A 41,977-nucleotide genomic window follows, 5' to 3' on the forward strand; every position below is an offset into this window, starting at 1 on the left:
CGCTCGTGACCCAGCAGCCGCTGGGCGGCAAGGCGCAGTTCGGTGGCCAGCGCTTCGGCGAAATGGAAGTGTGGGCGCTTGAGGCTTACGGCGCGGCCTATACCTTGCAGGAAATGCTGACGGTGAAATCCGATGACGTTTCCGGCCGGACCAAGGTGTATGAGGCGATTGTGCGCGAGCAGGACAATTTTGAGGCTGGTATTCCTGAGAGCTTCAACGTGTTGCTGAAAGAACTGAAATCCTTGGGTCTGAATGTCGATCTGGAGCAGACGGTCACTTAGGTGGCTGTCTGACCCGGGCGAAACAGATTCTGGCAGTTTAAGGATGATGAGTGATGAATGATTTGATGAAGATTCTCGGCCAGACCGGCCAGGCGGCGACTTTTGACCAGATCAAGATCCAGATCGCCTCGCCTGAGCAGATCCGCAGCTGGTCTTACGGCGAGATCAAGAAGCCGGAGACGATCAACTACCGGACGTTCAAGCCGGAGCGGGACGGGTTGTTCTGCGCGCGGATTTTTGGGCCGATCAAGGATTACGAGTGCCTGTGCGGCAAGTACAAGCGGATGAAATTCCGCGGCATCATCTGCGAGAAATGCGGCGTTGAGGTCACGCTGGCGAAGGTGCGCCGCGAGCGCATGGGCCATATCGAGCTGGCCTCGCCGGTCGCGCATATCTGGTTCCTCAAGTCGCTGCCGAGCCGCATCGCGACGATGCTGGATATGACGCTTAAAGATGTCGAGAAGGTGCTGTATTTCGAGTCGTATATCGTGCTCGAGCCGGGCACGACCGACCTCAAGCTGCATCAGCTGATCTCGGAAGACGAGCTGTATAACAAGCAGGACGAGTTCGGCGAGGATGGTTTCCGCGCCAGCATCGGCGCCGAGGCGATCAAGCATATCCTGCTGGGCATTGATCTCGCCGAGGACAAGGCGCGCATGCGCGCCGAGCTGAAGGAGACCAATTCCGAGACCAAGCGCAAGAAGCTGGTCAAGCGGTTGAAGCTGGTTGAGAACTTCCTCGACTCGGGCACGCATCCGGAATGGATGGTGCTTGATGTGGTGCCGGTGATCCCGCCTGAGCTGCGCCCCTTGGTGCCGCTGGATGGCGGGCGCTTCGCCACCTCCGATTTGAACGATTTGTACCGCCGCGTGATCAACCGCAACAACCGCCTGAAGCGGCTGATGGAGCTGCGCGCGCCGGATATCATCGTGCGCAATGAGAAGCGCATGTTGCAGGAGTCGGTGGACGCGCTGTTCGACAACGGCCGCCGCGGCCGTGCGATCACGGGCACCAACAAGCGCCCGCTGAAGTCGCTCTCGGATATGTTGAAGGGCAAGCAGGGCCGCTTCCGGCAGAATCTGCTCGGCAAGCGCGTCGATTATTCCGGCCGGTCGGTTATCGTCGTGGGCCCGGAGCTGAAGCTGCACCAGTGCGGCCTGCCCAAGAAGATGGCGCTGGAGCTGTTCAAGCCGTTCATCTACGCCAAGCTGGAGAAATACGGCCTGGCGACGACCATCAAGGCCGCCAAGCGGATGGTGGAAAAGGAGCGTCCCGAGGTTTGGGATATCCTTGAAGAGGTGATCCGTGAGCATCCGGTGATGCTCAACCGCGCGCCGACGCTGCATCGTCTGGGCATCCAGGCGTTCGAGCCGGTGTTGATCGAGGGCAAGGCGATTCAGCTGCACCCGCTGGTTTGCACCGCCTTCAACGCGGATTTCGACGGCGACCAGATGGCGGTGCATGTGCCGCTCTCGATCGAGGCGCAGCTGGAAGCGCGCGTGCTGATGATGTCGACCAACAACATCCTCTCGCCCGCGAACGGCAAGCCGATTATCGTGCCGAGCCAGGATATTGTGCTCGGGCTGTATTATCTCTCGCTGGAGACGACTGAATTCGGCGTGACCAAGGATGAGGACGCGCGCGCGTTCGGCTCGGTTGCCGAGATCGAATTCGCGATGTCGGCCGGGGCGCTGAAGCTGCATGACAAGATCCGCGCGCGGGTTGAGCTGATTGACCATGCGGGTGTGAAGACGAAGAAGATCGTCGTCACCACGCCGGGCCGGATGTTGATTGGCCAGTTGCTGCCGCTGAACCCGGATGTGCCGTTTGGCGTGGTCAACAAGATGCTGACCAAGAAAAACGTGTCTGACGTGATTGACCTCGTGTACCGCCATTGCGGGCAGAAAGAGGCGGTGATCTTCTGTGACCGCATGATGGGGCTCGGCTTCAAGCACGCGGCGCGGGCCGGTATTTCGTTCGGCAAGGACGATATGCGGATACCCGATTCGAAGGCCGGGCTGGTTGCGGCCACCCAGGCGGAGGTGCGCGAGTTCGAGCAGCAGTATCAGGATGGTCTGATCACGGCGGGCGAGCGCTATAATAAGGTGGTTGACGCCTGGTCGCGTTGTAAGGACCTGGTGGCCACGGCGATGATGAAGGAGATTTCACGCCAGGAGATCGGCAAGCCCACCAACTCGGTGTGGATGATGAGCCACTCCGGCGCGCGTGGGTCGCCGGCGCAGATGTCGCAGCTGGCGGGTATGCGCGGGTTGATGGCCAAGCCTTCGGGCGAGATCATCGAGCAGCCGATTATCGCCAACTTTAAAGAGGGCCTCTCGGTTCTCGATTACTTCAACTCGACCCACGGCGCCCGTAAGGGACTCGCCGATACCGCGTTGAAGACCGCGAACTCCGGGTATCTGACCCGCCGTCTGGTCGATGTGGCGCAGGATTGCATCATCATCGAGGAAGATTGCGGCACCGAGCGGGGCCTGACCGTAAGCGCGGTGATGGATGGCGGCGAGGTTGTCTCCAGCCTGGCCGAGCGCGTGCTGGGCCGGACCACGGCGGCGGCGGTGTTCGACCCGGCAACCGGGGCTGAGATTGTCGCGGCGAATGTGCTCATTGAAGAGCCGGAAGCCGAAAAGATCGAGAAATCGGGTGTGGAGTCGGTGAAGATCCGCTCCGTGCTGACCTGCGATACCAAGATCGGTGTTTGCGGCCATTGCTATGGGCGTGATCTGGCGCGCGGGACGCCGGTGAATGCCGGTGAGGCCGTGGGCGTTATCGCGGCGCAGTCAATCGGTGAGCCGGGCACGCAGCTGACCATGCGTACCTTCCATATCGGCGGTGCGGCGCAGCGGGGGGCCGAGCAGTCCAACGTGGAAGCCAGCCATGACGGCACCATCGCGATCAGGAACCGCAACGTGGTGACGAACAGCCAGGGCGTGCCGGTGGTGATGAGCCGTAATTGCGAAATCATCATTACCGACAACGCCAACCGCGAGCGCGCGCGCTTCCGGGTGCCATATGGCGCGCGGTTGCTGGGTGACGAAGGTGCGACGGTTGCACGTGGCCAGAAGCTGGCCGAGTGGGACCCGTACACCTTGCCGATCATCACCGAGCGCGCGGGTATCGTGGAATACGCGGATTTGATCGAGGGCATCACCCTGGTCGAGCGGACCGATGAGGTGACCGGCCTGACCTCGAAGGTTGTGGTCGATTACAAGCAGTCAGCCCGTGGGGCGGATTTGCGGCCGCGGCTGCTGCTGAAGGATGCCAAGGGCGAGATCGTGCGCCTGACCAACGGCGCGGAGGCGCGCTACTTCCTGGCGCCGGACTCCATCCTCTCGGTGGAACCCGGGGCGAGCGTGGCGGATGGCGACGTGCTGGCGCGTATTCCGCGCGAAGGCTCGAAGACGCGCGACATCACCGGCGGTCTGCCGCGGGTGGCGGAGCTGTTTGAGGCGCGGCGGCCGAAGGATCATGCGATTATCGCGGAGATCGACGGGCGCGTGGAGTTCGGCAAGGATTACAAGGCCAAGCGCCGCGTGATCGTGAAGAACGACGAGACCGGGGAAGACACCGAGTATCTGGTGCCCAAGGGCAAGCATGTGTCCGTGCAGGAGGGTGACTATGTCCGCCGGGGCGACCCGCTGGTGGATGGGCCGCGCGTGCCGCATGATATTCTGCGGGTGCTTGGAGTGGAGGCGCTGTCTGACTACCTGGTGAACGAAATCCAGGACGTCTACCGTCTGCAGGGCGTGAAGATCAACGATAAGCATATCGAGGTGATCGTGCGTCAGATGTTGCAGAAGGTGGAAATCACCGAGGCCGGCGATACCACCTTCCTGGTGGGCGAGCTGGTGGACCGGGTGGAGTTCGACATCGAGAACGGCAAGCTGGCGGAGGATGAACGGCGCGCCGCCGGGCTTCCGGTGCTCCAGGGCATTACCAAGGCGAGCCTGCAGACGCAGAGCTTCATCTCGGCGGCCTCCTTCCAGGAGACGACTCGGGTGCTCACCGAGGCGGCCACCGCCGGCAAGACGGACTCGCTGATGGGCCTGAAGGAAAACGTGATCGTTGGGCGCCTGATCCCGGCGGGAACGGGCAGCGTGATGAACCGGCTGCGGGCCGTGGCGGCTGGCCGCGACCGCCAGGCGCTGGGCGGGCAACGCCCGGCGCTGAACAAGCCGGAGTATGCCGCGGAGTAGGCTTAAAACGGCTTGTTTTGTCTCTTTACTGGAACGGCGCCCTGGTTTTGGGCGCCGTTTTCCGTTGCGGCGGGCATGGATCGGATGGGAGCCATGCCCAAAACTATTACCTGGGTTTTTCTACCATTGAGTCGGGTGCTGAAGCTTGACTTGGGGGTGGGGGGCTCTTAAGGAAGGCGCTCTCGCGGCTCTGGGACTTCTTCAGGCGCGGGTTGTTGATGAAAAATCTGGCGCGTGCGGCGCCGTCCTGGGAAACCAGAACTAAGGCCGCGTGCTGGAGACGTTTCCGCAAGCAGGACATTCCGGCTTGCGGCCGTTTTTTATGGATGACCTGTACTGGAATGAACCGGGGCACGCGGAACACACGAAGCAGGATGAGATATGCCGACCATTAATCAGTTGATCGCCAAGGGCCGTGAGCCCGCGCCGAAGCGGAACAAGGTGCCGGCCCTTGAGGGTTGCCCCCAGAAGCGCGGCGTTTGCACGCGCGTCTATACAACGACCCCGAAGAAGCCGAACTCGGCGCTTCGTAAGGTTGCCAAGGTGCGCCTGACCAATGGTTTCGAGGTGGTGAGCTACATCCCCGGCGAAGGCCATAACCTGCAGGAGCACTCTGTGGTGCTGATCCGCGGCGGCCGCGTAAAAGACTTGCCGGGCGTGCGCTACCACATCCTGCGCGGTGTGCTGGATACGCAAGGTTTGCCGAAGCGCCGTAAGCGCCGTTCGCTGTATGGCGCGAAGCGGCCGAAGTAAGAGAGAGCAGAGATATGAGCAGACGCCGCCGCGCCGTAAAACGCGAAGTTCTCCCGGACGCCAAGTTCGGAGATATTGTGATCAGCCGTTTCATGAACGTGTTGATGTACGATGGTAAGAAATCAGCCGCCGAAGGCATTGTCTACGGTGCGCTCGATGTGTTGAAGAAGCGCGGCGGGGCGAATGCCGACCCGGTGCGCCTGTTCCACGAGGCGCTGGACAATGTGAAGCCGGCGATTGAAGTGCGTTCACGCCGCGTTGGCGGTGCGACCTATCAGGTGCCGGTTGAGGTGCGCTCTGAGCGCCGCCAGGCTCTGGCGATCCGCTGGATCATCGACTCGGCGCGCAAGCGCGGCGAGCACACGATGGAAGAGCGGCTCTCCAACGAATTGCAGGATGCGGTGAACAATCGCGGTTCTGCTGTGAAGAAGCGTGAGGACACCCACCGTATGGCCGAAGCCAATAAGGCTTTCAGCCATTACCGCTGGTAATTACGACTACCAACTCTTTAAGTTTTTAGCCCGCACGGAGCAGACAAATGGCCAAATCGAAATTTGAGCGGAATAAGCCGCATCTGAACATTGGCACGATCGGCCACGTCGATCATGGCAAGACCTCCCTGACAGCCGCCATCACCAAGGTGCTGGCAAAGTCCGGCGGCGCGACCTTCACCGCTTACGACATGATCGACAAGGCGCCGGAAGAACGCGCCCGCGGCATCACGATCTCGACCGCTCACGTTGAGTACGAGACCGCCAACCGCCATTACGCGCACGTCGACTGCCCCGGCCACGCTGACTATGTGAAGAACATGATCACCGGCGCCGCGCAGATGGACGGCGCGATCCTCGTTGTTTCCGCGGCTGACGGCCCGATGCCGCAGACCCGTGAGCACATCCTGCTCGCTCGCCAGGTCGGCGTGCCGGCGCTGGTGGTGTTCCTGAACAAGATGGACCTTGCTGACCCTGATCTGGTCGAGCTGGTTGAGATGGAAGTGCGCGAGCTGCTCAGCAAGTATGGCTTCGATGGCGACAATATCCCCATCATCAAGGGTTCCGCTGTGGCGGCGCTCGAAGACAAGACCCCGGAGATTGGCGAACAGGCGATCCTGGAGCTGATGAAGGCGGTTGACGAATACATTCCGCAGCCCGAGCGCGCCAAGGACAAGCCGTTCCTGATGCCGGTTGAAGACGTGTTCTCGATCTCTGGCCGTGGCACCGTTGCCACCGGCCGCGTTGAGCGCGGCGTGATCAAGGTTGGTGAGGAAGTTGAAATCGTTGGCCTGCGTCCGACGACCAAGACGATCGTTACCGGCGTTGAAATGTTCCGCAAGCTGCTCGACCAGGGTGAGGCCGGCGATAACATCGGCGCGCTGCTGCGCGGCACCAAGCGTGAAGACATTGAGCGCGGCCAGGTTCTGGCGGCTCCGGGCTCCATTACGCCGCACACCAAGTTCCAGGGTCAGGCCTATATTCTGACGAAGGAAGAAGGTGGCCGTCATACCCCGTTCTTCACCAACTACCGTCCGCAGTTCTACTTCCGCACCACCGACGTGACCGGTGTTGTGACCCTGCAGGAAGGCACCGAGATGGTGATGCCTGGTGATAACGTGACGATCGAAGTCGAGCTGATCGCTCCGATCGCCATGGATGATGGTCTGCGTTTCGCCATCCGCGAAGGCGGCCGGACCGTTGGTTCGGGCGTTGTCGCCAAGGTAACGAAGTAAGTTTCGGCCCCCTGTATCTGTGAAAAGAGCTTGAGTTAAGATGGACAACCAAAACATCCGTATCCGCCTGAAGGCGTATGATCACCGCGTGCTGGATAACAGCACGAAGGACATCGTCAACACGGCGAAGCGTACAGGCGCGCAGGTGCGGGGGCCAATTCCGTTGCCGACACATATCGAACGTTTCACCGTGAACCGTTCGCCGCATGTGGACAAGAAGAGCCGCGAGCAGTTCGAGATTCGGACTCATCGCCGCTTGCTGGATATCGTTGACCCGACCCCGCAGACCGTTGACGCGCTGATGAAGCTCGATCTCGCTGCGGGCGTCGAAGTCGAAATTAAGATCTAAGCTTAGGTGGTATTATGCGTACCGGTGTAATTGCAAAAAAACTGGGGATGACCCGGTTGTTCAAAGATGACGGCACGCATGTGCCGGTCACGGTTCTTCACCTCGACGAGGTGCGGGTTGTGGCGGCGCGGACTGTTGAAAACGACGGCTACTCCGCTGTGCAGCTCGGCTATGGCAAGGCCAAGCCGAAGAATGTGAGCAAGCCGCAGAAGGGCCATTTCGCGAAGGCGCAGGTGGAACCTTCGATGAAGCTCGTTGAATTCCGCGTTGCGGACGATGCGCTGCTGCAGCCCGGCGCGCAGCTTTCGCCGTCGCACTTCTCGATTGGCCAGTTTGTCGACGTTGCCGGCATCACCAAGGGCAAGGGCTTTGCCGGTGGTATGAAGCGCTGGAACTTCGCGGGCCTTGAAGCGTCGCACGGCGTGTCCGTCAGCCATCGTAGCCTTGGCTCGACCGGTAACCGTCAGGACCCGGGCAAGACCTTCAAGAACAAGAAGATGCCTGGGCATCTCGGCCAGGAGCGCGTGACCACGCTGAACCTGCAGGTCGCTGGTCTCGATGAAGAGCGTAACCTGGTGCTCATCCGCGGCGCCGTTCCAGGCTCCAAGGGCAGCTATGTTCTGCTGCGCGATGCGATCAAGAAGGCACGGCCGGCTGATGCCGCCTACCCTGCAGCATTGAAGGGCTGAGCCGATGAAATATGATATTTACGACATGGACGCGAAAACCGCTGGCAGCGCTGAGTTGCCGGACGAGATTTTCGGCATTGCGCCGCGTGCGGACATTATCGCGCGCGTGATTCACTGGCAGTTGGCCAAGCGCCGCTCAGGCAATCACAAGACCAAGGGCATGGGAGAGGTTTCGGGCACGACCCGCAAGCCGTTCAAGCAGAAGGGCACGGGTAATGCGCGTCAGGGCAGCTTGCGCGCGCCGCAGTTCCGTACTGGTGGCGTGGTGCATGGTCCGGTTGTGCGTGACCATGGTTATAATCTGAACAAAAAGGTCCGCCGTTTGGGTCTGCTTTCGGCGCTTTCGCTGAAGGCCGCCGAGGGCAAGCTGGTTGTTCTGGACGCCGTGGGCGCGCTGGAGAAGACCAAGGATGTGGCCGCGAAGGTGAAAAACTTCGGCTGGAAGTCGGCGTTGATCGTCGATGCCGCCGTGGACCAGAATTTCCTGCGCGCCAGCCGCAATGTTCAGGGTTTGGATATTTTGCCGGTGATTGGCGCCAATGTGTACGACATCGTGCAGCATGACGTGCTGGTGATCACCAAGGCCGGCATTGATGGCTTGAAGGAGCGCCTGGCATGAGCACCGTGAAGATTACGCCGGAGCGGATGTACGAAGTCGTGCGCGCGCCGCATATCACCGAGAAGGCAACGCTGCTTTCCGAGAAGAACCAGTTTGTTTTCAAGGTTGCGTCCGATGCGACGAAGCCTGAAATCAAGGCGGCGATCGAGACCCTGTTCAAAGTAAAAGTAACTGGTGTGAATACGCTGATCACCAAGGGCAAGACCAAGCGGTTTAAGGGCCGTCCTGGTATTCGCTCCGACGTGAAGAAAGCGTTCGTGACTCTCGCCGAAGGCGAGAGCATCGATTTCACAACCGGTCTGGCATAAGGCGCGGACTATGGCACTGAAGCATTTTAATCCCGTCACGGCGAGCCTTCGCGGCACCGTCCTGATTGACCGCAGCGAGCTGTGGAAGGGCAAGCCTGTAAAGGGCCTGACCGAGGGCAAGCATTCGACCGGCGGGCGTAACAACCACGGTCGTATCACCAGCCGGTTCCGCGGCGGTGGACATAAGCAGGCTTATCGTATTGTCGACTTCAAGCGTCGCAAATACGATGTGGCCGCGACGGTCGAGCGTCTGGAATATGACCCGAACCGCACGGCTTTCATCGCGCTGATCAAATATGCCGATGGGGAGCTGTCCTACATCCTGGCGCCGCAGCGTTTGAAGGCTGGTGATCCGGTGATTTCCGGTTCACGGGTTGATATCAAGCCCGGCAACGCGATGCCGCTGGCCGCGATCCCGGTTGGGACGATCATCCATAACATCGAGCTCAAAGTGGGCGCCGGTGGCAAGATGGCACGCTCCGCCGGCACGTTTGCTCAGCTGGTTGGCAAGGACCAGGGTTATGCCCAGGTTAAGCTGATGTCCGGCGAGTTGCGGGTTGTGCGCGCTGAATGCATGGCGACGATTGGCGCGGTTTCGAACGCTGATCACCAGAACGAGCAGCTTGGTAAAGCTGGCCGCCGCGTGTGGATGGGCCGCCGTCCGCATAACCGCGGTGTCGTGATGAACCCGGTCGATCACCCGCATGGTGGTGGTGAGGGGCGTACCTCTGGTGGCCGGCATCCGGTTACACCTTGGGGCAAACCGACCAAGGGTGCGAAGACGCGTAGCAATAAACGTACGGATGATCTTATCATCCGCCGCGCTAAGAGCGGGAAGGGCTGATAGATGTCACGTTCTGTTTGGAAAGGCCCGTTTGTTGACGGGTATCTGTTGGGTAAGGCGGAGGCATCGCGCGCTTCCGGCCGCAACGAGATCATCAAGATCTGGTCGCGCCGCTCCACCATCCTGCCGCAATTCGTGGGCCTGACCTTTGGCGTCTACAACGGCAAGAAGTTTCTGCCGGTGCAGGTGAATGAAAACATGGTTGGCCATAAGTTCGGTGAATTCTCGCCGACACGGACCTTTACGGGTCATTCGGCCGACAAGAAAGCGAAGCGGGGCTGAGATGAGCAAACCGAAAGCCTTACGCGGCCTTGAGGACATTCAGGCACAGGCGATTACGCGCAACATGCGCGTGAGCCCGCGCAAACTGAACCTCGTCGCTGAATCCATCCGCAACCTGCCGGCTGGCCGCGCTCTCGCGGACCTGACCTTCAGCAAGCGCCGGATCGCCAAGCAAGTGAAGAAGACGCTTGAGAGCGCGATCGCGAATGCCGAGAACAACCATCAGCTCGATGTTGACAAGCTGGTTGTGAAATTGGCCGAAGTGGGCCGCGGCATTGTCATGAAGCGTTTCCACGCGCGTGGCCGTGGCCGCTCCGCGACGGTTGAGAAGTGGTTTAGCCATCTGAAGATCGTGGTGGAGGAGCGTGAACCGTCTGAGAAGGCGATGCGCGATACCCGCCCGGGTCACACGAAGTCTGAAACCGCTAAAGCAGCCGGGGAGGCCGCATAACATGGGTCACAAGATCAATCCGATCGGTCTGCGCCTTGGCATTACCCGCACCTGGGACAGCCGCTGGTACGCCGGCAAGGACTATGCCCGCCTGCTGCATGACGATCTGAAGCTGCGCAGCCATTTGCGCGCCAAGCTCAGCCAGGCTGGTGTTTCGAAGGTTGTGATCGAGCGTCCGGCGAAGAAGCCGCGCGTGACGATTTATGCCGCGCGCCCTGGTGTGGTGATCGGCAAGAAGGGCCAGGACATCGACTCGCTGCGCAAGGAATTGTCGGTGATGGCGAAGGCTGAGGTTTCCCTGAACATCATGGAAATCCGCAAGCCGGAAATCGATGCGACGCTGGTGGCCGAGAACATTGCGCAGCAGCTGGAACGCCGCGTGGCCTTCCGCCGTGCGATGAAGCGCGCTGTGCAGTCCGCCATGCGCCTGGGCGCGCAGGGGATCAAGATCACCTGTGGCGGCCGTTTGGGCGGCGCCGAGATTGCCCGCGTTGAGTGGTATCGTGAAGGCCGCGTGCCTTTGCACACGCTGCGCGCCGATCTTGACTACGGTGTGGCCACGGCGAAGACGACTTATGGCGCCTGCGGCGTGAAAGTCTGGATTTTCAAGGGTGAAGTTCTGGTGCAGGACCCGCTGGCGCAAGACAAGCGCGCGGCCGAACAAGCACCGCAGCGCTAAGGATTTTTTGCTATGATGTCTCCTAAGCGTACGAAGTTCCGTAAAGCTCACAAGGGCCGTATTCACGGCCTGGCCAAGGGCAACACGCAGCTTAACTTTGGCGCCTTCGGTCTGAAGGCTCTGGAGCCAGAACGTATCACCGCGCGCCAGATCGAATCGGCCCGCCGTGCCATCACCCGCGCCATGAAGCGTGCGGGCCGCGTGTGGATCCGGATTTTCCCGGATCTGCCGGTCTCCACCAAGCCTGCTGAAGTGCGTATGGGTTCCGGCAAGGGTAGCCCGGAATTTTGGGTTGCGCGCGTGCACCCCGGCCGCATTGTGTTTGAGATTGACGGCGTTGCCGAGCCGCTGGCCCGCGAGGCGCTGGCCCTGGGTGCTGCGAAGCTGCCGATCAGGACGAAATTTGTTACCCGGATTGGAGATGCGTGAGATGACGGTTGCAAGCGACATCCGTGCGAAGACGCCGGACGAACTGACGAGCCTGTTGCTCGATCTGCGCAAGGAGCAGTTCAATCTGCGTTTCCAGCGCGCGACCGGCCAGCAGGAAAACACCAGCCGCGTGCGTGCGGTGCGGCGCGATATCGCGCGGGTGAAGACAATTCTGGCTGAGCGCGCGCGTTCGGCAGTTGCTGGTTAAGAGGATAACATGCCGAAACGTGTTCTGACCGGGCGGGTTGTGAGCGACAAGATGGACAAGACGATTACCGTTCTTGTCGAGCGTCGCATCATGCATCCGCTGTACAAGAAGTTCATTCGCCGCTCCAAAAAATATGCGGCGCATGATGAAGCCAATGTCTGCGTTGAGGGCGATCTGGTCCGCATTGAGGAATGCGCCCCGATCAGCAAGCGCAAGACCTGGATCGTGACTGAGCGCAATGGTTCGGCACTCGCCGAGTCGCAAGCCAGCGTCTGAGGGATTTGAAAAATGATTATCGTAGAGTCGAACCTCGATGTGGCTGACAACTCCGGTGCGCGGCGCGTGCAGTGCATCAAGGTGCTCGGCGGCTCCAAGCGCAAGGCGGCGTCTGTCGGCGATGTGATCGTGGTTTCCATCAAGGATGCCATTCCGCGCGGCAAGGTGAAGAAGGGCGATGTGCACCAGGCTGTGGTTGTGCGCACCGCGTTCCCCGTGCGCCGTGCCGATGGCAGCGCCATCCGTTTTGACCGCAATGCGGCGGTTCTGCTGAACAAGCAGGGCGAGCCGATTGGTACGCGTATTTTTGGGCCGGTGGTGCGTGAGCTTCGCGCGAAGAAGTTCATGAAGATCATCAGCCTGGCGCCGGAGGTGCTGTAACATGGCTGCTCGTATTAAAAAGGGCGACAAGGTCCTGGTGATTTCAGGCGCTTCCAAGGGGAACCGCGGCGAAGTGCTGCGGGTGCTTCCCAAGGAAGACCGCGCCGTGGTGCAGGGTGTGGCGGTGGCGAAGATCCACACCAAGCCGAAAGGCATGGGCCAGCCCGGCGGTATCGTGGAACGCGAGGCTGCTGTGCATTTGTCCAATCTGGCATTGATCGACCCGAGCACGGATAAGCCCACGAAGGTTGGCTTCCGCGTTCTGGATGGTGGCCGCAAAGTTCGTGTTGCTCGTAAGAGCGGCACGGCGATTGATGGCTGAGGAGGCCGCAATGAGTGATGTGAAAAGCCTGCCGCGCCTGCAGACGTACTACCGTGAGGTTGTGCGGGAGCAGATGCGTCAAGAATTTGGCTACAAGAACCCGTTTGAAGTGCCGACTCTGGAAAAGATCGTCATTAACATGGGTGTGGGTGAGGCTGCCGCCGACCAGAAGAAACTGGACGCTGCCGTGGCCGAGCTCACCCTCATTGCCGGCCAGAAGCCGGTTAAGACGATCGCGAAAAAGGCCATTGCCGGGTTCAAGATCCGCGCCGGCCTGCCGATCGGCTGTAAGGTGACGCTGCGCAAGTCCAAGATGTACGAGTTTCTCGACCGTCTGGTGACGATCGCGCTGCCGCGTGTTCGCGACTTCCGCGGCATTCCGGGGAATAAGGGCTTTGATGGCCGCGGCAATTTTGCCATGGGTCTCAAGGAACAGATTATTTTCCCTGAGATTGTGTACGACAAGGTTGATGCTATCCGTGGCATGGACATCATTTTCGTGACCACCGCGAAAACCGATGCCGAGGCGAAAGCCTTGCTCAAGGGGTTCAATCTACCGTTCGCCAAGTGAACGTCTGATTTTTTAGAGTTTGGAAAACGGCTGGGCTTATCCAGCAGGTTCCGGAGGGGTTGCAAAAATATGGCTAAGACATCGCAGGTCAACCGAAATGGAAAGCGCGAGCGCATGGCCGCCCGTGACAAGGGCAAGCGCGCTGCGCTGAAAGATGTGATCATGGATCGCACGCTTCCGGTTGAAGATCGTTTTGAGGCGAGCATCAAGCTGGCCGAGCTGCCGCGCAATGGCGCGAAGGTTCGCGTTCGCCTGCGCTGCGAGCTGACTGGCCGTTCGCGCGGCAACTACCGTAAATTCAAACTTTGCCGAATCGCTTTCCGCGATCTGGCCAGCCAGGGGCAGATCCCTGGTGTTACCAAAGCCAGCTGGTAAGGAAAGGGCGCTAGAATGTCGATGTCCGATCCGTTGGGTGATATGCTCACCCGTATTCGTAACGCGCAGCACGCGCGCCTCACCATGTGCGTGGCGCCTGCTTCCAACATGCGCGCCAGTGTTCTGGATGTGCTGAAGCGTGAAGGCTTCATTCGCGGGTTCACCCGCGAGGAAGTGCGCCCTGGCATTGCCCAGCTGCGCATCGAGCTGAAGTACAGCGAGGGGCAGCCGGTGATCAAAGAGATCAGCCGCGTGTCGCGCCCTGGCCGCCGCGTGTATTCCAAGATCAAGGAACTGCCGCGCGTGTACTCGGGTCTCGGTGTTTCCATCCTCTCCACGCCGCGTGGCGTGATGAGCGATGTGGAAGCCCGCGCCGCCAATGTTGGCGGCGAAGTTCTCTGCCGCGTCTTTTAAGGGGAGAGCAAGATATGTCACGTGTTGGCAAATATCCCGTCGAACTTCCCGCTGGCGTCACCGTGGCGCTGGCCGGCAATATTCTCACGGCCAAGGGCAAGCTGGGCGAACTTTCGCTCGCGCTGACCGACAAGGTCGAGACCACGGTTGAAGGCAACAAGGTTTCGGTGATGCCGAAGACCAAGGATGCCGCCTCCCGCATGATGTGGGGCACGACCCGCGCCAATATCGCCAATTTGGTGAAGGGCGTTTCGGTCGGCTACGCGAAGACGCTTGAGATTACCGGCACTGGTTACCGCGCCGCCGTTCAGGGCACGAACCTGGTGGTTAATCTTGGGTTCTCCCACGATGTGGTCTATGCCATCCCGTCGGGGATCAAAGTCACCTGCGAAAAGCCGACTTTGATCAAGATCGAGGGTATGGACAAGCGTCAGGTTGGCCAGGTTTGCGCCGAGCTGCGCTCGCATCGTCCGCCGGAACCCTATAAGGGCAAGGGTGTGAAGTTTGAGGGCGAAGCGATCCGCCGGAAAGAGGGTAAGAAGAAGTAATGTCGACAAATCTTTCATTACAGACGCGCCGCCGCGCCCGTCTTCGCTATCAGCTCCGGCAGAAATCTTCTGGCCGCCCGCGTTTGTCGGTTTTCCGCTCGGGCAAGCACATCTACGCGCAGATCATCGACGATGCGGCTGGTAAGACAGTCGCCGCCGCTTCGACCCTGGATAAGGATCTGAAGGCAGCGTTGAAGACCGGTGCGGACAAGGATGCCGCGACCGCTGTTGGCAAGCTGATTGCCGAGCGTTCCAAGGCGGCCGGTGTGGTCGCTGTTGTGTTCGATCGCGGTTCTTATCTCTATCATGGCCGGGTGAAAGCCCTGGCAGAGGCGGCCCGCGAGGGCGGCCTCGACTTCTAGGAGCATTTGGCAATGGCACGTGAAGCACGTGAAGGCGGAAGCGGCGGCGGCAGAGGCCGTGAGCGTGAACGCGAGCGCGACCGGGAGACCGGTGATGAGCTGGTCGATAAGCTGGTAACCATCAACCGCGTTGCGAAAGTGGTTAAGGGCGGCCGTCGTTTCGCTTTTGCCGCACTCGTGGTGGTTGGTGACCAGAAAGGCCGCGTTGGCTATGGCGCCGGCAAGGCCCGTGAGGTTCCCGAAGCGATCCGCAAGGCGACCGAGCGCGCCAAGAAGACGATGATCCGCGTTCCGATGAAGGAAGGCCGCACGCTGCACCATGACATCCGCGGCACCTTTGGTGCTGGCGACGTGGTGATCCGCGCGGCGCCCGCCGGTACGGGCATCATTGCTGGTGGCCCGCTGCGCGCTGTGTTCGAGACATTGGGCATTGGCGACGTGGTGGCGAAGTCACTGGGTAGCCGCAACCCGCATAACATGGTGAAGGCGACATTCGCCGCTCTTGCCAATGTTACCAGCCCCCGCCTCGTCGCGACGCGCCGCGGCAAGAAGGTGGCTGATCTGTACGGCACGGCCGCTAAGGAAGTTCCGGTGGAGGCGAGCGATGTCTGAGAAGAAAATCCGCATTACGCAGGTTGCGTCGGGCAACGGCCAGAAGCCGGGGCAGCAGGCGACACTGATCGGGCTTGGTCTGAACAAGATCAGCAAGGTCCGCGAACTGAACGATACGCCGGAAATTCGCGGCATGGTGCGCAAGGTTGCGCATCTGCTGAAGGTGGAGGAGCTGGCTTAAGCCAGGTTGATCATGAAACTTAATGAAATTCGCGACAATCCCGGCGCGCGCCTGAAGTCCAAGCGGCTTGGCCGCGGCATCGGCTCCGGCAAGGGCAAGACCTCCGGCAAGGGTGTTAAGGGCCAGAAGGCGCGTGAAGGCGTCTCTCTGAACGGTTTTGAAGGCGGTCAGCTGCCGATTTACCGCCGGTTGCCCAAGCGCGGCTTTAACAACGTAAACCGCAAGGAATACGCGCCGCTAAACCTGGGTGCGCTGGATGCTGCTTTTGAAGCCGGCAAGCTCGATGCCGCGCAGCCGATCACCGAGGCCGCTCTGCGTGATGCCGGTCTGGTCCGTCTGGGCAAGGTTGATGGCGTTCGCCTGCTGGCGAAGGGCACGATCACCCGCGCGATCAACATTGAAGTCTCCGGGGCTTCGGCGGCGGCGGTTGCGGCGGTTGAGCAGGCTGGCGGCAGCGTGAAGACGCTGGTGGCGAAGGCGCAAGCTGACGCGGCCTAAGCCTCTTGCCTCCGCCGGATATATTCCGGCACAATAGCGCTAAGTAACGGCGCTTGGCCGTGGCATGAAGCCTTGGGTCAAGCGCCGTTTTTGTATTTATTAAGGATTCCGCATGGCATCGGCCGCAGAACAGATGGCAGCAAACCTGAACCTTGGCGCATTCGGCAAGGCGACGGACCTGCATAAACGCATCTGGTTTACCTTGGGCGCCCTCATTGTGTTCCGTCTTGGCACATATATTCCGGTTCCGGGCGTCGATGCGGCTGTGATGGCGCATCTGATGACGCAGAATGGCAGCGGCATCCTGGGCATGTTCAACATGTTCACCGGCGGCGCGCTGGGCCGCATGACCATTTTTGCCCTCAACATTCTGCCCTATATCAGCGCCAGCATCATCATCCAGCTGATGACCTCGACGATTCCGGCGCTGGAGGCCCTGAAGAAAGAGGGCGACTCGGGGCGGATGAAGATCACGCAGTATACCCGCTATCTCACGGTGCTGATCGCCGGTGTGCAGGCTTACGGCATCTCGATGAGCCTGGAGCGGGTGAAAACCGCGCTTGGGCCGGCGGTGATCGACCCCGGCTTCTTCTTTGTATTCACCTCGGTGGTGACGCTGGTTGGCGGCACGATGTTTGTGATGTGGCTGGGTGAGCAGATCACCTCGCGCGGGATCGGCAACGGCTCGAGTCTGATCATTTTCGCGGGCATTATCGCCAATATGCCGATCGCGATTGCCAATATCCTCGAACTCGGGTCAACCGGCGCGCTCTCGACGCTGTTCATCATCACCTTTTTCGTGGCGGGCGTCGCGCTGTTCGCGTTCATTGTGTTCATGGAGCGGGCGCAGCGCCGGATTTTGGTGCAGTATCCCAAGCGCCAGGTCGGGCAGAAGGTTTATGGGGGCGAGTCCACCCATATTCCGCTGAAAGTGAATGTTTCGGGCGTGATGCCGCCGATTTTCGCCAGCTCGCTGCTGGTGATCCCGGCCACGTTCGTTGGCTTCTCCAAGGGCGGGCCGGAGTGGCTGCAGGCGGCGGCGCATCTGCTCTCGCGCGGGCAGCCGCTTTATATGTTGCTGTTCGCGACCCTGATCGCGGTGTTTGCCTTCGTCTGGGCGGCCATCTCGTTCAACCCTGAGGATACCGCCGAGAACCTGAAAAAGAATGGCGGCTTCATTCCGGGTATCCGGCCGGGCGCGAATACGGCGAAGTATTTTGACACGGTGCTGACCCGGCTGACCGCGATCGGGGCTGTTTACCTCACGGTGGTTTGTCTGCTGCCGGATTTCGTCCTGAGCAATTACAGCCTGCCTTTTTACTTCGGCGGCACCTCGCTGCTGATTATTGTCTCTGTGACAATGGATACGGTGTCACAGGTGCAGTCGCACATGCTGGCGCACCAGTATGAAGGGTTGATTCGCAAGAACCGCGGCAAGAGCCGGAAATAAGGGAGTAGACCGTGGAACTGATTCTGCTTGGCCCGCCCGGAGCGGGCAAAGGAACCCAATCAAAGTTTTTGGAGAGCCGCTATGGCGTTGCGCAGATCTCCACGGGAGACATGCTGCGGGCCGAGGTGAAGGCTGGTTCGCCGATCGGGCTGGAAGCCAAAAGCATCATGGATGCCGGTGGTCTGGTCTCTGACGAGTTGATCATCCGTATGATCGGGGAGCGGATTTCCCGCCCGGATTGTGCGAAGGGCTTCATTCTCGACGGCTTCCCGCGCACCGTGCCGCAGGCCGAGGCGTTGGACAGGCTGCTGCATGAGACCGCGGTGGATCTGGACGCCGTGATCGAGCTGAAGGTGGATGAGGCCGTGCTGGTTGAGCGGATCAGCGGGCGGTTCACCTGCGCGAAATGCGGGGCTGGCTACCACGACACGTTCAAGCAGCCAAAGCAGGCTGGTGTATGCGATGTTTGCGGCGGTACGGAATTCATCCGCCGCCCGGATGATAAGGCTGAGACGGTGCATGCGCGGCTGGAGGCTTACAACGCCCAGACGGCGCCGATTCTGCCCTATTATAAGGCCAAAGGCCGGCTCTATTCGGTTGATGGCATGGCTGAGATGGACGAGGTCCAGGCTCAGATCGAGGCTGTGTTGCGCCAGATTGGCGTCGCGGCTAGCTAAATTGTCGGTGCTGCCCGGGTTGATCACGAAAAATTGATAGTTCTTCGTTGACTCTGTTCGGGCGGGCGCTATAACCCGCTTTCGCGGCGCCTCCGTTTGGGGCGCCGCAACTTGTTATGACCTCAGGAGAGACCACGTGGCGCGTATTGCCGGCGTTAACATTCCCACGAATAAGCGTGTTTTGATCAGCCTTCGTTATATTTATGGCATTGGCCCGGTTAAGGCTCGTGACATTTGCACGGCGTTGGCCATCCCGGAGGAGCGCCGGGTTAACCAGCTCTCCGAAGATGAGATTCTGCGTCTGCGCGAGCTGATCGACAAGGATTACCGCGTCGAGGGCGATCTGCGCCGCGAGAACGCGATGAACATCAAGCGTTTGATGGATCTCGGCTGCTACCGTGGCCTGCGCCACCGTAAGGGCCTGCCGGTCCGCGGTCAGCGCACGCACACCAATGCCCGTACCCGCAAGGGCAAGGCCGTGGCGATCGCCGGCAAGAAAAAAGTCACGAAGTAAACTTTCGCCCATCACGTCAGCAGTTACAGGAATACCGATATGGCGAAGCCCGCCTCACGCCCCCGCAAGAAAGAACGCAAGAACATCATCTCCGGTGTTGCGCACGTTCTCGCCAGCTTCAACAACACCATGGTCAACATCACCGACGCGCAGGGCAACACCATTGCCTGGTCGACGGCGGGTAGCCAGGGTTTCAAAGGCAGCCGCAAATCCACCCCCTACGCCGCCCAGGTGGCTGCTGAGGATGCTGGCCGCAAGGCGCGCGAACACGGCATGGAAATGCTGGAGATCGAAGTGAGCGGCCCTGGTTCGGGACGTGAGAGCGCGCTGCGCGCCCTGCAGACCGTTGGCTTCCAGATTTCCGCCATCCGTGATCTCACGCCGATTCCGCATAATGGTTGCCGCCCGCGCAAGCGCCGCCGCGTCTGAGCCGGGATTGAATTTTGGTTAAGGCCCAGGGCGGATTTCCGCCGCCGGGCCGGAGGGTTGAATGTTGAAAGAATCGAATTTGTCGCTGCAACGCAATTGGCAAATGCTCATCAAGCCGGAGCATCTCGATATCGAGTTTGGTTCCGACGCCGGCCGTGTGGCCACCATTATCGCCGAGCCGCTGGAACGCGGCTTTGGCATGACGCTGGGCAATTCGCTGCGCCGCATCCTGCTGTCGTCGCTGCAGGGCGCCGCGGTTACGGCTGTGCGGATTGATGGCGTGTTGCATGAATTCTCCACGCTGGTTGGCGTGCGCGAGGACGTGACCGACATCGTGCTGAACATTAAGCAGCTTGCCGTGCGGATGCATGGCGAGGGGCCCAAGCGCATGGTGCTGACCGCGACCGGCCCCGGCGAAGTTAAGGCCGGGCAGATTCAGGCCGGGCACGATATCGAGATCATGAACCCGGACCTGGTGCTTTGCACGCTCGATGAGGGCGCGAGCCTGGGCATGGAATTCACTGTCGGCTCCGGCCGCGGTTATGAGGCCGCGTCGGCCAATCGTCCGGAAGATGCGCCGATCGGGCTGATCCCGGTTGATGCGATTTATTCGCCGGTTCGCCGCGTGTCCTACCGGGTTGAACAGACCCGCGTTGGCCAGGTGACCGACTATGACAAGCTGATCCTGCAGGTGGAAACCAACGGCGCCATCACCCCGGAAGACTCCGTGGCGCTGGCGGCGCGCATTCTGCAAGACCAGCTCGGCATGTTCGTGAACTTCGAGGAGCCGCAGCGCCTGCGCGCCGAGGAGCCGCGGATCGAGTTGCCGTTCAATGCGAATCTGCTCCGCAAGGTCGATGAGCTTGAACTCTCCGTGCGCAGTGCGAACTGCCTGAAGAACGATAACATCGTCTACATCGGTGATCTGGTGCAGAAGAGCGAGCAGGAGATGCTGCGGACGCCGAATTTCGGCCGCAAGTCTCTGAACGAAATCAAGGAAGTGTTGACCGTCATGGGGTTGTCCCTTGGCATGACCGTGACCGACTGGCCGCCCGAGAATATCGAGGAACTGGCCAAGCGTTCCGACCAACCCTTCTAAAAGCCTAAACAGGAAAATTTACCATGCGTCACGGTCTCAGCGGTCGAAAACTCGGCGTCACCTCATCCCATCGGCTTGCCATGTTCAGGAACATGGCCGTCGCGCTCATCAAGCATGAGCAGATCACCACCACCTTGCCGAAAGCGAAGGAACTGCGCCCGGTGGCTGAAAAGCTCATCACGCTGGGAAAGCGCGGCGATCTGCACGCCAAGCGCCAGGCATTTAACCAGCTGCGCGACGAGACCATCGTCGCCAAGCTGTTTGACGCGCTGGCAACCCGCTACAAGACCCGCGCCGGTGGCTACACCCGCGTGCTCAAGGCCGGTATGCGCCATGGCGACGCCGCCGATATGGCCGTGATCGAGTTCATCGACCGCGACGTTTCCGCCAAGGGTCAGGATAGTGGTCCGCGCCCGGAAGTGGCCGAAGAAGACGCTGAGTAATTCTCAGTCCATAGGATACGAAAAGGGCAGACCGAGGTCTGCCCTTTTTTGTGCCGGTATTTGGCGCGCTTAGAGCTTGATCGCTTTAAGTGCGATCATGCTCGAACCTGTTTTTCGAGGGCGATTCACGTTTTCGGCTCGCTCATCCGAGCGAACCTCAAACGATCGCACTCTAAAGCGGCTTGTGGGCCTTATCGAGCAGGCGGGTGAACAGCCCAGGTTTTTTCACCGGCTTGGGCGCGGTCTTCTGCGCCTCCTCGGCGGCGGTGCGGGCCTTGTGTTTCAGCCATTCGTCGAGTGATTTTCCGGCTTTTCTGGCGCGTTCGGTTTCGTAGGCAAGCTGGCCTTTGCTGAGAGTCTTGGATGTATCGGTGGTCATACTGGTCTCCGGTTTGGGCGGAAGGTTGCAGAGTGGGCGGGAAAGTTCAAGCTGCGTTGCGCTTGCGGAGTAAAAAATGCTCCAAAAATCCCAGCGCTGCGTAGATGACGATGCCGCTGACGCCGAGCAGGACGAGGGCTGCGAACATACGGGGAATTTCCAGCCGGTAGCTGGCTTCGATGATGCGGTAGGCAAGGCCGGAGGCAAAGCCGCCGGAGCCGGCGACGAACTCGGCGACCACCGCGCCGACGAGGGCGAGAGTGCCTGAGATGCGCAGGCCGGTGAGGAAATTCGGCAGGGCCGAGGGCAGGCGCAGCAGGAAGAGGGTTTGCCAGCGGGTGGCGCCGTTGAGGCGGAAGAGGTCCAGCAGCTCCGGCGGCGTGGCGGCCAGCCCGGCGGCGGTGTTGGAGAGAATGGGGAAGAAGGCGACGATGGTGGCGCAGACCACCAGCGCCACGAACGGCTGGTTGACCCAGATGATGATCAGGGGCGCGATGGCGACCACGGGGGTGACCTGCAATATCACCGCCCAGGGCTGGATGGCGGCGCGGAACAGCGCGCTGGCGGCCATGGCGACAGCCAGGAACACGCCGAGCAGAGTGGCGGCGAGCAGGGCGGTGATGGTGACTGTGAGGGTGGAGAGCAGCGCCGGGTTGAGGATGGCGTAGTCGCTCAGATAGGCGTTGAAAATGGCGATGGGGCCGGGCACCACGTATGCCGGTACGGCCAGCGCCCACACGCTGCCCTGCCACAGCCCGAGCGCCAGCACGCCGAATGCGAAGGGGGCGAGGCGTTCCAGCAACCTGTTCATGCGGGCATCACCTGGCGGAAGGTTTCGGTTATCTGATGCACCAGGGCGATGTATTCGGCGCATTCACGGCGGTTCGGGCCTTCGGGCACGCTGGCGCGGATGTCAGCGGCGATGCGGCCCGGGCGGGGCGACATCACCAGGATGCGGCTGGCCAGAAACGACGCCTCATAGATGGAATGTGTGACGAAGATGATGGTCTTGCCGGTCTCGCGCCAGAGCAGGTGCAGGTCTTCCTGCAGGCGGTGGCGGGTGAATTCGTCCAGCGCGGCGAAGGGTTCGTCCATGAGCAGCAGCATGGGGTTGGAGACCAGCGCGCGGGCGATGGAGACGCGCATTTTCATGCCGCCGGAAAGCGCCTTTGGCCGCGCGCCGGCAAATTCGGCCAGCCCGACTCGGGCCAGCGTGGTGCCGATGAGGGCGGCGGCCTGCGCCCGGCTTTGGCCGCGCAGGCGCAGCGGCAGATATACGTTCTCCGCCGCGGTGGCCCAGGGGAGGAGGGTTGCGTCCTGAAAGACATAGCCGATGTCGCCGGGGCCGGGCTTATGACCGGCATCCCAGGCGATCTGCCCGGTGCTGGGCGCCTCCAGCCCCGCCAGCAGGCGCAGCAGCGTGGACTTGCCGCAGCCCGAGGGGCCAAGCAGTGCCACGAATTCCCCGGTTTCGATATCCGCGTTGATGTCTTCAAGCGCGCGGGTGCCGCTGGGGAACTGCTTGGAGACCGCGCGCAGCGAGACCATTATTTCTTCAGGCCGAAACCATGGTCGACAAATTGCAGGGTGTATCCGGCCTTGTAGTTCATCGATTTATCATACAGCCCGGCGGCGGCCATCTGGTTGAAGAAGGAGGCCCAGCGCGCATCGGTCATGGCGTAGATGCCAAGCGTTTTGGTGTCGCCCGAGTCGACGATGCCGCGCGCCTTGAGCTGGTCATAGCCGTATTGCATCAGGCCGGGGGTCATGTCCGGGTTGGCGGCCAGAATGGCTTTGAAGGCGGGGGCCGGGTTGCCGTAGAGGTAGGAATACCAGCCTTCTGCGGAGGCCTCGATGAAGCGCTGAACCAGGTCCGGGTCGGTTTGCACGAGTTTGCTGCTGGTGGCGATCAGGCTTGCGTAACCGTCAAACCCGGAGTCGGAGAGCATCATCACCACGGGCCATGTGCCGGTTTGCTGATGCACCAGATACGGCTCGGAGGTGACATAAGCCTCCTGCACAGCGGTTGGGTTGGTGAAGAAGGGGGCCAGGCTGAAGCCGTAGGGGCGCAGCTGGGAGTCGGAATAGCCGTATTTGGCGCGCAGATAGATCCACCAGCTTGCCCGCGTGTCGGAGCTGACGGCGATCGGCTTGCCCTTCAGCGCGGCGAAATTATCCTCGCCGGCGCCGGGATGCGCCATCAGGATGTCAGGGTCTTTCTGGAACCCGGCAGCTACGGCGACGAAGGGGATGTTTTCCTGCGCGAAGTTGAGCGCCAGGAAGGCGTTGGAGGTGATGTCAAACGTCAGCCGCCCGGCGACCAGGAGCTGGGCGTTGTTCACGCTCGGCCCGCCCTCCTGGATGCTTACATCCAGCCCGTATTTTTTGTAGATGCCGGTGGCCAGCGCCTGATAATAGCCGCCGTATTCAGGTTCGGCGACCCAATCGAGGCCAAAGGTCACTTTGTTGGCGGCGGCGTGCGCGGCGGGGGCGAAGGCCAGGCAGGCGGCGAGAACAGCGGCAATCTGGACCGGGCGGGACATGAGACGTCTCCTTGGGGCTTGAGCAAAGGGCGGGGGCCGAGCAGAGTGGAGGGGGTAGCGTCGTATCGTCGCGGAAATGCTATTGGAATCAGGGATTAGCATGAGTGAGCCACGGATCAAGGCGGGAATCTGGGTGTCAGCCGCGTTGCGGATCGGCAGTGCGGACAACAAGCCGGGCATGGTCATCCGCAAGGGCGATGCCGACGCTGGCGGTGTGCTGGTGATCCTGCGCGGGCGCAGCGGCAATATGGTGCTCACCCAGTTCCGCGAACCCGGCGGCGAGCTGGCCTGGATGCGCGGCACGGGGCCAACGCCGGTAAACGAGGAAACCACCGACGCCTATGTGAAAAAACAGGTTTCCTACGATCCGGATTTATGGGTGCTTGAGTTTGACGCGGCGGATTATCTGCCGCCGTTCGAGGGCAGGCTGGTTTAGACTTTTATAGACTGTTCGCCTTGCGCATGGCCTCGGCCAGGGCGGGGTTTTCGCGCGCCACACCCGCCAGCGCGCCGATCTGGTCCTGTTTCAGGCGGTTTTGGCTGAGCTTGTTTTTGCCCTCCAGCAGGGTGATGTGCAGGGTGATGCCGATGATGCCCTTCAACTGGCTGGCGATGAAATCGGCCGGGGCGTCGGCGACGGCCCAGGGGGCGGGGCGGCCGGTCTCGTAGCGGTTGGTCAGGCGGGTGACGATATCGAGCAGCGCGGCGGGGTCTTCGGTGATTTCCAGCCGCCCGGTGGCGTGTACGGTCTGGTAGTTCCAGGTCGGCACCACTTTGCCGGTCTCGGCCTTGCTCGGGTAGAAAGACGGGCTGATGTAGCCGTCGGCGGCGGTGAAGATGGCCAGCGACTCTGCGGCTGGGTCAAAATCGCGCCAATGCGGATTGGCGCGGGCGACATGGCCGGTCAGGCGGTCGGGCGCCTCGAACAGCAGGGGCAGATGGGTGGCGAGCAGGCCGGTTTTGCCCGGCGAGATGAGCACCGGCAGCGAGGCGGCGCGCATGATCGCCTGGAGTTCCCCTAGGTCGTTTTCCACGAAGGCCGGCGGATTATACATGGTGTCACCCTTTTGCGAGGCTGGTCTCGAAGCCGATGATGGTATCGGCGACATCCTGCCAGCGTGGTTCCAGCATCAGCATATGCGACATTTCGTCAAACATCACGGGCTGCGTGCGGTAGGTGCGCGCGGTGAGCGCCACCGCGGGGGGCGGCACCAGGTGGTCTTGCCCGGCGCCGATGACCAGCAGCGGGGTTTTGATGCGTTCAGGATGCTTGATGCCGCGCAGCATGATCGATCCGGCGGCGCGCAGGCTTTCGGCCTGGATGTTGTGCAGATAGGCGTCCATTGAACGGTCGTCCGGGCCGCGCGAGAACATCTGCCGCCGCAGCATGCCAAGATCGCCGGTTGCCGGGGAGGTTAGCCCGGTGAGCAAGGTTTTTAACAGCGGCGTGAAGGCGGTTTTTGGCGGAGTCGAGGCGAGCAGCACGGCGCCGCGGGCGGTGTGCTGGGTCAGATACGCCTGGGTGATGAAGCCGCCCATCGAGTGGCCGACAATGAGCGGGTTTTCCAGCGTCTCCACCACCGCGCGCAAATCGCGGACATAGTCGGCGATGGAGAAGGCGTTGAGCTGCGCGCGGCCCTCGCTGCCGCCGTGGCCGCGCAGGCTGAAGGCGGTCGAATCGTAGCCCCGCGATGCGAAATACGGGAGGAAATAGGGTTTCCAGTACCAGTTCCAGCACCAGGCGCCATGCAGGAAGACCACGCAGCCGCGCCTGGCGCCTTCAGCGGGCAGGTGCGCGATCTCAAGCTTCATGGTGCGGCACCGATATGTTGCAGGTAGCGCTCCAGCAGCAATGTGGCGGCGGGGCCGGGGTGGCCGTTGCCGATGGAGGTGCCGTCCAGCCGGGTGATGGGTTTGACGAAGGAGGTGGCGCTGGTGAGGAAGATCTCACGCGCGCCGCGCAGGGCCTCCAGCGTGAAGGGGGTCTGGGCGAAGGCGATGCCCGCGCCATGCAGTATTTCCAGCACCGCCGCGCGGGTGCAGCCGGGCAAAATTTCCTGGCCGAGCGGGCGGGTGCGCAGCGTGCCGGCGGCATCGACAATCCATACGTTGCTGGCCGCGCCCTCGGTCACATAGCCCTGGCTGTCATGCAAAATGGCTTCATAGGCGCCGGAGAGGCGGGCCTTTTGCCGGGCCAGCACATTGGGCAGCAGGTTGGTGGATTTGATGTCGCAGCGCGCCCAGCGCTCGTCGGGCAGGGTGATGGCCGAACCCGCCCAGGCGGCAATATCCGTGGGCGGGGCCGGGCGGGTGCGCGCGGTGATGACGAGGCTGGGGCGCACCGGCACGGCGGGGAAGGGATGGTCGCGCCGGGCGGCGCCGCGGGTCACCTGCATATACACCAGCCCGGTGCTCACCCGGTTGCGGCGCAGCACCTCGCGGATGATGACCAGCAGCGCCGCCGGGGAGAGCGTAAGGTTGAGCCCGATCTCGCCCAGGCTGCGGGTGAGGCGCGCCAGATGCAGCTCCGCGTCGGCGAGGCGGTGGTTGTGGACGTAGAGTACCTCGTAGATGCCGTCGCCGAACTGGAAGCCGCGATCCTCGACATTCACCGAAGCCTCGCGCAGCGGGCGGTAGCGTCCGTTCACATAGGCGATCGCGGCCATGGCGCTAGCTTACCTGCCGCGCGGTGCGCGTGTGTTGGCGGAGAGGGCGCTGTTGCATCGGTTATTCCTTGCGCTGTTCGTGGTTCAGGCGGCGTCTTCCGCGGCGGCCATGGCATGGGCGAATTGCTCGGGCGGCAGGTAGGCGGCCAGCACTTCCTCGGGGTGGCCGTCGGCCTTTATCTGCCCGCTGTCCATCCAGATCACCCGGTTGCACCAGCGCAGGATGACATCGGCATTATGCGAGGACAGCACAAGGATTTCAGCGCCGCGCACCATGGTTTCCAGGCGGTGGCGGGCCTTGGTCATGAAGGCGGCGTCGCCGGCCAGGATCCACTCGTCCATGAGGAGAATCTGCGGTTTGATGGCGGTGGCCAACGCAAAGCCGAGCCGCACGATCATGCCCGAGCTGTAGGTGCGCACCGGCAATTCGAGGAACTGGTCGAGCCCGGCGAATGCCGCCACGTCGGCTTGCAGCTGGTTGATCTGGAGCTCGTTCAGCCCGTTGAACAACCCGCGCAGCCGGATGTTTTCACGGCCGGTCATTTCCAGGTTCATGCCCTGGTTGGCGTCGAGCAGGGCGGTCACCGCGCCGTCGATGGTGATGAGCCCGCATACCGGCTCATAAATGCCGGCCATGCTGCGCAGCAGGGTGGTTTTGCCGGCGCCATTGGCGCCGATAAAGCCGAGCCGGTCGCCGGTGCGCAGCGAGAAGGAGACATCGCGCAGCGCCTCGACCACCAGGCGGTGCTTGCGGTCTTCCCCCAGCCTGCCGGAGGCGGCGGCGAACACGGTTTTCTTCAGGCTGCGGCTCTCGCCATGATACAGCGGGAAGCGGACGGAAACATTCTCGATCAGCAGCTTGGCCATGCGCTACACCCAGTATGCGATGCGCGCGCGCGTGCGGGCGAACACGGCGCCCGCCAGCAGCACCAGCGCGGCGGAGTAGCCCAGCGCCGCGGTCCAGGCGGTGGAGTCCAGCGGGCCGCCGAGCAGGGGGCCGCGCATGATCTCGAGCAGCGCGTAGAACGGGTTCCATGTCACCAGCACCATGCTCAGCCCGCGATGCGTCAGCATGGCGGGGTTCCACATGATCGGCGTGATGTAGAAGGCGATCTGCACCACGCTGGCGACGATCGGCGGAATGTCGCGAAAGCGCGTGCCGAAGGCGCCGAGCAGCAGGGTGAGGGCCATGGCGTCAACCACCCAGAGCGCCGCGGCGGGCAGCAGGCTGAAGCTGGCCAGGCTGGGCACGGTGTGGAACACCGCGAAGACGATGGCGATGACGGCAATGTTATGCGCCAGCACCAGAATGTTGCGCAGCACCGCGCGCGCCGCGTGCAGCGAGAGGGGCATGCGCATGGCGCGGATCATGCCCTCGGACTGGGTGAAGCAGATGCAGCCGTCGGAGGTGACGGTGCTGATGAAATTCCACAGCACCAGAGAGATTGAGAGAAACGGCAGGTAGGCCGAGATGTTCTGGTGGAACAGGCGCGAATATAAAAACCCGATGGCGCCGACCATCACCGCCGTTGAGAGTGTGAGCCAGAACGGGCCGAGCAGCGAGCCGCGATAGCGCAGCCTTATGTCGAGCAGGCTGAGGGTCCAGACCAGCGGCCAAAGGCGCAGCGTTTCGGTGAGGTCGGCCGCTGCCAGGGTGAGGCGCCCGCGCCAATCGCGGCTGGCCATGATGGTAACCGGCCGCCCCGGCGCCGTGGCGGCGTGAGAAACCTCAACCGCGGCCTGCCCCTGGTCTGGCGCAATCATGTTCATCCCCTCGCGATAGCGGAATGGCGCAGCAGCATCAACCGCCACGGCCCCGCATGACGAGTTGTTAAAGTATGATCGCGGATTATTGAGGACGCACGGCTGTTGCCGCGGCTTCGGCGATGTTCACGCGCGTTCCCGGTGTGAAGCTGGGCTGCCCGGGCTGCTGCGTCTCGATCACGGAGACGATGCTGGAATCGGGGCGGCGGATGACGACCTCCTCGGCGGGCGGCGGGTCACCGGCGGAGGGCTGCCCCAGGCTGGTGAGCACCTGCGCCAGGGCGGCATTCCCGGTGGGCACATTCACGGCGCGCACGGCAATCACGGTGCCGCTGCTCATCCGCCCGCTCAGCGGCGAGGTCTGCGCCACGGGTTGCACCGGCGCGCGGGTGGCGCAGCCAGCCAGCAGGGGCAGGGCGCCAAACAGCGCCAAACAGGTGTTTTTCCGGGAATGGTTCAGGCGCGGGGCGGGAGGTTGCGGGGGCATGGCCTTGTTTATCATTGCGCGCGGGGGCGAGATAGCGGGGCGGGCCAGAAGTTTTTCTTGCTGTAAGTTATGTTCTAGCTTAATGGGTTACGCTGCCTTGTTTAAGCCGTTATTGAGCGAGATACACGCAAGATGATGGTATCATGCCAAAAGCCGCCCGCAGCGGCTTTCGCGATATGGTTTTGTCTGATGCGTGGCCGCTTGATCCGCCCCGCGCGCAATGCTGGCGGTCTGGGAGATATGATCATCTTCGTGGCCCGTTGGCTATAAAGTGGAGGCTTAGACTGTGAGCGCAAGATTCCGTTTCTGGCCTGTGTTGGTGGTGCCAGGTTATTCGGGCCGTGGTGTCCGCTTTGTGCTGGGCTGTGCCGGCCTTGCCTTGCTGTCCGCCTGCGCAGGCGGCAACCAGACCGCTCAGACTGGTTATTCACTTGACTATTACCGGACCCATGCGGCGGGAAATTATTCCCCCCCTGGCCCGCCCAGCGATCCTTGGGGGCCTTATATAAACCTCGCCGCTACCCGGTTTGATGTGCCGCCGACCTGGATCCGCCAGGTGATGCGCGTTGAATCCGGCGGGCATGAATATATCGGCGGGCAGCTCACGGTTTCCGCCGCCGGCGCGATGGGGCTGATGCAGCTGGAGCCTGCGACGTATCAGGAGATGGCATCGCGTTATGGGCTGGGGACGGACCCGTTCAACCCTTATGACAATATCATGGCGGGGACCGCCTATATCCACGAGATGTATCAGGTTTATGGCTCGCCGGGGTTTCTGGCTGCGTATAATGCCGGTCCGGGGCGGCTGGACTCCTACATGAACTACCACACCCCCTTGCCTGGCGAGACGATGAACTACGTCGCCATGATCGCGCCGAATATCCAGGGCTATTACCCGGCACACCGCTCCGAGGCCGACCAGCTGGCCCTGAACACGCAACCGGCCTCTGAAGTGCCTGGCATTCTGCCGCCGGGCTTCACCCCTGAGGCGCCGGCACCGCAGATACAACAGAATCCGCTGGCGCCGGAGGAGGTGGCATCAATCGCGCCGCCCGTGTCCCCCGTGTCCTCGGTGTATTCACCCGCGCCGGTGGCCGTGGCCTCTCTTGCCGCGCCCGCGCCTGTGCCGGAACCGCCGCCGCCGCCAGCGCCGCATCCTTCATTCTCTATCATACCCGCTGCAATGGCCGATACCACTGCGCCACAGCCGCATTATCAGGCGCATACCCTCGCCCAGGCCCAGCCCAGGCCGCAGCCCGATTATGTGCCTCCTTCCAGCCACGCGGGCTGGGGTATTCAGGTTGGCGCTTACGATACCTCGTCCAACGCGCGGGCGGCGCTGGGCCTGGCCGAGCTTTCAGCGGTGCAGATGCTGGTTAATGGGCATCCCGTGGTGGTATCAGTGGTTAGTGCCGGGCATGTGAAATACCGCGCCCGCGTGGTGGGGCTGCCGCATGACGACGCGGTGAATGCCTGCAACCGGCTCTCCAGCGGGCCGACCGGATGCATGGTTCTGCGGCCCGAGGAACAATCCTGATTTCAGGTCATCTGCAGCACATGCCGCTGCACGCGCTCGGTCCAGTCGCGGTTTGTGGAGTCGGCGAGCTTGCGCAAACCGACCCCCGGGGGGATGTCGGCGCGTAGCCCGAGCCCCATTTCCGCCGCCAGAAAGCGCAGGGCCTGGGTTATGTCGTTATGGAAATTTTCGTAAAATAACCGGGCCGGGGTTAATGATTCGGCGTGGAAAAATTGTTCCCAGGCGCGTTTTTCATCGGTCAGCTCCTGCATAAGCGTGCAGATTCGCTGCAGGTCGAAGTTTTGCCGCGGGTCTTGCGCCTGGGCGTGCGCCTGCCCCGCCGGCTGGTGCCAGTTTCCCGAAACTTGCGCGCGGTAAAGCGAGACCGCCTGGGCCGCGAGGTTTTTACGGTCAAGGTAGGCCACGCGCAGGTTGGGGAAGAGCGTCCGCCAGTCCTGCGCGAACGGGGCGAAGTCCTGCCAGCTGGTTTTGAAGATGAACACCGGGCTGGGGCCGGTGGCGAAGGAGTGCATGTAATCAGCGAACAGTTCCACCCCGCGCCGCTGCCGCTCCATGGCCGCCACGCCGCGCGGGTTGAAAATCTCACCCGGCCGGCCGACATCCCCGGCCTCCTCCAGCGCCGCGCACAGATGTGTGCTGCCGGTGCGCGCTGTCATGGCGAGCATGATCGTGGGTTTGGCGCAGCTCACCCCGGCAAAGCGGTTATCCGCAAGCTGCCGCAGGTCGGGGAAAACCTCGAAGATACTATTCATCAATCTTACCTTGTTAATGAATAATAAAACACAACCCATGGGTGGGCAACTCCCCTGTGCGCTTTCCCGCTTCGGTGCCCTTGAGATATTGGCCGGGTTTAGCTATGCAGGCCTCCGCGCGGGAGAGATGGCCGAGCGGCTTAAGGCGCACGCTTGGAAAGCGTGTGTGCGTGAAAGCGTACCCAGGGTTCGAATCCCTGTCTCTCCGCCAACTCCCTCCAGGCTCGTCCATTTCTGTATGAAAATACATTTATTTCAATTGGTTGTCAGATATTCTCTCCGTGGCTGTTGACAGAAATCGGGGGGGTATTTGTGGCTCTTTTGTGGGTTAATTAATGGGTAGGTTTTTGGGGTCATGGCGCATGCAATCAATAAGTTATCGGCAGCCAAGGTGAAAAATGCGGGCCCCGGATTGCGTGGAGCAAGTGCGGCCGTGCATATCGTGCAATCAAGGCTGTGTTGGCGGTCTGCTGACCTCGCCCCGGCTGGGCTGCGCGGTGAATCCCGCCGTTGGTGCGGAACTTATGCTTGCGGAGGATCTTATTGTTTCCACCAAAGAGCCGAAAAAAGTTCTGGTGATCGGTGGCGGACCCGCGGGGATGGAAGCGGCGCGCATGGCGGCACTTAGCGGCCGCCATGTAACGCTGCTGGCGGCGCGGCCAAAACTTGGTGGCAACATCAACATCTCCAAACTGGCGCCGCGGCTGAAAACCCTGGCGGACATAACCATTTGGCAGGAACAGGAACGCTACCGTCTCGGCGTAGAAGTGCAACATTTATGTTGAGGCGGAGGACGTTCTGGCTGAAAAGCCCGATGCAGTGGCCGTGGCAACGGGTGGCCTGCCCGGGATGGATGGCGTGCAGATTGCCGCGCCGGGTGCCGGTGCTGGAAATTGCTGGTGATGCAAAGACGCCGCGTGATTTGCAGGCGGCGATCCGTGAGGACGGCATGAGCACAGCGAATTTTGATTGCGATGTAATTATCATCGGTCCCCAGGCATGGGGTCATCGACCTCACTGACCGTCAGAGAATCAAGATTGTACGCAGTCAGATGAGCAGCCCTCACCGGCACCCTAAAATTTTTGGGCCATGGAGCCGAGCCCAGATGCATTTCCCGGCATGCTCATCCCGTCTTTTCTCGTAGCCAGCGTATCGTGCGCTATATGTATAACAAATGTCACTAGCCGAGTGTGGCTTGCACTGTTTTACACAAATCAGAATCTGATGCGCATGAGTTCGCCAGATCCGGCGTATGTGCGAAGAGGGATGAAGGAACGGTTAAGACCATTGCAGGGAAAATAAGATGTACCAGATTGTGTGGCCTGATTTTCGATTTTATATCTTTCCAAGGAATCACGGAAGAGATCGATAATCTGCGCGCTACTCCTTGCGCAGGTTCTTTTTTACCCGGGTCAGCATGTCAGCAAGCCCCGCGCGCTCTTCTGGCGAAAAACCTTTGAGGACTGTACGGTTAAGCTTTTTTTCGGCTTTGCGCATTTCACGGATAAGATCATGGGCCGCTGGCGCGAGGTAGATTTGCCAAACACGGCGATCATCGGGGTTTGACTTGCGCTCGATCAAACCGCTGGTTTCAAGCCGGTCGATGATCGCCCCCAGCGTCACCTTTCCAATGTCGAGCAAGGTCGCCAATTCGCGCTGCATAATGCCTTCGTTGCGCGAAATATGAGCAACAACCCACCATTGTGAACGGGTAACACCCAGCGGCTTCATCAACTGGTCGAAGGCGCTACGGCGAAGGCGCGATACGTCGTGAAGCAGGAAACCAATCCGAAGGTCAAGCGTGTCCATCGCAGAAACTCCTGGCATGCTAAAGAGTTCCTCGAACTCCTCCTCTTCGGCCTCAACCAAATCCGCACTATTATCCTTAGCCATTTTAGCCCTGAATTTATATAAAATCTGCCATTAGCAGATACTTGCAACGCGTACAATAAGTAAAGATGCCAATCTATCCTACTCATCGGCGCAACGGACGTTATAACGACCGCATAATCGTTTCCATAGGCATTTCCGACACCCCCATGGCGTAGCGATGCCCTCGCGCGCCGCCACCAGGCATTTGCCGGCAAAGGCACGTGCCACCTTGATTTGCATCTTCACGGTAGCCAGTTTTACCTTGACCAGTGGCAGATCGAACAATGATTTTTCGAAGCCTTGCCGCTCGCCCAAATAGGCGATGGCCTTATGCAACGCGAGTTCGCAAGCTGCCACGCAACGCGCCGCATACAGCGTGCGTGTAACGCTGAGTGTGCGCGCGGCCTGGCTGATGCCGCTGGCCGCCGGCCCGCCCAGCAGCCGGTCTTCACCGGCGCGCACGTCCTGGAAGAATAATTCACCAAGATTGCTGCAGCCACGCAGCATCGTCTCGAACGGCTTGCCTTTGCTCACACCCGGCGTGTGAGCGTCAACGAGGAACAGGCCAAAACGCGAGTTTGGTTCGCCATCCTTTATCCGCGCGGCCAGCAGGCAAACATCAAGATGGTTGGCGTTGGTGATCCATGCTTTCGAACCAGTGATCACCCAGTGATCGCGATCTCTCACCGCGCTAGGTATGGTTGATTTTCTTTATGCCCCGCATGATTTTTTGCTTCCTTCAGGTCTATGCAGTTTTCAGTGCGTTAGGCTAATTGTCAATAAGTAGTCCTTTCTTACTTGCGACGGATTACGCGAGGTGCTTAAAATATAGAAAAACAAGCTCCAGGAGGACCAGAATGACGACCGGAAAACCGGACCGGAGTGACTTTTCCGTCAACATCGAAGGCGGCTTGGCGACATTGACCTTTACTCGTCCGGAAAAAGCCAACGCCTTCCACCCGCGCATGATTGAACCTATGCGTGCATTTTTCAACGAGTTGCGGCATCGTCCTGATGTGCGGGCAGTGCTGATCCGTGGCGAGGGGCGGCATTTCATGGCCGGTGGCGATCTGGAGTCACTCGGCGACCCTGCCGCAAAGAGCGATGCCGATATCACCCTGGAAAATGAGACCCATATTCAGCGCTACAACGAGATGATCCGCGTGATGCACCGGTTGAACCAGCCGGTGGTGGCCAGTGTGCAGGGCGGCGCTGCCGGCGCGGCTGTTGGCTTCATTGGCGCGTGCGATATCGTGATCGCCGCCGATACCGCGTTCTTCTGGGCCGCGCATATCCTGCATGGCGGCAGTAACGATGGCCTGCTGACCTATTTCCTGCCGCGGCATGTTGGCTTGCGCAAATCACTGGAAATGGCGCTGCTGGGCGACCGCATCAAGGCGCCCGAGGCGAAGGAAATCGGTCTCGTCAACTTTGTCGTGCCGGAGGCCGAACTCGCCGCGGAAACAGAGAAACTTCTGGCCCGGCTCGCCAAAGGGCCAACTCAAGGGTATGGCAAAATCAAGCGGCTGATCTACGCGTCTTTTGCGAACTCCATGCTTCAACAAGGCGCGTTGGAAGCGGAAGCCTATGCCTCTGTCGCGCATAGCGCCGACGTTAAGGAGGGGCTGCGCGCCTTTTTTGAGGGCAAACGCGAACCAGACTTCAAGGGGCGCTGAAGCATGGCCGTTAGTGTCTATAGCACCGAGCATGAAATCTTCCGCCGCAGCCTGCGCGCGTTCCTGGCACGCGAGGTAACTCCATATTACCAGGATTGGGAAGAGGCCCACCTGCCGGACCGTAATTTCTGGCGCAAGGCAGGGCCGGAAGGTTTTATCGGCGCCGCGCTGCCGGAAGCCTACGGCGGACCGGGTGGTGATTTCCTGCACCATATCATCGTGGCGCAGGAGCTCGGTGCCTGCCCCGGCGCTGAAACGGCAGGCGTGTTGCTGCAGGAGGACCTGCCAGCCTTTCACATTTTTAATTTTGGCACTGAGGCACAGAAGAATAAATGGCTGCCGCGCGTGGTTTCCGGCGAAACGGTGCTCACGGTTGCCATGACCGAGCCGCACACGGGCAGCGACCTTGCGGCCATCCGCACCACCGCGGTTCGCGATGGCGATGAATATGTGATCAACGGGGCCAAGCTCTATATTTCCGGCGGGCTGATTGCCGATCTTGCGATCGTCGCGGTGAAAACTGATCCGGCGGCCGGCGCCAAAGGGGTCTCGTTGTTCCTGGTGGAACTGGATTCACCAGGCATCACCCGCGGCAAGCCGCTAAAGAAGATGGGCATGAACGCGGGCGATAACGCCGAGTTGTTTTTTGACAATTTGCGCGTGCCCTCCTCGGCCATGCTCGGCCGTGAGGGCGGCGGTTTTGGCGTACTCATGTCCGAACTGCCCCGCGAGCGGTTGTTGATCGCAGTGCGCTCCTTGGGAGAAGCGCAACGAGCCTTCGATCTCACGGTGGAATTCACCCGTCAGCGCACCGCCTTTGGCAGCCGGGTGATCGATTTCCAAAATAGTCAGTTCGTGTTGGCGTCAATGAAGACCGATCTGGCCCAGGGCCACGCATTCTTAAACCAATGCATCGGACAGGCGATGGCCGGCGGGCTGGACAATGTCCGTTCAGCCATGGCGAAGTTGTGGATCACCGAAATGCAGGGCCGGGTGATGGACCAATGCGTGCAACTGCATGGCGGCGCGGGGTATATGGATGAATACCAGATTTCCAAACTATACACCGCCGCCCGGGTAACGCGCATCTACGGTGGATCATCGGAGATCATGCGGCTTTCAATCGCCCGATCAATCTGAGAGACTGTTTCGTAGATCTACTTTGGCGCCGCCGAGGCGCGATTGAGTAGCCCCGCCTTGCGTGCCTCGGCCTTCGCGATATTCGCGTCCTTGATATGGCCGAACCCGCGTATTTCATCCGGCAAACCAGCCAGTTCGGCGGCAACCGCCAGATTGGCAGGCGTCAGCCGGGTGATCAGATCCAGAATCATCGCCTTATAGTCCGCGATGAGCCGCCGCTCGGTCCGCCGTTCAGCCGTATAGCCAAAAATGTCGAATGCCGTGGCGCGGAGGATCTTGCCTTTTTGGAGCAGCTTGAAAAAGGGCAGCACCCACGGCCCGAATTCCATTTTCCGTAGCAGGCCACTTGACGGGTCCTTGCGCGCAAGCAGCGGCGGCGCGAGGTGGAATTTCAGCTTGAAATCACCATCGAAGGAAGCCGCCAAACGGGCAGCCTGCGCGCTGCTGGCATGCAACCGCGCCACTTCATATTCGTCCTTATAGGTCATCAGCTTGGCAAGGTTGCGTGCAACCGCTTCAGTCAAGACCGTATCGGTCGAGATGGCAGATTCCGCCTTGCGGACCTGCTCCACGACCGCGCTGTAAGCATCCGCCCATGCCGCGTTCTGGTAGCTGGTCAAAAGCTCAAGGCGTTTGGCGATCACCTCGTCGAGTGATTGGGAGATATCATGCCGGGTCGCGGCTGCAACCCTGCTGGCAACAGCTTCGGCCGTGGCCGGCTCAGCCGCGGCCACACGCCCCCAGGCAAAAGTTCGCAGATTGGAGCTAACCGAAATGCCGTTCAGCCGGATCGCTTCCTCAATCGACCCAATGGATAGTGGCAACAATCCCAACTGCGCGGCAAACCCCACCATGAACATATTGGTGGCAATCGAGTCTCCCAGAATGCCGGTTGCCAGCGTTGTTGCATCGACAAAGTGGGTTAGCCCGGCGCCGACCACGTCATCAATGCTTTTCACCAAACGTCCACTGCCGAAATCCATTTTCGCATTGGCCTGGAACTGCGCGGTTGGCACGACGTGGCTGTTGACGAGCGCGCGTGTTTCACCGGCGCGCGCGGTTTGCAGCACTTCCTTGCCGGAGGTGACGACAAGGTCGCAGCCGAGGATCAGGCTGGCCATGCCCGGCCCCATGCGCGGCGCGAAAATCGTTTCTGGCGAAGCCCCGATCCGCAAATGGCTCAGCACGGCGCCACCTTTTTGCGCCATGCCGGTCATATCCATGATGGTCGCACCCTTGCCCTCAATGTGCGCCGCCATACCGAGCACGGCGGAGACGGTGAGGACGCCGGTGCCGCCGATGCCGGTGACGAGCACATCATAGTTCGCGCCCATCGCCGCCGCGGCCGGCAAGGGGATGCGCGCCAATGCCGCCGTGAGCACGTCACCATCCGCGGAGGCTTCGGCCTTGCGCAACGTGCCACCTTCAACGGTCACGAAGCTTGGGCAAAAGCCTTTCAGGCAGCTGAAATCCTTGTTGCAGCTCGATTGGTCGATCACCCGCTTGCGACCAAATTCGGTATCAAGCGGCTGCACTGACATGCAATTGGATTGCACCGAACAATCGCCGCACCCTTCACAAACATCCTCGTTGATAAGCACGCGCTTGTTCGGATCCGGAAACTTGCCGCGCTTGCGGCGGCGGCGCTTCTCGGAGGCGCAGGTCTGGTCGTAAATGATCGCCGTCACGCCGGGCTTTTCACGCAGTTCGCGCTGAATTTTGTCCAGTTCGTCGCGGTGATGAATGCTGGTGCCATCCGGCCAGGTGACGGCGGGGTATTTATGCGGCTCGTCGGTTACCACGATAACCGGCTTCACGCCTTCCCAGAAGAGTTGCTGGGCGAGTTGGAGAACTGAGAGTTCACCCTCCAGCGGCTGACCACCGGTCATGGCAATCGCATCGTTATATAGCAGTTTGTAGGTGATATTGCGCTTGGCGGCGACCGCGGCGCGAATGGCGAGAATGCCGGAGTGGAAATAGGTGCCGTCTCCCAGATTCTGAAAAACATGCTTCACGCCATCAACAAAAGGCGACAGCCCAAGCCAGATGGCACCCTCAGAGCCCATCTGCCCGGTCCAGGCGTGCGGGCGGTCCGGCATGAAATAGGCGGCCAGCGCATGACAGCCGACCCCCTGGAAGGCAACGGAGCCTTCGGGGATGCGGGTTGAGGTATTGTGCGGGCAGCCGGAACAGAAATAGGCGGTGCGGATGACATTTGAGCCAACGGCGTTGATGCCCTTCTCATACCCCGCTTTGATCCGCGCCATCCGCTCTTCAAGCGCGGCATCGGCCAGGCCAAGGGCCTGCAGGCGGTTGAACAGCGCCTCGCGGATGATTGCGGCATTGAGATCGCCGGCGGCGGGCAGCAGCGTGCGCCCGGCCTCGTCCTGCTTGCCAACGAGCGAGGGCCGGCCAGCATCCATGTTGAAGAGAATCCGCGAGAGCTGCGTCTCGATGAAGGCGCGCTTTTCCTCGATGACGAAAATTTGGCGATGGCCACGCGCGAATGCGGTGGCACCCACCGGGTCGAGCGGCCAGGTGAGCCCCAGTTTGTAGAGCCGGATGCCAAGTTGCGCGGCACGGGCGTCATCAATACCAAGGTCGCTGAGCGCCTGGCGTACATCGAGATATGGCTTGCCGGTGGTGACAATGCCAAGTTCGCGGCGCGGACCGTCGATGATAATACGGTCCAGCCCGTTGACGCGCGCAAACGCCTGCGCGGCAGCCGGGCGCACGTTGATCGCGCGATCCTCCTGCGGCGCGGGAAAATCATTGCGGCGTAAATTCAGACCGCCGGCTGGCATCTTGAAGTCGGCGTCACCCGGCAAAATGATGTTCGCGCGTCCGTTTTCGGCATGAATGGAAGCTGTTACTTCCAGCGTATCGTTGGTGGCCTTCAACGCGATCCACGCTCCGCAATAGCGCGACATCGCCCATCCATAGAGACCGAACTCAAGAATTTCCTGCGTGTTGGACGGATAGAGGATTGGGATAACCGCGGATTCCAGCGCCTGCTCGGATTGATGGCAGGTCGCCGAGGACTTGCCCGCATGGTCATCGCCGGCAACCACCAATACGCCGCCATGCTTTGCCGCACCTTCGAAGTTTGCCATCTTCAGCGCTTCGGTGGCGCGATCCACGCCCAGCCCCTTGCCATACCAAATGCCGAACACACCATCATATTTCGGCCCTGCAAACCACTCCATTTGTTGCGCGCCGCGAATGGACGTTGCCGCCAACTCCTCGTTCACACCAGGCAGAAATTCAATATTGTGTTCCGTTAGGAGCTTACCCGCCGCCCATAGCGCGGCATCGTAAGTGCCGATCGGTGAGCCACGATAGCCCGTGATGAAACCGGCGGTGTTCAATCCCGCGGCGCGGTCCCGGCGATGCTGCACAATCGGCAAGCGCACCAGGGCCTGCATGGACGTCAGGTAAAGCCGCCCGTCCTCCTGCGTGTATTTGTCATCAAGCTGAACTGCCGTCTTGGTCATGCCGATCTTCCCAATGGTGGTGGCTTTTATGGTCACGCCGCCACTCGGTATTTGCGAACAACAAATAACATTACATTATTCGTAAGTCTCGCGTACCACATGACATTACATATTCTGCCTGAACTATGCAATGCCGTAATCCACACGAACGATTGCCGCATTACATCCGCCCGCGTCCGGCTTGAACACTTCCCGCAAAACCGAAAGACCGCCGGGGCATTTGCATAGTCTCCCAGGACTCGCAAGGAATCATCACGGGGCGCTTGAACTTATGGCAGATCAGATGCTAGCCATGCACAGAGCAAGATAAATTATGCGCGTAGGAGGCTGCCATGAACCAGTATCAATCAATTCTCGTCGAGGTGAGTGATCATGTGATGGAAATCACGCTCAACCGCCCGGCGCAACTCAATGCGATCGACCAGCAAATGCATGAGGAACTGGTCGACGTGCTCAGCAGCCTACGCAAGCGGCCGGAGGTCCGGGTCATCGTGCTGGCATCCACCGGCAAGGCTTTCTCCGCCGGGGGGGATCTGAACGAGGTTTTCCGCATTCAGGCCGATCCGAAAGTCCGGCAGGATTTTCATGAGACCGGCCGGCTGCTCATGAATACCCTGCTCGATGCGGGCGTGCCGATTGTTGTGGCGCTGCACGGCGATGCGCATGGCCTGGGCGCCAATGTCGTGCTGGCCTGCGATGCGGTGGTGGCGGCGCGCAGGGCGCGCCTTTCGGATACGCATGTCGTGGCTGGCATGGTCGCCGGCGACGGCGGTTGCGTTGTGTGGCCGCAAGCAATGGGCATGATGTGGGCAAAGCGGCACCTGCTCACAGGCGACTTCATCGATGCCGAAGCCGCCTATGCGCGCGGGTTGGTGACTGACCTGGTCGACAGCCCAGAAGACGCGCTGCCCGGCGCACGCGCAATCGCTAGGCGCATCGCCAGCCTTCCCCCCCTCGCGGTGCAAGGCACCAAGCGCTCCCTCAACCGCGTGATGCAGCAACGGGCAGGTGAAGTTTTTGAGTATTCAATGGCGCTGGAAAATTTGACGCTGCTGTCGAAAGATATTGTGGAAGCGGTAAATGCCTTCAAGGAAAAACGTAAACCCGTCTATAAAGGCGAATAACGCGGTACCGGCTGAATGATGAGATCGGCCTCGATGATCGCCCTCCGTCAGACATTATCCTGGTAGGAGATGTTCATTGGGCGCTGATCGCGCCGCTTGTGCCGGTCCTGGCGCCACAGAGGCGGCCGCGCTCGGTATCGCTGTGTGTGATTAGCGAAGCAATTTTCTGCATGTTTTCTCTCTACCCTCAGCGGAACAGCCATATTGCTACCGTTTCAGTCGCGATGGTGCGGGAATTGGCTGGACGCTCATCATCCCCAACATGGCGGCAATGATCTGGCAACGACTCCGATCCGAGTCGGTGGCTGTGCTCATGCGCCCGGCGGTTTGCCCTTAAGGACGCCCGCGGCACCGAAATGCCAGGGAGGGACTTCACGGATGATAATGCGTACCGAATCGCGCGGGGCACCGAGGGAGGCAACGATCGCGTCCGTTACCTTCTCCACCATGTCGGCCTTGGCCTCATAGTTGCGGCCTTCGATCATGGTTACTTCCACGATTGGCATGTCAAGCTCCCTTATGCGGTAACATTGAAGGATACAGCACCAAGATTTTGGAAGCTTGTGCGTACAAAATCGCCGGGGCTGAGCGCGTGGGCGGCGGTGGCGCCGCCGGCGAGGACTATGTCGCCGGGTTGCAAACTCTCGCCAACGCTACCGACAAGGCGCGCGGCGGAGACCAGCGAGCGGATCGGGTTGCCCAGAATTGCTGCAGTGGAGCCGATTTGCACAGGGCGGCCGTTGAGTTCCATGACGATGCCGAGGTTGGCGACATCAGTGGAGGGATTGGCCCAGGCACCGAGATAAAAACCCGAGGAGGAAGAGTTGTCGGCGATAACGTCGGCCAATGCGAATTTGAAATTTTTGTAACGGCTGTCTATAATTTCCATCGCTGGGGCAATGGCTTCCACTGCGTCCAGTGCCTCGGCCAGCGAGACGTTGCCTGATAGCGGTTTGCGCATGATGTAGGCGATCTCGGGCTCAACGCGCGGATGCGTGTAGCGCGCGTGCGACATTTCGCCGCCTTCTTCCAGCCGCATCGCGTCGGTCAAGCGGCCCCAGATGACTTCGGCAACACCCATCTGCTGCATTTTCGCGCGCGAGGTCAGGCCCATCTTGTAGCCGGCACGGCGTTCCCCGCGCGCCCAACGGCGGGCTACGGAGAGGGTCTGGATTGCGTAGGCGTCTGCTACCGAGAGGTTTGGGTAGGTGTCGGTGAGCTGCGGCACCGCGGTTGCGGTGCGTGCGGCTTCGTCAAGGCCTGCGGCCAGTTCTGAGAGATTTGTCATGCTGCAGCTACCTTGTTCTGTTTGAGGATGTCGAGTGCGACATCGATGATCATGTCTTCCTGGCCGCCGACCATGCGGCGGTTGCCGAGTTCGGTGAGGATTTCGCGGGTGTCGACGCCATAGGTTTTGGCGGCGTTTTCGGCGTGGCGGAGGAAGCTGGAATACACGCCCGCGTAGCCAAGGCTCAAGGATTCGCGGTCGACCCGCACCGGGCGGTCCTGCAGCGGGCGCACCAGATCATCCGCTGCATCCATCAGTTTGAACAAATCG

The 41,977-nt window shown here is 61.0% G+C and carries 54 protein-coding genes, 1 tRNA gene and 1 pseudogene (1 of these 56 running past the window's edge); 39 read left to right on the forward strand and 17 right to left on the reverse strand.

Going from position 1 to position 41,977, the window contains the following annotated elements; genetic code table 11:
• The 32 genes from rpoB to rplQ all read left to right on the forward strand — a co-directional run.
• A protein-coding gene (rpoB, locus tag QQJ84_RS06875; RefSeq protein WP_284257392.1) for a DNA-directed RNA polymerase subunit beta crosses the window boundary here: on the forward strand, positions 1–281 show its 3' end. Its footprint begins 3,907 nt before the window's first position; the window shows 281 of its 4,188 coding nt (coding positions 3,908–4,188); its start codon lies off the left edge, out of view; the stop codon is at positions 279–281.
• 53 nt (positions 282–334) lie between these two features.
• Positions 335–4,495 carry a DNA-directed RNA polymerase subunit beta' gene (gene rpoC / locus QQJ84_RS06880; protein ID WP_284257393.1) on the forward strand — a complete coding sequence of 1,387 codons (4,161 nt, stop codon included), beginning with the start codon at positions 335–337 and terminating at the stop codon, positions 4,493–4,495.
• A gap of 381 nt (positions 4,496–4,876) precedes the next feature.
• Complete coding sequence (rpsL, locus tag QQJ84_RS06885; protein WP_183265836.1) at positions 4,877–5,248, forward strand: 30S ribosomal protein S12; 372 nt, start codon at positions 4,877–4,879, stop codon at positions 5,246–5,248.
• A gap of 14 nt (positions 5,249–5,262) precedes the next feature.
• Positions 5,263–5,739, forward strand: a complete 477-nt coding sequence (gene rpsG, locus QQJ84_RS06890) for a 30S ribosomal protein S7 (protein ID WP_284257394.1) — start codon at positions 5,263–5,265, stop codon at positions 5,737–5,739.
• A 47-nt stretch (positions 5,740–5,786) separates the two neighbouring features.
• Positions 5,787–6,974, forward strand: coding sequence for an elongation factor Tu (gene tuf, locus QQJ84_RS06895; protein ID WP_284257395.1), 1,188 nt, complete (start codon positions 5,787–5,789; stop codon positions 6,972–6,974).
• A 40-nt stretch (positions 6,975–7,014) separates the two neighbouring features.
• Positions 7,015–7,323 (forward strand): 30S ribosomal protein S10, encoded by a 309-nt coding sequence (gene rpsJ / locus QQJ84_RS06900; RefSeq protein WP_008494541.1) that lies wholly within the window; start codon positions 7,015–7,017, stop codon positions 7,321–7,323.
• 14 nt (positions 7,324–7,337) lie between these two features.
• A complete protein-coding gene (gene rplC / locus QQJ84_RS06905; protein WP_284257396.1) occupies positions 7,338–8,012 on the forward strand; it encodes a 50S ribosomal protein L3 in 675 nt (224 codons plus the stop codon).
• 4 nt (positions 8,013–8,016) lie between these two features.
• On the forward strand, positions 8,017–8,631 hold the full coding sequence (gene rplD / locus QQJ84_RS06910; RefSeq protein WP_284257397.1) for a 50S ribosomal protein L4: 615 nt from the start codon (positions 8,017–8,019) through the stop codon (positions 8,629–8,631).
• Positions 8,632–8,642: 11 nt separating this feature from the next.
• Positions 8,643–8,939, forward strand: a complete 297-nt coding sequence (locus tag QQJ84_RS06915) for a 50S ribosomal protein L23 (protein WP_456304810.1) — start codon at positions 8,643–8,645, stop codon at positions 8,937–8,939.
• A gap of 10 nt (positions 8,940–8,949) precedes the next feature.
• Positions 8,950–9,783, forward strand: a complete 834-nt coding sequence (gene rplB, locus QQJ84_RS06920; RefSeq protein WP_284257399.1) for a 50S ribosomal protein L2 — start codon at positions 8,950–8,952, stop codon at positions 9,781–9,783.
• Positions 9,784–9,786: 3 nt separating this feature from the next.
• Positions 9,787–10,065, forward strand: a complete 279-nt coding sequence (rpsS, locus tag QQJ84_RS06925; protein ID WP_284257400.1) for a 30S ribosomal protein S19 — start codon at positions 9,787–9,789, stop codon at positions 10,063–10,065.
• Between the two features lies 1 nt (position 10,066).
• Positions 10,067–10,516: a 50S ribosomal protein L22 gene (gene rplV, locus QQJ84_RS06930; protein ID WP_284257401.1), complete on the forward strand. Its 450-nt coding sequence runs from the start codon at positions 10,067–10,069 to the stop codon at positions 10,514–10,516.
• A 1-nt stretch (position 10,517) separates the two neighbouring features.
• Positions 10,518–11,195, forward strand: coding sequence for a 30S ribosomal protein S3 (rpsC, locus tag QQJ84_RS06935; protein ID WP_284257402.1), 678 nt, complete (start codon positions 10,518–10,520; stop codon positions 11,193–11,195).
• 12 nt (positions 11,196–11,207) lie between these two features.
• Positions 11,208–11,624 (forward strand): 50S ribosomal protein L16, encoded by a 417-nt coding sequence (rplP, locus tag QQJ84_RS06940; protein ID WP_284257403.1) that lies wholly within the window; start codon positions 11,208–11,210, stop codon positions 11,622–11,624.
• A 1-nt stretch (position 11,625) separates the two neighbouring features.
• Positions 11,626–11,832 (forward strand): 50S ribosomal protein L29, encoded by a 207-nt coding sequence (rpmC, locus tag QQJ84_RS06945; protein WP_284257442.1) that lies wholly within the window; start codon positions 11,626–11,628, stop codon positions 11,830–11,832.
• A 9-nt stretch (positions 11,833–11,841) separates the two neighbouring features.
• Positions 11,842–12,108 carry a 30S ribosomal protein S17 gene (rpsQ, locus tag QQJ84_RS06950; RefSeq protein ID WP_284257404.1) on the forward strand — a complete coding sequence of 89 codons (267 nt, stop codon included), beginning with the start codon at positions 11,842–11,844 and terminating at the stop codon, positions 12,106–12,108.
• 12 nt (positions 12,109–12,120) lie between these two features.
• On the forward strand, positions 12,121–12,489 hold the full coding sequence (rplN, locus tag QQJ84_RS06955; protein WP_284257405.1) for a 50S ribosomal protein L14: 369 nt from the start codon (positions 12,121–12,123) through the stop codon (positions 12,487–12,489).
• A 1-nt stretch (position 12,490) separates the two neighbouring features.
• The gene (gene rplX / locus QQJ84_RS06960; protein ID WP_284257406.1) at positions 12,491–12,811 is read left to right on the forward strand and encodes a 50S ribosomal protein L24; all 321 of its coding nucleotides are present in this window, start codon (positions 12,491–12,493) and stop codon (positions 12,809–12,811) included.
• A 10-nt stretch (positions 12,812–12,821) separates the two neighbouring features.
• Positions 12,822–13,382, forward strand: a complete 561-nt coding sequence (rplE, locus tag QQJ84_RS06965; protein WP_284257407.1) for a 50S ribosomal protein L5 — start codon at positions 12,822–12,824, stop codon at positions 13,380–13,382.
• A 69-nt stretch (positions 13,383–13,451) separates the two neighbouring features.
• Positions 13,452–13,757, forward strand: coding sequence for a 30S ribosomal protein S14 (gene rpsN / locus QQJ84_RS06970; RefSeq protein ID WP_284257408.1), 306 nt, complete (start codon positions 13,452–13,454; stop codon positions 13,755–13,757).
• Between the two features lie 15 nt (positions 13,758–13,772).
• On the forward strand, positions 13,773–14,171 hold the full coding sequence (gene rpsH / locus QQJ84_RS06975; protein WP_284257409.1) for a 30S ribosomal protein S8: 399 nt from the start codon (positions 13,773–13,775) through the stop codon (positions 14,169–14,171).
• A gap of 14 nt (positions 14,172–14,185) precedes the next feature.
• Positions 14,186–14,719, forward strand: a complete 534-nt coding sequence (rplF, locus tag QQJ84_RS06980; protein ID WP_284257410.1) for a 50S ribosomal protein L6 — start codon at positions 14,186–14,188, stop codon at positions 14,717–14,719.
• A complete protein-coding gene (rplR, locus tag QQJ84_RS06985; RefSeq protein ID WP_284257411.1) occupies positions 14,719–15,081 on the forward strand; it encodes a 50S ribosomal protein L18 in 363 nt (120 codons plus the stop codon). Before rplF ends, rplR begins: the two co-directional genes overlap by 1 nt.
• Before the next feature lie 12 nt (positions 15,082–15,093).
• Positions 15,094–15,693, forward strand: a complete 600-nt coding sequence (gene rpsE / locus QQJ84_RS06990; protein WP_284257412.1) for a 30S ribosomal protein S5 — start codon at positions 15,094–15,096, stop codon at positions 15,691–15,693.
• Complete coding sequence (gene rpmD / locus QQJ84_RS06995; protein WP_284257413.1) at positions 15,686–15,874, forward strand: 50S ribosomal protein L30; 189 nt, start codon at positions 15,686–15,688, stop codon at positions 15,872–15,874. The genes rpsE and rpmD overlap by 8 nt, the downstream gene beginning before the upstream one ends.
• 12 nt (positions 15,875–15,886) lie before the next feature.
• Entirely contained in the window at positions 15,887–16,372 is a 486-nt protein-coding gene (rplO, locus tag QQJ84_RS07000; RefSeq protein ID WP_284257414.1) for a 50S ribosomal protein L15, read from the forward strand.
• Positions 16,373–16,484: 112 nt separating this feature from the next.
• On the forward strand, positions 16,485–17,822 hold the full coding sequence (gene secY, locus QQJ84_RS07005) for a preprotein translocase subunit SecY (RefSeq protein ID WP_284257415.1): 1,338 nt from the start codon (positions 16,485–16,487) through the stop codon (positions 17,820–17,822).
• 11 nt (positions 17,823–17,833) lie between these two features.
• Complete coding sequence (locus QQJ84_RS07010; RefSeq protein ID WP_284257416.1) at positions 17,834–18,499, forward strand: adenylate kinase; 666 nt, start codon at positions 17,834–17,836, stop codon at positions 18,497–18,499.
• A 136-nt stretch (positions 18,500–18,635) separates the two neighbouring features.
• Complete coding sequence (gene rpsM, locus QQJ84_RS07015; protein ID WP_284257417.1) at positions 18,636–19,013, forward strand: 30S ribosomal protein S13; 378 nt, start codon at positions 18,636–18,638, stop codon at positions 19,011–19,013.
• A 39-nt stretch (positions 19,014–19,052) separates the two neighbouring features.
• Entirely contained in the window at positions 19,053–19,442 is a 390-nt protein-coding gene (rpsK, locus tag QQJ84_RS07020) for a 30S ribosomal protein S11 (RefSeq protein ID WP_284257418.1), read from the forward strand.
• Positions 19,443–19,521: 79 nt separating this feature from the next.
• On the forward strand, positions 19,522–20,541 hold the full coding sequence (locus QQJ84_RS07025; protein ID WP_284257443.1) for a DNA-directed RNA polymerase subunit alpha: 1,020 nt from the start codon (positions 19,522–19,524) through the stop codon (positions 20,539–20,541).
• A gap of 23 nt (positions 20,542–20,564) precedes the next feature.
• Positions 20,565–20,984, forward strand: coding sequence for a 50S ribosomal protein L17 (rplQ, locus tag QQJ84_RS07030; RefSeq protein ID WP_284257419.1), 420 nt, complete (start codon positions 20,565–20,567; stop codon positions 20,982–20,984).
• 172 nt (positions 20,985–21,156) lie between these two features.
• Here the strand turns inward: rplQ and QQJ84_RS07035 are convergent, their stop codons facing one another.
• Genes QQJ84_RS07035 through QQJ84_RS07050 form a run of 4 tightly spaced genes read right to left on the reverse strand, consistent with a single transcriptional unit; the run spans position 21,157 to position 23,906 of the window.
• On the reverse strand, positions 21,157–21,363 hold the full coding sequence (locus QQJ84_RS07035) for a hypothetical protein (RefSeq protein WP_284257420.1): 207 nt from the start codon (positions 21,361–21,363) through the stop codon (positions 21,157–21,159).
• 46 nt (positions 21,364–21,409) lie between these two features.
• Positions 21,410–22,174, reverse strand: coding sequence for an ABC transporter permease (locus tag QQJ84_RS07040; protein ID WP_284257421.1), 765 nt, complete (start codon positions 22,172–22,174; stop codon positions 21,410–21,412).
• Positions 22,171–22,911 (reverse strand): ABC transporter ATP-binding protein, encoded by a 741-nt coding sequence (locus tag QQJ84_RS07045; RefSeq protein WP_284257422.1) that lies wholly within the window; start codon positions 22,909–22,911, stop codon positions 22,171–22,173. The genes QQJ84_RS07040 and QQJ84_RS07045 overlap by 4 nt, the downstream gene beginning before the upstream one ends.
• Positions 22,911–23,906: an ABC transporter substrate-binding protein gene (locus tag QQJ84_RS07050; RefSeq protein WP_284257423.1), complete on the reverse strand. Its 996-nt coding sequence runs from the start codon at positions 23,904–23,906 to the stop codon at positions 22,911–22,913. Before QQJ84_RS07050 ends, QQJ84_RS07045 begins: the two co-directional genes overlap by 1 nt.
• A 100-nt stretch (positions 23,907–24,006) precedes the next feature.
• Here QQJ84_RS07050 and QQJ84_RS07055 point away from each other — a divergent pair, with 100 nt between their 5' ends.
• Positions 24,007–24,342 (forward strand): DUF1491 family protein, encoded by a 336-nt coding sequence (locus tag QQJ84_RS07055; RefSeq protein ID WP_284257424.1) that lies wholly within the window; start codon positions 24,007–24,009, stop codon positions 24,340–24,342.
• Positions 24,343–24,346: 4 nt separating this feature from the next.
• Here QQJ84_RS07055 and QQJ84_RS07060 read toward each other — a convergent pair whose 3' ends face one another.
• The 6 genes from QQJ84_RS07060 to QQJ84_RS07085 all read right to left on the reverse strand — a co-directional run bounded on the left by QQJ84_RS07060 (position 24,347) and on the right by QQJ84_RS07085 (position 28,823).
• Positions 24,347–24,961: an FMN-binding negative transcriptional regulator gene (locus QQJ84_RS07060; RefSeq protein ID WP_284257425.1), complete on the reverse strand. Its 615-nt coding sequence runs from the start codon at positions 24,959–24,961 to the stop codon at positions 24,347–24,349.
• Between the two features lie 4 nt (positions 24,962–24,965).
• Entirely contained in the window at positions 24,966–25,718 is a 753-nt protein-coding gene (locus tag QQJ84_RS07065) for an alpha/beta hydrolase (RefSeq protein WP_284257426.1), read from the reverse strand.
• The gene (locus tag QQJ84_RS07070; protein WP_284257427.1) at positions 25,715–26,572 is read right to left on the reverse strand and encodes a D-amino-acid transaminase; all 858 of its coding nucleotides are present in this window, start codon (positions 26,570–26,572) and stop codon (positions 25,715–25,717) included. Before QQJ84_RS07070 ends, QQJ84_RS07065 begins: the two co-directional genes overlap by 4 nt.
• Before the next feature lie 84 nt (positions 26,573–26,656).
• Positions 26,657–27,439 (reverse strand): ABC transporter ATP-binding protein, encoded by a 783-nt coding sequence (locus QQJ84_RS07075; RefSeq protein ID WP_284257428.1) that lies wholly within the window; start codon positions 27,437–27,439, stop codon positions 26,657–26,659.
• Positions 27,440–27,442: 3 nt separating this feature from the next.
• Positions 27,443–28,336 carry an ABC transporter permease gene (locus QQJ84_RS07080; protein WP_284257429.1) on the reverse strand — a complete coding sequence of 298 codons (894 nt, stop codon included), beginning with the start codon at positions 28,334–28,336 and terminating at the stop codon, positions 27,443–27,445.
• Positions 28,337–28,421: 85 nt separating this feature from the next.
• Positions 28,422–28,823, reverse strand: coding sequence for a hypothetical protein (locus QQJ84_RS07085; protein WP_284257430.1), 402 nt, complete (start codon positions 28,821–28,823; stop codon positions 28,422–28,424).
• Between the two features lie 286 nt (positions 28,824–29,109).
• On the opposite strand from QQJ84_RS07085, the gene QQJ84_RS07090 reads away from it, so the two are divergent.
• Entirely contained in the window at positions 29,110–30,360 is a 1,251-nt protein-coding gene (locus QQJ84_RS07090; RefSeq protein ID WP_284257431.1) for a transglycosylase SLT domain-containing protein, read from the forward strand.
• Positions 30,361–30,362: 2 nt separating this feature from the next.
• Here the strand turns inward: QQJ84_RS07090 and QQJ84_RS07095 are convergent, their stop codons facing one another.
• The gene (locus QQJ84_RS07095) at positions 30,363–31,112 is read right to left on the reverse strand and encodes a Stf0 family sulfotransferase (RefSeq protein WP_284257432.1); all 750 of its coding nucleotides are present in this window, start codon (positions 31,110–31,112) and stop codon (positions 30,363–30,365) included.
• Positions 31,113–31,233: 121 nt separating this feature from the next.
• On the opposite strand from QQJ84_RS07095, the gene QQJ84_RS07100 reads away from it, so the two are divergent.
• Positions 31,234–31,323: transfer RNA gene (locus QQJ84_RS07100), tRNA-Ser, on the forward strand.
• A gap of 187 nt (positions 31,324–31,510) precedes the next feature.
• Positions 31,511–31,897 (forward strand): FAD-dependent oxidoreductase, encoded by a 387-nt coding sequence (locus QQJ84_RS07105; RefSeq protein ID WP_284257433.1) that lies wholly within the window; start codon positions 31,511–31,513, stop codon positions 31,895–31,897.
• A 596-nt stretch (positions 31,898–32,493) separates the two neighbouring features.
• On the opposite strand, the gene QQJ84_RS07110 is transcribed toward QQJ84_RS07105, so the two are convergent.
• Both QQJ84_RS07110 and QQJ84_RS07115 read right to left on the reverse strand, forming a co-directional pair.
• Positions 32,494–32,922 carry a MarR family winged helix-turn-helix transcriptional regulator gene (locus tag QQJ84_RS07110; protein WP_284257434.1) on the reverse strand — a complete coding sequence of 143 codons (429 nt, stop codon included), beginning with the start codon at positions 32,920–32,922 and terminating at the stop codon, positions 32,494–32,496.
• A 162-nt stretch (positions 32,923–33,084) separates the two neighbouring features.
• Entirely contained in the window at positions 33,085–33,672 is a 588-nt protein-coding gene (locus QQJ84_RS07115; protein ID WP_284257435.1) for an acyl-CoA dehydrogenase family protein, read from the reverse strand.
• A 170-nt stretch (positions 33,673–33,842) separates the two neighbouring features.
• Between QQJ84_RS07115 and QQJ84_RS07120 the strand changes: the two genes are divergently transcribed.
• Both QQJ84_RS07120 and QQJ84_RS07125 read left to right on the forward strand, forming a co-directional pair.
• Positions 33,843–34,661 (forward strand): enoyl-CoA hydratase/isomerase family protein, encoded by an 819-nt coding sequence (locus tag QQJ84_RS07120; protein ID WP_284257436.1) that lies wholly within the window; start codon positions 33,843–33,845, stop codon positions 34,659–34,661.
• Between the two features lie 3 nt (positions 34,662–34,664).
• Positions 34,665–35,801 (forward strand): acyl-CoA dehydrogenase family protein, encoded by a 1,137-nt coding sequence (locus QQJ84_RS07125; RefSeq protein WP_284257437.1) that lies wholly within the window; start codon positions 34,665–34,667, stop codon positions 35,799–35,801.
• A 17-nt stretch (positions 35,802–35,818) separates the two neighbouring features.
• On the opposite strand, the gene QQJ84_RS07130 is transcribed toward QQJ84_RS07125, so the two are convergent.
• Complete coding sequence (locus QQJ84_RS07130; protein WP_284257438.1) at positions 35,819–39,295, reverse strand: indolepyruvate ferredoxin oxidoreductase family protein; 3,477 nt, start codon at positions 39,293–39,295, stop codon at positions 35,819–35,821.
• A gap of 332 nt (positions 39,296–39,627) precedes the next feature.
• Here QQJ84_RS07130 and QQJ84_RS07135 point away from each other — a divergent pair, with 332 nt between their 5' ends.
• On the forward strand, positions 39,628–40,419 hold the full coding sequence (locus QQJ84_RS07135) for an enoyl-CoA hydratase/isomerase family protein (RefSeq protein ID WP_284257439.1): 792 nt from the start codon (positions 39,628–39,630) through the stop codon (positions 40,417–40,419).
• A 311-nt stretch (positions 40,420–40,730) separates the two neighbouring features.
• Here the strand turns inward: QQJ84_RS07135 and QQJ84_RS07140 are convergent, their stop codons facing one another.
• The 3 genes and pseudogenes from QQJ84_RS07140 to QQJ84_RS07150 form a co-directional block, all read right to left on the reverse strand.
• On the reverse strand, positions 40,731–40,925 hold the full coding sequence (locus tag QQJ84_RS07140; RefSeq protein ID WP_284257440.1) for a 2-hydroxymuconate tautomerase: 195 nt from the start codon (positions 40,923–40,925) through the stop codon (positions 40,731–40,733).
• Positions 40,926–40,936: 11 nt separating this feature from the next.
• The gene (locus tag QQJ84_RS07145; RefSeq protein ID WP_284257441.1) at positions 40,937–41,707 is read right to left on the reverse strand and encodes a 2-keto-4-pentenoate hydratase; all 771 of its coding nucleotides are present in this window, start codon (positions 41,705–41,707) and stop codon (positions 40,937–40,939) included.
• Positions 41,704–41,977 (reverse strand): annotated as a pseudogene (locus QQJ84_RS07150) (4-hydroxy-2-oxovalerate aldolase); the annotation flags it as partial. The gene QQJ84_RS07145 and the pseudogene QQJ84_RS07150, both read right to left, overlap by 4 nt.

This window comes from Acidocella aquatica (assembly GCF_030160635.1).
GTDB lineage: Bacteria > Pseudomonadota > Alphaproteobacteria > Acetobacterales > Acetobacteraceae > Acidocella > Acidocella aquatica.

What these genes read in the sequence shown, in the direction of transcription:
- tuf (WP_284257395.1), top strand. Translation starts at nt 5,787, where the DNA reads ATGGCCAAATCGAAATTTGAGCGGAATAAGCCGCATCTGAACATTGGC.
- rplV (WP_284257401.1), top strand. Translation starts at nt 10,067, where the DNA reads ATGAGCAAACCGAAAGCCTTACGCGGCCTTGAGGACATTCAGGCACAG.
- rplC (WP_284257396.1), top strand. Translation starts at nt 7,338, where the DNA reads ATGCGTACCGGTGTAATTGCAAAAAAACTGGGGATGACCCGGTTGTTC.
- rplO (WP_284257414.1), top strand. Translation starts at nt 15,887, where the DNA reads ATGAAACTTAATGAAATTCGCGACAATCCCGGCGCGCGCCTGAAGTCC.
- rplF (WP_284257410.1), top strand. Translation starts at nt 14,186, where the DNA reads ATGTCACGTGTTGGCAAATATCCCGTCGAACTTCCCGCTGGCGTCACC.
- rpmC (WP_284257442.1), top strand. Translation starts at nt 11,626, where the DNA reads ATGACGGTTGCAAGCGACATCCGTGCGAAGACGCCGGACGAACTGACG.
- rpsC (WP_284257402.1), top strand. Translation starts at nt 10,518, where the DNA reads ATGGGTCACAAGATCAATCCGATCGGTCTGCGCCTTGGCATTACCCGC.
- QQJ84_RS07070 (WP_284257427.1), bottom strand. Translation starts at nt 26,572, where the DNA reads ATGGCCGCGATCGCCTATGTGAACGGACGCTACCGCCCGCTGCGCGAG.
- QQJ84_RS07125 (WP_284257437.1), top strand. Translation starts at nt 34,665, where the DNA reads ATGGCCGTTAGTGTCTATAGCACCGAGCATGAAATCTTCCGCCGCAGC.
- QQJ84_RS07080 (WP_284257429.1), bottom strand. Translation starts at nt 28,336, where the DNA reads ATGATTGCGCCAGACCAGGGGCAGGCCGCGGTTGAGGTTTCTCACGCC.
- rplN (WP_284257405.1), top strand. Translation starts at nt 12,121, where the DNA reads ATGATTATCGTAGAGTCGAACCTCGATGTGGCTGACAACTCCGGTGCG.
- rplD (WP_284257397.1), top strand. Translation starts at nt 8,017, where the DNA reads ATGAAATATGATATTTACGACATGGACGCGAAAACCGCTGGCAGCGCT.
- rpsL (WP_183265836.1), top strand. Translation starts at nt 4,877, where the DNA reads ATGCCGACCATTAATCAGTTGATCGCCAAGGGCCGTGAGCCCGCGCCG.
- QQJ84_RS07095 (WP_284257432.1), bottom strand. Translation starts at nt 31,112, where the DNA reads ATGAATAGTATCTTCGAGGTTTTCCCCGACCTGCGGCAGCTTGCGGAT.
- QQJ84_RS07060 (WP_284257425.1), bottom strand. Translation starts at nt 24,961, where the DNA reads ATGTATAATCCGCCGGCCTTCGTGGAAAACGACCTAGGGGAACTCCAG.
- QQJ84_RS07130 (WP_284257438.1), bottom strand. Translation starts at nt 39,295, where the DNA reads ATGACCAAGACGGCAGTTCAGCTTGATGACAAATACACGCAGGAGGAC.
- QQJ84_RS07140 (WP_284257440.1), bottom strand. Translation starts at nt 40,925, where the DNA reads ATGCCAATCGTGGAAGTAACCATGATCGAAGGCCGCAACTATGAGGCC.
- QQJ84_RS07050 (WP_284257423.1), bottom strand. Translation starts at nt 23,906, where the DNA reads ATGTCCCGCCCGGTCCAGATTGCCGCTGTTCTCGCCGCCTGCCTGGCC.
- QQJ84_RS07045 (WP_284257422.1), bottom strand. Translation starts at nt 22,911, where the DNA reads ATGGTCTCGCTGCGCGCGGTCTCCAAGCAGTTCCCCAGCGGCACCCGC.
- rplX (WP_284257406.1), top strand. Translation starts at nt 12,491, where the DNA reads ATGGCTGCTCGTATTAAAAAGGGCGACAAGGTCCTGGTGATTTCAGGC.
- rpsS (WP_284257400.1), top strand. Translation starts at nt 9,787, where the DNA reads ATGTCACGTTCTGTTTGGAAAGGCCCGTTTGTTGACGGGTATCTGTTG.
- rpsN (WP_284257408.1), top strand. Translation starts at nt 13,452, where the DNA reads ATGGCTAAGACATCGCAGGTCAACCGAAATGGAAAGCGCGAGCGCATG.
- QQJ84_RS07135 (WP_284257439.1), top strand. Translation starts at nt 39,628, where the DNA reads ATGAACCAGTATCAATCAATTCTCGTCGAGGTGAGTGATCATGTGATG.
- rpsG (WP_284257394.1), top strand. Translation starts at nt 5,263, where the DNA reads ATGAGCAGACGCCGCCGCGCCGTAAAACGCGAAGTTCTCCCGGACGCC.
- QQJ84_RS07065 (WP_284257426.1), bottom strand. Translation starts at nt 25,718, where the DNA reads ATGAAGCTTGAGATCGCGCACCTGCCCGCTGAAGGCGCCAGGCGCGGC.
- rpsJ (WP_008494541.1), top strand. Translation starts at nt 7,015, where the DNA reads ATGGACAACCAAAACATCCGTATCCGCCTGAAGGCGTATGATCACCGC.
- rplQ (WP_284257419.1), top strand. Translation starts at nt 20,565, where the DNA reads ATGCGTCACGGTCTCAGCGGTCGAAAACTCGGCGTCACCTCATCCCAT.
- QQJ84_RS07085 (WP_284257430.1), bottom strand. Translation starts at nt 28,823, where the DNA reads ATGCCCCCGCAACCTCCCGCCCCGCGCCTGAACCATTCCCGGAAAAAC.
- QQJ84_RS07105 (WP_284257433.1), top strand. Translation starts at nt 31,511, where the DNA reads ATGCGGGCCCCGGATTGCGTGGAGCAAGTGCGGCCGTGCATATCGTGC.
- rplE (WP_284257407.1), top strand. Translation starts at nt 12,822, where the DNA reads ATGAGTGATGTGAAAAGCCTGCCGCGCCTGCAGACGTACTACCGTGAG.
- QQJ84_RS07145 (WP_284257441.1), bottom strand. Translation starts at nt 41,707, where the DNA reads ATGACAAATCTCTCAGAACTGGCCGCAGGCCTTGACGAAGCCGCACGC.
- rplB (WP_284257399.1), top strand. Translation starts at nt 8,950, where the DNA reads ATGGCACTGAAGCATTTTAATCCCGTCACGGCGAGCCTTCGCGGCACC.
- rpsH (WP_284257409.1), top strand. Translation starts at nt 13,773, where the DNA reads ATGTCGATGTCCGATCCGTTGGGTGATATGCTCACCCGTATTCGTAAC.
- QQJ84_RS07055 (WP_284257424.1), top strand. Translation starts at nt 24,007, where the DNA reads ATGAGTGAGCCACGGATCAAGGCGGGAATCTGGGTGTCAGCCGCGTTG.
- secY (WP_284257415.1), top strand. Translation starts at nt 16,485, where the DNA reads ATGGCATCGGCCGCAGAACAGATGGCAGCAAACCTGAACCTTGGCGCA.
- rpoC (WP_284257393.1), top strand. Translation starts at nt 335, where the DNA reads ATGAATGATTTGATGAAGATTCTCGGCCAGACCGGCCAGGCGGCGACT.
- rplR (WP_284257411.1), top strand. Translation starts at nt 14,719, where the DNA reads ATGTCGACAAATCTTTCATTACAGACGCGCCGCCGCGCCCGTCTTCGC.
- QQJ84_RS07040 (WP_284257421.1), bottom strand. Translation starts at nt 22,174, where the DNA reads ATGAACAGGTTGCTGGAACGCCTCGCCCCCTTCGCATTCGGCGTGCTG.
- rpsE (WP_284257412.1), top strand. Translation starts at nt 15,094, where the DNA reads ATGGCACGTGAAGCACGTGAAGGCGGAAGCGGCGGCGGCAGAGGCCGT.
- QQJ84_RS07075 (WP_284257428.1), bottom strand. Translation starts at nt 27,439, where the DNA reads ATGGCCAAGCTGCTGATCGAGAATGTTTCCGTCCGCTTCCCGCTGTAT.
- rpsQ (WP_284257404.1), top strand. Translation starts at nt 11,842, where the DNA reads ATGCCGAAACGTGTTCTGACCGGGCGGGTTGTGAGCGACAAGATGGAC.
- QQJ84_RS07110 (WP_284257434.1), bottom strand. Translation starts at nt 32,922, where the DNA reads ATGGACACGCTTGACCTTCGGATTGGTTTCCTGCTTCACGACGTATCG.
- QQJ84_RS07120 (WP_284257436.1), top strand. Translation starts at nt 33,843, where the DNA reads ATGACGACCGGAAAACCGGACCGGAGTGACTTTTCCGTCAACATCGAA.
- rpsK (WP_284257418.1), top strand. Translation starts at nt 19,053, where the DNA reads ATGGCGAAGCCCGCCTCACGCCCCCGCAAGAAAGAACGCAAGAACATC.
- rplP (WP_284257403.1), top strand. Translation starts at nt 11,208, where the DNA reads ATGATGTCTCCTAAGCGTACGAAGTTCCGTAAAGCTCACAAGGGCCGT.
- QQJ84_RS07035 (WP_284257420.1), bottom strand. Translation starts at nt 21,363, where the DNA reads ATGACCACCGATACATCCAAGACTCTCAGCAAAGGCCAGCTTGCCTAC.
- rpmD (WP_284257413.1), top strand. Translation starts at nt 15,686, where the DNA reads ATGTCTGAGAAGAAAATCCGCATTACGCAGGTTGCGTCGGGCAACGGC.